The organism is Cobetia sp. PS-4MA (assembly GCF_057670765.1).
Genome location: NZ_CM173107.1, coordinates 1,669,673 through 1,727,343, shown reverse-complemented (window position 1 = coordinate 1,727,343; position 57,671 = coordinate 1,669,673). Strand labels below are relative to the sequence as shown.

At 63.1% G+C, this 57,671-nt stretch carries 48 protein-coding genes (2 of these 48 running past the window's edge); 29 read left to right on the top strand and 19 right to left on the bottom strand.

The genetic code is table 11. The features are described from left to right. The 3 genes from AC26AR_RS07400 to puuE all read left to right on the top strand — a co-directional run. Positions 1 to 1,590, top strand: the 3' portion of a protein-coding gene (locus tag AC26AR_RS07400; RefSeq protein ID WP_479398688.1) for a VRR-NUC domain-containing protein. The gene continues 249 nt to the left of window position 1, outside the view; the window shows 1,590 of its 1,839 coding nt (coding positions 250–1,839); its start codon lies beyond the left edge, outside the window; its stop codon occupies positions 1,588 to 1,590. Continuing rightward, positions 1,587 to 4,397 (top strand): ATP-dependent DNA helicase, encoded by a 2,811-nt coding sequence (locus AC26AR_RS07395; RefSeq protein WP_479398686.1) that lies wholly within the window; start codon positions 1,587 to 1,589, stop codon positions 4,395 to 4,397. The genes AC26AR_RS07400 and AC26AR_RS07395 overlap by 4 nt, the downstream gene beginning before the upstream one ends. Positions 4,398 to 4,517: 120 nt before the next feature. Beyond that, a complete protein-coding gene (puuE, locus tag AC26AR_RS07390; RefSeq protein ID WP_218015177.1) occupies positions 4,518 to 5,471 on the top strand; it encodes an allantoinase PuuE in 954 nt (317 codons plus the stop codon). 113 nt (positions 5,472 to 5,584) lie between these two features. Here puuE and AC26AR_RS07385 read toward each other — a convergent pair whose 3' ends face one another. From AC26AR_RS07385 to AC26AR_RS07360, 6 genes are all read right to left on the bottom strand, one after another. After that, entirely contained in the window at positions 5,585 to 6,856 is a 1,272-nt protein-coding gene (locus tag AC26AR_RS07385; protein WP_479398684.1) for an amidase family protein, read from the bottom strand. A 64-nt stretch (positions 6,857 to 6,920) separates the two neighbouring features. Further along, positions 6,921 to 7,739, bottom strand: coding sequence for an amino acid ABC transporter ATP-binding protein (locus AC26AR_RS07380; RefSeq protein ID WP_417285910.1), 819 nt, complete (start codon positions 7,737 to 7,739; stop codon positions 6,921 to 6,923). Further along, on the bottom strand, positions 7,723 to 8,376 hold the full coding sequence (locus AC26AR_RS07375) for an amino acid ABC transporter permease (protein ID WP_479398683.1): 654 nt from the start codon (positions 8,374 to 8,376) through the stop codon (positions 7,723 to 7,725). Before AC26AR_RS07375 ends, AC26AR_RS07380 begins: the two co-directional genes overlap by 17 nt. Beyond that, on the bottom strand, positions 8,373 to 9,098 hold the full coding sequence (locus AC26AR_RS07370) for an amino acid ABC transporter permease (protein ID WP_136937857.1): 726 nt from the start codon (positions 9,096 to 9,098) through the stop codon (positions 8,373 to 8,375). The genes AC26AR_RS07375 and AC26AR_RS07370 overlap by 4 nt, the downstream gene beginning before the upstream one ends. Positions 9,099 to 9,145: 47 nt before the next feature. Further along, entirely contained in the window at positions 9,146 to 10,000 is an 855-nt protein-coding gene (locus AC26AR_RS07365; protein ID WP_417285911.1) for a transporter substrate-binding domain-containing protein, read from the bottom strand. Between the two features lie 621 nt (positions 10,001 to 10,621). Beyond that, on the bottom strand, positions 10,622 to 11,536 hold the full coding sequence (locus tag AC26AR_RS07360; protein WP_205700440.1) for a MurR/RpiR family transcriptional regulator: 915 nt from the start codon (positions 11,534 to 11,536) through the stop codon (positions 10,622 to 10,624). A 423-nt stretch (positions 11,537 to 11,959) separates the two neighbouring features. Between AC26AR_RS07360 and AC26AR_RS07355 the strand changes: the two genes are divergently transcribed. Continuing rightward, the gene (locus tag AC26AR_RS07355) at positions 11,960 to 12,316 is read left to right on the top strand and encodes a hypothetical protein (RefSeq protein WP_191236967.1); all 357 of its coding nucleotides are present in this window, start codon (positions 11,960 to 11,962) and stop codon (positions 12,314 to 12,316) included. Then, positions 12,313 to 12,888, top strand: a complete 576-nt coding sequence (locus tag AC26AR_RS07350) for a hypothetical protein (RefSeq protein WP_404625453.1) — start codon at positions 12,313 to 12,315, stop codon at positions 12,886 to 12,888. Before AC26AR_RS07355 ends, AC26AR_RS07350 begins: the two co-directional genes overlap by 4 nt. A 140-nt stretch (positions 12,889 to 13,028) precedes the next feature. On the opposite strand, the gene AC26AR_RS07345 is transcribed toward AC26AR_RS07350, so the two are convergent. Continuing rightward, a complete protein-coding gene (locus AC26AR_RS07345) occupies positions 13,029 to 13,595 on the bottom strand; it encodes a TetR family transcriptional regulator C-terminal domain-containing protein (RefSeq protein ID WP_479398680.1) in 567 nt (188 codons plus the stop codon). A 451-nt stretch (positions 13,596 to 14,046) separates the two neighbouring features. On the opposite strand from AC26AR_RS07345, the gene AC26AR_RS07340 reads away from it, so the two are divergent. The 9 genes from AC26AR_RS07340 to AC26AR_RS07300 all read left to right on the top strand — a co-directional run bounded on the left by AC26AR_RS07340 (position 14,047) and on the right by AC26AR_RS07300 (position 26,282). Then, complete coding sequence (locus AC26AR_RS07340; RefSeq protein WP_404625451.1) at positions 14,047 to 15,603, top strand: xanthine dehydrogenase small subunit; 1,557 nt, start codon at positions 14,047 to 14,049, stop codon at positions 15,601 to 15,603. After that, positions 15,581 to 17,995 (top strand): xanthine dehydrogenase molybdopterin binding subunit, encoded by a 2,415-nt coding sequence (xdhB, locus tag AC26AR_RS07335; protein WP_404625449.1) that lies wholly within the window; start codon positions 15,581 to 15,583, stop codon positions 17,993 to 17,995. Before AC26AR_RS07340 ends, xdhB begins: the two co-directional genes overlap by 23 nt. After that, entirely contained in the window at positions 17,992 to 18,999 is a 1,008-nt protein-coding gene (gene xdhC / locus AC26AR_RS07330; protein WP_479398676.1) for a xanthine dehydrogenase accessory protein XdhC, read from the top strand. The genes xdhB and xdhC overlap by 4 nt, the downstream gene beginning before the upstream one ends. Then, entirely contained in the window at positions 18,996 to 20,540 is a 1,545-nt protein-coding gene (gene guaD, locus AC26AR_RS07325; RefSeq protein WP_479398675.1) for a guanine deaminase, read from the top strand. Before xdhC ends, guaD begins: the two co-directional genes overlap by 4 nt. Before the next feature lie 186 nt (positions 20,541 to 20,726). Then, complete coding sequence (gene nfsB / locus AC26AR_RS07320) at positions 20,727 to 21,386, top strand: oxygen-insensitive NAD(P)H nitroreductase (protein WP_176503656.1); 660 nt, start codon at positions 20,727 to 20,729, stop codon at positions 21,384 to 21,386. A 173-nt stretch (positions 21,387 to 21,559) separates the two neighbouring features. After that, on the top strand, positions 21,560 to 21,868 hold the full coding sequence (locus tag AC26AR_RS07315; protein WP_084208749.1) for a putative quinol monooxygenase: 309 nt from the start codon (positions 21,560 to 21,562) through the stop codon (positions 21,866 to 21,868). Positions 21,869 to 22,142: 274 nt separating this feature from the next. Continuing rightward, positions 22,143 to 23,573, top strand: a complete 1,431-nt coding sequence (locus AC26AR_RS07310; RefSeq protein ID WP_191236961.1) for a uracil-xanthine permease family protein — start codon at positions 22,143 to 22,145, stop codon at positions 23,571 to 23,573. A 350-nt stretch (positions 23,574 to 23,923) separates the two neighbouring features. Next, the gene (gene ushA, locus AC26AR_RS07305; protein WP_488107792.1) at positions 23,924 to 25,639 is read left to right on the top strand and encodes a bifunctional UDP-sugar hydrolase/5'-nucleotidase UshA; all 1,716 of its coding nucleotides are present in this window, start codon (positions 23,924 to 23,926) and stop codon (positions 25,637 to 25,639) included. 190 nt (positions 25,640 to 25,829) lie between these two features. After that, positions 25,830 to 26,282: an Lrp/AsnC family transcriptional regulator gene (locus tag AC26AR_RS07300; RefSeq protein WP_077376692.1), complete on the top strand. Its 453-nt coding sequence runs from the start codon at positions 25,830 to 25,832 to the stop codon at positions 26,280 to 26,282. 20 nt (positions 26,283 to 26,302) lie between these two features. Here AC26AR_RS07300 and AC26AR_RS07295 read toward each other — a convergent pair whose 3' ends face one another. Next, positions 26,303 to 27,250 (bottom strand): hypothetical protein, encoded by a 948-nt coding sequence (locus AC26AR_RS07295; RefSeq protein ID WP_404625441.1) that lies wholly within the window; start codon positions 27,248 to 27,250, stop codon positions 26,303 to 26,305. 711 nt (positions 27,251 to 27,961) lie between these two features. On the opposite strand from AC26AR_RS07295, the gene AC26AR_RS07290 reads away from it, so the two are divergent. The 6 genes from AC26AR_RS07290 to AC26AR_RS07265 all read left to right on the top strand — a co-directional run bounded on the left by AC26AR_RS07290 (position 27,962) and on the right by AC26AR_RS07265 (position 35,251). Further along, entirely contained in the window at positions 27,962 to 29,053 is a 1,092-nt protein-coding gene (locus AC26AR_RS07290; protein ID WP_488107791.1) for a TRAP transporter substrate-binding protein, read from the top strand. Positions 29,054 to 29,191: 138 nt separating this feature from the next. Further along, complete coding sequence (locus tag AC26AR_RS07285; RefSeq protein ID WP_141392067.1) at positions 29,192 to 29,734, top strand: TRAP transporter small permease subunit; 543 nt, start codon at positions 29,192 to 29,194, stop codon at positions 29,732 to 29,734. After that, on the top strand, positions 29,731 to 31,059 hold the full coding sequence (locus AC26AR_RS07280; protein ID WP_479398669.1) for a TRAP transporter large permease: 1,329 nt from the start codon (positions 29,731 to 29,733) through the stop codon (positions 31,057 to 31,059). Before AC26AR_RS07285 ends, AC26AR_RS07280 begins: the two co-directional genes overlap by 4 nt. 245 nt (positions 31,060 to 31,304) lie before the next feature. Beyond that, entirely contained in the window at positions 31,305 to 32,144 is an 840-nt protein-coding gene (locus AC26AR_RS07275) for a sulfite exporter TauE/SafE family protein (RefSeq protein ID WP_404625435.1), read from the top strand. A 65-nt stretch (positions 32,145 to 32,209) separates the two neighbouring features. Then, positions 32,210 to 33,910: a gamma-glutamyltransferase family protein gene (locus AC26AR_RS07270; RefSeq protein ID WP_404625433.1), complete on the top strand. Its 1,701-nt coding sequence runs from the start codon at positions 32,210 to 32,212 to the stop codon at positions 33,908 to 33,910. Between the two features lie 282 nt (positions 33,911 to 34,192). Then, positions 34,193 to 35,251 (top strand): type II asparaginase, encoded by a 1,059-nt coding sequence (locus AC26AR_RS07265; protein ID WP_217622031.1) that lies wholly within the window; start codon positions 34,193 to 34,195, stop codon positions 35,249 to 35,251. Between the two features lie 97 nt (positions 35,252 to 35,348). Here AC26AR_RS07265 and AC26AR_RS07260 read toward each other — a convergent pair whose 3' ends face one another. Further along, a complete protein-coding gene (locus AC26AR_RS07260) occupies positions 35,349 to 36,011 on the bottom strand; it encodes an NADPH-dependent FMN reductase (protein ID WP_404625432.1) in 663 nt (220 codons plus the stop codon). Between the two features lie 674 nt (positions 36,012 to 36,685). On the opposite strand from AC26AR_RS07260, the gene AC26AR_RS07255 reads away from it, so the two are divergent. The 5 genes from AC26AR_RS07255 to AC26AR_RS07235 all read left to right on the top strand — a co-directional run bounded on the left by AC26AR_RS07255 (position 36,686) and on the right by AC26AR_RS07235 (position 39,102). Beyond that, entirely contained in the window at positions 36,686 to 37,405 is a 720-nt protein-coding gene (locus tag AC26AR_RS07255) for a hypothetical protein (protein WP_404625431.1), read from the top strand. A 197-nt stretch (positions 37,406 to 37,602) separates the two neighbouring features. Then, positions 37,603 to 38,022: a DUF2753 family protein gene (locus AC26AR_RS07250; RefSeq protein WP_488107790.1), complete on the top strand. Its 420-nt coding sequence runs from the start codon at positions 37,603 to 37,605 to the stop codon at positions 38,020 to 38,022. Between the two features lie 25 nt (positions 38,023 to 38,047). After that, positions 38,048 to 38,257, top strand: a complete 210-nt coding sequence (locus AC26AR_RS07245) for a hypothetical protein (protein WP_404625429.1) — start codon at positions 38,048 to 38,050, stop codon at positions 38,255 to 38,257. A gap of 2 nt (positions 38,258 to 38,259) precedes the next feature. Continuing rightward, positions 38,260 to 38,760, top strand: coding sequence for a superoxide dismutase, Ni (gene sodN / locus AC26AR_RS07240; protein ID WP_417285920.1), 501 nt, complete (start codon positions 38,260 to 38,262; stop codon positions 38,758 to 38,760). Positions 38,761 to 38,763: 3 nt separating this feature from the next. Then, positions 38,764 to 39,102, top strand: a complete 339-nt coding sequence (locus AC26AR_RS07235) for a S26 family signal peptidase (protein ID WP_488107789.1) — start codon at positions 38,764 to 38,766, stop codon at positions 39,100 to 39,102. Between the two features lie 57 nt (positions 39,103 to 39,159). Here AC26AR_RS07235 and AC26AR_RS07230 read toward each other — a convergent pair whose 3' ends face one another. Further along, positions 39,160 to 41,256 (bottom strand): oxidoreductase, encoded by a 2,097-nt coding sequence (locus tag AC26AR_RS07230; protein ID WP_479398660.1) that lies wholly within the window; start codon positions 41,254 to 41,256, stop codon positions 39,160 to 39,162. Between the two features lie 268 nt (positions 41,257 to 41,524). Here AC26AR_RS07230 and AC26AR_RS07225 point away from each other — a divergent pair, with 268 nt between their 5' ends. Beyond that, positions 41,525 to 42,169, top strand: a complete 645-nt coding sequence (locus tag AC26AR_RS07225) for a TetR/AcrR family transcriptional regulator (RefSeq protein ID WP_488107788.1) — start codon at positions 41,525 to 41,527, stop codon at positions 42,167 to 42,169. A gap of 166 nt (positions 42,170 to 42,335) precedes the next feature. On the opposite strand, the gene AC26AR_RS07220 is transcribed toward AC26AR_RS07225, so the two are convergent. The 3 genes from AC26AR_RS07220 to uraH all read right to left on the bottom strand — a co-directional run bounded on the left by AC26AR_RS07220 (position 42,336) and on the right by uraH (position 46,126). After that, a complete protein-coding gene (locus AC26AR_RS07220) occupies positions 42,336 to 44,417 on the bottom strand; it encodes a methyl-accepting chemotaxis protein (protein ID WP_417285922.1) in 2,082 nt (693 codons plus the stop codon). Between the two features lie 95 nt (positions 44,418 to 44,512). After that, entirely contained in the window at positions 44,513 to 45,760 is a 1,248-nt protein-coding gene (locus AC26AR_RS07215) for a urate hydroxylase PuuD (RefSeq protein ID WP_404625421.1), read from the bottom strand. A gap of 9 nt (positions 45,761 to 45,769) precedes the next feature. Beyond that, entirely contained in the window at positions 45,770 to 46,126 is a 357-nt protein-coding gene (uraH, locus tag AC26AR_RS07210) for a hydroxyisourate hydrolase (protein WP_136937878.1), read from the bottom strand. A gap of 293 nt (positions 46,127 to 46,419) precedes the next feature. On the opposite strand from uraH, the gene uraD reads away from it, so the two are divergent. Then, on the top strand, positions 46,420 to 46,953 hold the full coding sequence (gene uraD / locus AC26AR_RS07205) for a 2-oxo-4-hydroxy-4-carboxy-5-ureidoimidazoline decarboxylase (protein ID WP_404625419.1): 534 nt from the start codon (positions 46,420 to 46,422) through the stop codon (positions 46,951 to 46,953). A 34-nt stretch (positions 46,954 to 46,987) separates the two neighbouring features. Here uraD and AC26AR_RS07200 read toward each other — a convergent pair whose 3' ends face one another. Both AC26AR_RS07200 and AC26AR_RS07195 read right to left on the bottom strand, forming a co-directional pair. Next, complete coding sequence (locus AC26AR_RS07200; RefSeq protein ID WP_488107787.1) at positions 46,988 to 48,322, bottom strand: allantoate amidohydrolase; 1,335 nt, start codon at positions 48,320 to 48,322, stop codon at positions 46,988 to 46,990. Continuing rightward, positions 48,319 to 49,578, bottom strand: coding sequence for a pyridoxal-phosphate-dependent aminotransferase family protein (locus tag AC26AR_RS07195; protein ID WP_255304417.1), 1,260 nt, complete (start codon positions 49,576 to 49,578; stop codon positions 48,319 to 48,321). Before AC26AR_RS07195 ends, AC26AR_RS07200 begins: the two co-directional genes overlap by 4 nt. Before the next feature lie 508 nt (positions 49,579 to 50,086). Between AC26AR_RS07195 and AC26AR_RS07190 the strand changes: the two genes are divergently transcribed. Next, positions 50,087 to 50,911, top strand: a complete 825-nt coding sequence (locus AC26AR_RS07190) for an inositol monophosphatase family protein (RefSeq protein WP_417285924.1) — start codon at positions 50,087 to 50,089, stop codon at positions 50,909 to 50,911. An 82-nt stretch (positions 50,912 to 50,993) separates the two neighbouring features. Here AC26AR_RS07190 and AC26AR_RS07185 read toward each other — a convergent pair whose 3' ends face one another. From AC26AR_RS07185 to AC26AR_RS07175, 3 genes are all read right to left on the bottom strand, one after another. Beyond that, a complete protein-coding gene (locus AC26AR_RS07185; protein ID WP_417285925.1) occupies positions 50,994 to 51,989 on the bottom strand; it encodes a ParA family protein in 996 nt (331 codons plus the stop codon). A 76-nt stretch (positions 51,990 to 52,065) separates the two neighbouring features. Continuing rightward, positions 52,066 to 52,731 (bottom strand): 7-cyano-7-deazaguanine/7-aminomethyl-7-deazaguanine transporter, encoded by a 666-nt coding sequence (locus tag AC26AR_RS07180; RefSeq protein WP_077376751.1) that lies wholly within the window; start codon positions 52,729 to 52,731, stop codon positions 52,066 to 52,068. A 233-nt stretch (positions 52,732 to 52,964) separates the two neighbouring features. Then, positions 52,965 to 54,416 (bottom strand): alanine/glycine:cation symporter family protein, encoded by a 1,452-nt coding sequence (locus AC26AR_RS07175; protein ID WP_077376754.1) that lies wholly within the window; start codon positions 54,414 to 54,416, stop codon positions 52,965 to 52,967. A gap of 511 nt (positions 54,417 to 54,927) precedes the next feature. Between AC26AR_RS07175 and AC26AR_RS07170 the strand changes: the two genes are divergently transcribed. Then, on the top strand, positions 54,928 to 56,529 hold the full coding sequence (locus AC26AR_RS07170) for a Na+/H+ antiporter NhaC family protein (RefSeq protein WP_404625410.1): 1,602 nt from the start codon (positions 54,928 to 54,930) through the stop codon (positions 56,527 to 56,529). Between the two features lie 120 nt (positions 56,530 to 56,649). On the opposite strand, the gene AC26AR_RS07165 is transcribed toward AC26AR_RS07170, so the two are convergent. Then, positions 56,650 to 57,671, bottom strand: the 3' portion of a protein-coding gene (locus AC26AR_RS07165; RefSeq protein ID WP_417285926.1) for an AMP-binding protein. Its footprint extends 949 nt past the window's final position; only the last 1,022 of its 1,971 coding nucleotides appear in the window; its start codon lies beyond the right edge, outside the window; the stop codon is at positions 56,650 to 56,652.

Sequence of the window (57,671 nt, the reverse complement as noted above, 5' to 3'; positions counted from 1 at the left end):
CTGATCACACCGATCGCCGACAGTGCCACGCCTGATGGGCTGTGCCGCCTGAACGCTGACCTGAGCCTGGAGGAAATGCTGTCACTTGTGACACTGCCGCGCTTGAAGGACGCCTTCCCCGAGCTGCCAAGAAGCACGCCCAAACGCCGGATGCCGGATGCCCTCAGCGAGCTGCTGGTAGATACCACGCCACGGTCACTGCCCGAGTGGCTAAATGACCCCACCGCCAACACGCTGAGTGTTGGGCTTGGTGAGCTGTCGCGACGCCTGAGCCTGATGTTCTTCGGCAACCTGCGCCAGACTCTGTCGGACTTCGTGCTCAGTGAACTGGGCCTGCTGCGCTGCGAGGCGGTCGCGCTTTCCCAAGACTCGCGCGCCTTCACCCAGCGCTGGGAGGTGGATCGTTATCTGGCCCTGGAGCAGCTGCGTGAGGACTGGCAGGCGGCCAGGGAGCGTCTGAATCGTGAGACGGCGCATGCTGAACTGGAGCCGCATTGGCAGCGCATCATCTCGGCCCTGGACGAGGTGACATCGTCAGAAGCCGACGCGACAGAGGCGAATCGCGCCAATGCCTGGCTGGCACAGCGACGTGACCGGCTGCGTTTCTCGCTGGCGCGCGATGCTGAGCGTCAGGGCTGGCATCACGCAGCCGCACTGCAGTACGCCTGCCTCGAGAACTCCGCCTACGCGCCGCGTGCCATGCCGCGCCGAGTGAGAGCGCTGGAGCTTTCCGGCGATATCAGCGCAGCCCACGCACTTGCCTGCGAGCGTCTGGCGCGTGCTGACATCACGCTGGATGAGCAGCTGGCACTAGAGCGCGCCCTGCCTCGCCTGTGCCGTGGCCTTGGCTTGCCCGCGCCCAGACGCGCCAAGGCGCCGGCCACGCCACAGATCACCCTTACGGTGCCGGACCTTGCCACCTCGGCCGCCGCCGGCATCCATGGGGTCGAGCGCGCGGCCGCGCATGCACTGGCCACGCCCGAGGCACCGGTCTTCTACGTCGAGAATGGTCTGCTCCCCGCGCTCTTCACCCTGTTGTGCTGGGACGTGCTGTTCGCGCCCTTGCCGGGAGCCTTCTTCCACGCCTTTCATACCGGTCCGGCGGACCTCTACCGCCCTGACTTCGTCAACCGTCGCCAGGCCGCTTTCGAGGACTGCTTCGCGCGCCTGTCCGATGGCCGCTACCGAGAGACGATTCGTGAGCGTCATCAGCAGAAACAGGGTATTCAAGCGCCCTTCGTGCATTGGCCGCTGTTGAGCGAGGAGCTGCTGTCCCACGCACTGGACTGCATCCCCCCGGCACATCTGGAGGCCTGCTTCCGACACCTGCTGGCCAATCCCCGCGAGCATCGCGCTGGCCTGCCGGACCTGATCCAGTTCTTCCCCGAGAACATCCGCGAGCGTTACCGGATGATCGAGGTCAAGGCACCCACCGACCGCCTGCAGGACAATCAGCGCCAGTGGCTGGCCCTGTTCGCACGCCATGCGATTCCGGCGCTGGAGTGCCGGGTCGAATGGCAGACCGTAAACGCCTCTGATGCGTCCGTCGAGGACGAGGCCCCGGCACGCAAGGCACCGACTGCGCGATGATCACCGCCGACACCTCAAGCAGCGCACCCGAGCGCTATCGGATCGCGGTACGCGAGCTGTGCGCCTTCGCCGCACGCGAGGGCGATCTGGACCTGCGCTTCACGCCCTCGCCCACCGCTCAACAGGGCATTCGCGGCCATCAGCGCATCGTGCGTCGGCGTGGCAAGGACTACGAAAGCGAGATATCACTCTCCGGCTGCATCGACAATCTCGAGATTCGCGGCCGCGCCGATGGCTATGATCCCAGGCGCAACTGTCTCGAGGAGATCAAGACCCACCGTGGTGACCTGTCCCGTCAGCCCGCGAATCACCGCGCCCTGCACTGGGCCCAGGCGCGTGTCTACGGTGCCCTGATGTGCCGCAGTCGCGATCTCGAGGGCATCACGCTGGCGCTGGTGTATCTGGATATCGCCGCGGACGCACCAGCCAGCGCTGCCAAGGATGAAGCGGAATCCGGCGGTGACTCCATCGGGGCTTCACAGGATGAACAACGCCTGGAAGCCTGGTGGAGCCGCGAGGCGCTGGAAGCGGAGCTTGCACGTCTGGCCGCACGCTTCAGCGAGTTCGCCGCCCATGAACTGGCGCATCGCCACGCCCGTGACAGCGCCCTTGGCACGCTTGCCTTCCCCTGGCCTGCTTGGCGCCCCGGTCAACGCCAGCTGGCCGAGCATGCCTACAAGGCGGTGATGACCGGACGCGAGCTGCTGGCCGAGGCGCCGACCGGCATCGGCAAGACGCTGGCGACGCTGTATCCTGCGCTGCGTGCAATGCCCAGAAACGGCACGGACAGACTCTTCTACCTCACCGCCCGCACCCCGGGCCGCGCGCTGGCGCTGGACGCGCTGACCACCCTGGTGCCAGAGGTAGTCGAGCACACGGAATCACCGGACACGCCTGCCGCAGCGCTGCGCATTCTGGAGCTCGGCGCGCGCAGCAAGACCTGTGAGCACCCGACTCTCGCCTGTCATGGTGAGTCCTGCCCGCTGGCACGCGGCTTCCATGATCGCCTGCCTGCGGCACGCTCTGCCGCGCTTGCCGATTGCCAGCCACTGACGCTGGCGACGACACGCCGACACGCCCTGGCCCATGAGATCTGCCCCTACTTTCTCGCCCAGGAGCTCTCGCGCTGGGCGGATGTGATCATCGGAGATCACAACCACTACTTCGACAGTCATGCGCTGCTGTTCGCCCTGACCCAGGCCAATGACTGGCGCTCCGTGGTGCTCGTCGATGAAAGCCACAACCTCATCGAACGCGCCCGCGGCATGTACAGCACCGAACTCGACGCCCGACAGTTCCACTTCCTGCTCAAGCAATTGAGTCGCACGGGCCATCCGGCCCCGCTGCGCTCGGCCTCCCGCACGCTGGCCCGGCAGTGGCGAGCGCTGGAGCAGCTCGGGCCGGAAAACGGCAGCTTAGGGAATCCAAGCAGCGGGAACGGCAGCACCGATGACGGCAGTCAACAGGCACGTCTTGCGCTGGAGACGTTGCCCGGCGACTTTCTCAAGGCGCTGACGCAATGGACGGGCGCGATGGGTGACTGGTTGGCGGAGCCTGACAAGGCCGCAACCCCTCCTGCGGCCAGACAACAGGCAGCGCGAGCCACGGTCACACAAGCCCCCGAACAGCTGGGCCTGATCGCAAGCGATACCACCACCCTGGCCTCAAGCACCACCCCGTCAGACTCCAGTCCGACATCCACCGCGGCCAGCCGTCGCGTGGAGCCTGACGGCGAGATGATGGAGGCCTATTTCGCGGCGCTGACGCTCACGCGACTCGCGGAAGGCTTTGGCGATCACTCGCTGTTCGAGGTCGAACTCGCCGCCATGAATCCGGCGCGTCAGGCAACGCTCACCAGCGATTCAAGCTCACGCTCCGGCGCAGCATCGGATGCAGAAGCAGCAGCCCGGCCTCGCAAGCCCCGAGGGCGCAGCGTGCGCCAGATACAGCCGCGACTGCGCTGCGTCAGCCCGGCGCCGTGGCTGGCCCCCCGTCTGCGCGTCAGCCACGCCACCCTATTGTTCTCGGCCACGCTCAATCCGCCGGCCTATCATCACCGCCTGCTGGGACTGGCGGACAATGCGGTCTGGTTGAGTGTCGAGTCGCCGTTCAGGGCGACGCAGGTGCAGGTCAGTCGCCATCGGCTCTCGACCCGCCTGCGGGATCGCGAGGCCTCCTGCCGGCCCATCGCCGAGCTGATGGCACGCCAATACCAGCAGCGCCCGGGCAACTATCTGGCATTCTTCTCGAGCTTCGCCTATCTCGAGCAGGTCGCCAGCACCCTGCAACAGCTGACGCCGGAGATTCCCCAATGGCGCCAGACCCGTGCCATGACGGAAGCGGAGCGCACCACCTTCATTCAGCGCTTCACCCCCGACGGCCAGGGCATCGGTTTCGCGGTGCTGGGCGGTGCCTTCGGCGAAGGGATCGATCTCCCGGGGTCGCGTCTGATCGGGGCCTTCATCGCCACCCTGGGGCTTGCCGGCTTCAGTCCGGAGAATGAAGCGCTCAAGCAACGTCTGGCGCAGTGGCTGGAAAGCGATGCAAGGCGGCGTGTCGAACGACATTCGACAGACGGCGCCAAGGAGGAGCGTGACGATGAGGCAGGTCCGCTGCCCCCTGTCATCCAGCCCTTGAAGGCAGACGACTGCACCTATCTGTACCCAGGACTCACCAGAGTGGTGCAAGCCGCAGGCCGCGTGATTCGCAGCGAGCAGGATCAGGGCGTGATCCACCTGATCGATGACCGCTTCCTGCGCCCGGAAGTCGCACGACTGCTGCCGCGCTGGTGGACGCCGACAGACTGACGCGAGCAGGGTGACGCCAGGCGTGCCTTTGCCCCGAGATGGCACAAAGCCTGCACGTCAATGGGCAATAGAACAGTGCCTCATCCCCTTTCCGCTCCCCGGTCGCAAGGAAGCCGAACGATGCCAGACAACGACAATGCCCTGTGGGGCGACGACTATCCGCGTGATCTGATCGGTTATGGTGCCAACCCCCCCCATGCCAACTGGCCGGGGGGTGCCAGGATCGCCGTGCAGTTCGTGCTCAACTATGAGGAAGGCGGCGAGAATTGCTTGCTGCACGGTGACAGCGAGAGCGAGAAGTTTCTCTCCGAGATCATCGGTGCCGAGGCCTACCCCGCGCGGCACATGAGCATGGAGTCGATCTACGAATATGGCTCGCGCAGTGGCGTGTGGCGGATTCTTGATGAATTCAAGCGCCGGGAGTTGCCGCTGACGGTCTTCGGTGTCGGCATGGCGCTGGCGCGGCATCCGGACCTGGTCGCGCGTTTCCTGGAGGATGGTCATGAGATCGCCAGTCACGGCTGGCGCTGGATTCATTACCAGCACATGGATGAAGCCCATGAGCGCGCCCACCTGGAGCGCGCGGTGGAAAGCTATCGCGAGCTGGTCGGTCACGCACCACAGGGCTGGTACACCGGGCGCGACAGTCCCAACACCCGCCGACTGGTGGTGGAGCACGGCGGCTTCACCTACGACAGCGATTACTACGGCGATGACCTGCCGCTGTGGATGGAGGTGACCACCGCCAATGGCGAGCAGGTGCCGCATCTCGTCGTCCCCTACACCCTGGACACCAATGACATGCGCTTCGCCAGCGCCCAGGGCTTCAACAACGGTGAGGACTTCTTCCAGTACCTGCGTGACGCCTTCGACGTGCTCTACGCCGAGGGCGACACGGCACCCAAGATGCTCTCCATCGGGTTGCACTGTCGGATCGCCGGACGACCGGGACGCTTCGCGGCACTGAAACGCTTCCTCGATTACGTCCAGTCCCACGACAGGGTATGGATCACCCGTCGCATCGATATCGCCGAGCACTGGCAGCGTGAGCATCCCTATACCCCCGCCAGCTGACATCGCAAAAAGAACGCCGCAGCCCTTTCGGGATGCGGCGTTTGTGATTGAATCCAGCGAAGGTCAGCGATCGCACCTTCAAGGCTGCGCCAGTCAGTCTTCCAGCATGCTGGTCAGTTTTCCAACATGCAGGCCAATGCCAGCAGGCTCTCATCACGGCCCGGCAGGCCCAGCAATGAGACGCCCCAGGGCGGTGGTGCAGCCTCCTCCGGCAGCCGCGCTGCGTCATCGGTCAGCCACGGCAGACTCAATTGCGGTGCGCCATTCAAGCCGGCCAGTGCAGTGAGTCCCATCAGGCGATGACGATAGGCCTCCATCTCCTCGAGGCTTGCGCCCAGCAGCGGTGAGGCGCCCGGCGTGGTGGGCAGCACGAACACCGCCTCGCTGGTGGCCTCGGCATGGGCAGCCGCACTGCCATCGTCGCAGGCACTCTCGCCGCCCTCATGACTGGCTGCCAGCTGCTGGCGATACCAGCGGCGCACGGTGTCTGCCTTGGCTTCTGCTGCCTGCTCGTCGGCATCACTCAGGGTCATGCACCATTTGAGGCGCGCCGCGATATCCGGATTCAGCTGCGGCCAGCGAGAGTCGGGGCCCTGCTCCGGCGTACTCAACCATGCCTGGTGCGTACGACGAATCTCGCAGCCCTGCAGAATCCGAAAGGCCTCACTGGCCCTCGCCATGAAGGCCTGGCTCAACATTCGCCGCTCGCAGCGAAAACCGAGTGATTCAAGACGACGCGCCAGCGGCCCCAGCAGTCGCTGATAAGGCCCCGCCGCCAGCCCTTCCGGCACCAGCAGGATGAGTCTTGCCGGCAAACGAGTCGCTGTCGTTGGCGGCATCAACACCTCACTGACCTGCGTCAGCGTCGCGAGATCCCGCGTCATCCAGCCGATGGTATCGAAGCGCGGCGCCAGCGGCTTGAGGCCTGACATGTCAATGCGGCCATGGGTCGGCCGCAGCCCGTAGAGCCCACAGTAGCTGGACGGCACGCGAATGGAGCCACCGGTATCGGTTCCCAGCCCGATCTCCGCCTCACCGCGCGCCACCGCTACGGCAGAGCCTACGCTTGAGCCTCCCGGCAACCTCAGCGGCGCACGCGGGTTCTGCGGCGTGCCACAATGGGCATTGGTGCCATTGAGGCTGTAGGCCAGCTCATCGGTTGTGGTGCGCGCCCGATAATCGGCCCCCGCCTTCAGAAGCGCCAACACGCTGGGCGCCGTCTCCCGCTCGATGGGAGCGCTCGCCAGCAGGTCAGGATTGCCCTGTCCGGTGCGCTCGCCCTTGATCGCGAACAGATCCTTCACCACCAGTCGCTTACCCTCAAGAGACCCCTCTCCCTTCGGCCCGGAGAAACGCGCCGGGGCAACATAGATACGCTTGTCCATCGGGACCGACTCCTTTCGACTCATCAGGGGGTTCGCCTTCGTGGCGTGGCGCGGTGCGGTGTGATCACAGCACCGCGCCAAGGAACTGGCGCAGCTCTTCCGTGGCTGGATTGGCAAACAGCGTCGCGGGGTCGCCTGATTCATGCACACGCCCCTGGTGCATGAAGATCACGCGATCCCCCACATCGCGGGCGAAATTCATCTCATGGGTCACCAGAATCAACGTCATGCCCTCACGCTTGAGCTGCTCCAGCACCTTGAGCACATCGCCGACCAGCTCCGGGTCCAGCGCCGAGGTGATCTCGTCACACAGCAACACCTTGGGGTGCATCGCCAGGGCGCGCGCGATCGCCACCCGCTGCTGCTGGCCACCGGAGAGCTGGCTCGGCCAGGCATCGAATTTCTCCCCTAGCCCGACCTTGGCCAGCATCTCGCGGGCCTCGCGCTCCGCGACATCCCGTGCAACGCCCTTGACCAGCATCGGCGCCAGCATCACGTTCTCGCCGACGCGCTTGTGGGGGAACAGATTGAAGCTCTGGAACACCATGCCGACATCCTGCGCCAGAGCGGCGGCGTCCATCTCGCTACCGTCCAGCAGATTGCCGGCGACGTGGATGCTACCGCCGTCATGCTGTTCCAGCTGGTTGATACAGCGCAGCAAGGTGCTCTTGCCGGAGCCGCTGCGACCGATGATCGAGACCACCTCGCCCTGGCGCACTTCAAGATCGATGCCCTTGAGCACCGTCAGATCGCCGAAGGACTTGGTGAGCGCCGACAGGCTGACCAGCGGCGCCTTTGCCTTCTCGGAGACGGCAGCACTCTCGGTGACCGAGGAATCGGATGAGACGGTGTCCAGCGGGGAAACTTCAGCGAGCAGTGACATTGAGACGTGCCTCCAGGTGGCGAGCCAGCCGCGAGAGCGGATAGCACATGGCGAAATACAGCAACGCGACCAGCGCAAAGACGGTGAAGGGTTCCAGGGTGGCGTTGTTGAGCATGGTGCCGGCCTTGATCAGTTCGACGAAGCCGATCACCGAGGCAAGCGCGGTGCCCTTGATGATCTGCACCGAGAAACCGACGGTCGGTGCGATGGCCATGCGCAGCGCCTGCGGCAGGATGATGTGACGCATGGTCTTCAGATAACCGAGCCCCAGCACTCGCGCCCCTTCCCACTGCCCCTTGGGCACCGCCTCGACACAGCCACGCCAGATGTCGTGCAGGAAGGCACTGCTGAACAGCGTCAGCGCGACCGCCGCCGCCGTCCAGGCCGAGACATCCAGCCCGAAGACCGCCACGCCGAAGAAGGCCAGAAACAGCTGCATCAACAGCGGCGTGCCCTGAAACAGCTCCGTGTAGAGGCGACAGAAGAGTGCCGCCCCCGGCCAGCGGGTCAGGCGCAGAAAGGTCAGCGCCAGCCCGACCAGGCTACCGCCAATGAAGGCAATCAGAGACAGCGCCAGCGTCCAGCGCGCCGCCAGCAGCAAGTTGCGCAGGATGTCCCACAGCGTGAAGTCGATCATGAGTGGGCCTCTCTCAGCACATGGGAAGACAGACGGCGGCGCGGGGCTGGCGTCAGGTGGCGAAAGCCGAACAGACGACGCCCGATGCGGTTGAGCAAGGCGCGCATCGCGATGGCCAGCAGCAGGTACATGCCTGCCGTCACCACGTAGCTCTCGAAACTCAGGAAGGTACGTGACTGGATGAAGTTGGCCGCGAAGGTCAGGTCCGCCACGCTGATCTGGGAGACCACGGCGGAGCCCAGCATCACGATCACACACTGGCTGGTCAGCGCCGGATACATGCGTTCCAGCGCCGGCATCAGCACCACATGGCGATAGCGCTGCCAGGGCGTGAGACCCAGCGCACGCCCGGCCTCCCACTGGCCGCGACCGGTGGCATCGACACCGGCACGCAGAATCTCGCTGCTGTAGGCCGCCAGGTTGAGTGTCATCGCGATCACCGCGGCCATCTCGGCGCTGAGTGACAGCCCCAGCGCCGGCAGGCCGAAGAAGATGAAGAACAGCTGGACGATGAAGGGCGTATTGCGCAGCAGCTCCACCAGCATGCCCAGCAGCCGGCTGAAGACGCTGGTCGGCGCACGATGGCGCTGCCAGACACACATCACCGCACCGAGTATCCCCAGCGTGGTGGTCAGAATGGTCAACCAGACCGTCGTCATCAGCCCGGCCAGCAGGTCGGGCAGATACGGCAGCAGGCGCGAGAAATCCGGGAGATAGTTCATCGATCAAGCCTCACGGGAAAAGGGAGTCAGGCGTGCGACAGCTCGATTCAGGCATCCAGTGACGGCAGCGGCGCCTTGAACCAGGTCTCGGAAAGCGCGTTGAGCGTGCCGTCCTCGATCCCCTGGGCGATCAGCTCGTTCACGCGCGCCTTGAGCGCCGGCGTGTCATGCCGCATGCCCACATAGCAGGGAGAGTTCTTGAGCGGCAGTACACTGACCGGTACGCGAGAGGGATTGCGTTCGGCGATGGCGGCGGTGACCAGGTTGCCGGTGGCGATCATCTCGACCTGCCCCGACAGGAAGGCTGACAAGGTCGTGTTGTTGTCTTCGAAGCGCTTCACGGTGGTCGATTCCGGCACCACCTTGCTGAGCTCCATGTCTTCCACCGAGCCACGTGTCACGCCGATGGTCTTCTCGCTCAGCCCCTGGGCGGAGTCCACCTCTCTGCCCTTCTCACCGAACACGCCAAGGAAGAACGGTGCGTAGGCATCGGAGAAATCGATCGCCTTCTCACGCTCCGGATTCTTGCCCAGGCTCGAGATCACCAGATCGACCTTGCGGGTCTGCAGGTAAGGGATGCGATTGGCCGAAGTGACCGGCACCAGCTCCAGCTTCACGTTCATCTCATCCGCCAGATAGCGCGCCATGTCGATATCGTAGCCCCGTGGTTCAAGGTCCGGCCCGACTGAGCCGAACGGCGGGAAGTCCTGGGGCACCGCCACCTTCAGCACTCCGCTGTCGGTGATATCGCTCAGCGCATCCGCACGGGCCGTCAGGGCCGTGGCGGCCAGCGTGCCCCAGACGGCCAGCAGAATCCCCTTGCGCAACCAGTTGCCAAGACGTTGCGTGTTGCCTGTGCGTGATGCGTGCTTGAAGGCCTTGCTCTCGTGACGCTTGCTCATCGGTCGACTCCGGTGTCAGTCAATTCCGAGCGCTGAGGAGAACGACTCATCATGCGCTCGGCGCCCTGGGGCGTTTCATTGTTGTTGGTGGTTATCGCAGTGGTGTTTCGCGAGGGCTTGTCTGGCAATCCCTCTTCAACAAGCCCTGTCTGATGGGCCCTATCGGACGAGTCCTGTCCGCTGACTCCTCGTCGCATTGGCGGGCAACGTGAAACTCAAATCCTGACCAATGAAACAAGTGATTCCCTTATCCATCTTTGCAACGAGTGTGCCAACGCCACGCCAGCAGGGCCCGAACGTGCACGAAGCGCTCGTCTGACAATGGTTCAGGTGATGAAGTGCAGGCGTGAAGACAGGCCAGATGACGGGCCTCAAGAGAGCCTGGGGCGGGCTAGAGGCCGGGCTTGAACACGAGCGGGAAGGCAGTGCGAGGGAGAGAAGTTGCATTGCACGCCCTCGATGACGCTTCTTCGAACGCACAGTGTCCAGGCGTCATCGACATGAAAAGGGTCGCTGTTGGTGCAATCAGGCAGTTCATGCGCCCTGCGGGTGCGCGCAACCCGCAGGGCGTGAAGCATCGTGATGGGATGGGCGGCAGCGCAGGCAACCGCAATGACACTGCTAGCCGTCTCCCAGCTCCTCGAGTGACTCGAAGGTGTCCGTCACCCGGCGAATCTGGCTGCGACCAGCGACGAGGTCGTCATGCAGCAGGCGTGTGGCCAGCAGGTTGATCTGGCTCATGGCGGCGGCATAGCTGTCGAAAGCGCTGACACTGTCCAGCGGGCAGCGCAGCACATGCTCGATACCGGCAGGAATCTCGCTCAGGCTGTCATCGCAAACCAGCAGTACCGTGCAGGGAGCCTGGCCCAGCCACCCCAGCAGGCGTGCCAGCCCCTGCGGGCGCCGGCGCATGGCGAATATCACCACGGCGTCAGTGGCGCTCAGCCGCGCGACCTCCTCTCCGAGTGACTGGCCCGGCTGGGGCAGGACCGCCACCTGCCCTCTCAATTGCAGCAGTTGCTGGCGCAGATGCAGTGCCAGCGGATAGGCGTTGCGAAAGCCGATGATCTGCAAGCGTTCGGCATTGGCCAGGGTGCGGCCCAGCGCTTCCATGTCGAGCATGTCCAGCGCCGCCAGTGCTTGACGCAGGTTGCGACACTCCTGCTCATAGTGGCGCTGATGGTGGTCTGGCGTGGGCGTGCTCGAGACGACAGGCACGCCCGCATGACGCAGGCTGCGCGCCTGATCACGTGCCTCCCGGAAGTCCTGATAGCCGAGGCGGCGAAACAGGCGACTGACGGTGGCCTTGGAGACATGCGTCAGCCGTGAGAGCTCGGCGGCATTGTAGAGCGCCAGCTCATCCTGATGCGCGAGCAGAAAACGCGCGATACGCTGCTCGTTGGGGGTCAATCGCTCAAGGTGGTGAGTCAGGCGCTGATGCAGGCTCTGGCCTGCCAGCGACGCTGCCGCAGCGCGAGAAGGCATCTCGGAGTCAGTGGCTGAAGCACTGGAGTCATCACGCGTGGCTTGAGTCATGGCGAAGGGTCTCTCTGGTGTCATGGCACCCCGTGGGCCGCCACTCAGGGTCTGATATGGCAACGGGGGACTGGCGTCGCGCCCGGGGCTCAAGGATGCCCCAGACGTCATTGTGCCTCATCACAGTGCAAGCGTCGGGCCAGCGGCAAGGTGACAGTGCATCAATTGCCCTCTCGGGTGGCGGTTGACCCGGGAATTCGGCCCATCACATGAGCTGCAGGGCTGGCGATGACAGGCACGGCCTCAGCACGTGTTCACCAAGTGGTTGATTTGGCGTAATTCTCCCTGGAGCGGCATGCAGATCGCTAAACATGAAGTGGGCACCTGCGGGCACAGGCAATGCGCCACCCGACAGGACACCCACCGAACACCCGGATGGCAAATTTACCGATCAAGCGCTCGCGTGGCGCAAGGAGTTGTCTCATGGCCACCTCTACGATGACCACTCTGCTCGATACCTGTCGGGCCATGACTCACAAGCTTGCCGCACAGACCTTCACTCCTCTGGCAGTGGGCGCAGAGAAAGCCGCTGACACCCCCGCTTGCGCCTCTCAACTGCTGGGCGTGATGGCAATGGGCTACGAAGCTCCGCCCCTGCTGATGTCCTCGCAGGTGAGCGACACCCGTGCGGTCGGTGATATCGACGCATCACGCGTCGCCCAGCAACAGGCCGTCTTTGACCCGAACATCAACCACAAGGTGCACGCGGATTGGGAAGCCGAGCATCGCCATCAGACCCTGTTGCGTCACAGCATGGTCCGTCGGGGCATGCTGGCATGAGTGTCTATACCATCGGCATGGAATGCGGCATGCACATCCCGCTGGAAAACTGCGCAGTGAACGCCGAACCCGTGATGCGCGTGACCTTCGACATCGACGCCGGACTACATGCCGGCGAACGCCTGGCGCTCGAGCGGGGCGCCATCCAGTCACTGGCCGACAGTGACAGCGCGCTGCTGGCAAGCCTGGAAGCACAGCTGCCACGTCGCAGCCTCCTGTGGACCTCACGCGGCATCCTGGAAGTCGGCCGTGGCTGGCGCTGGCAGACCTCCCCCGCCAGCCCCAAGGCACCCTGGCTGGACGCCGTGCACCACAGCTGGCCAAGCCATGCGCCACGCTGGCTGCTCAAGGCGCCGGTGGTCATCGTGTGTGCGGATGCCCTGCCGATTGCCAACCGCACCCGACATCAACGTGATCTTGCCAGACTCTGGCTCACTGCCGATGCCGCACTGATCTATCTGGCGCAGGACGCCCGCGATGGCTGGCAGATGCATCAGCATTGTGAGCCGGAGCAACGCAACGGCGCCCACCTGACGAGCCAGGCCGCGAGTGCACTTGAGCTGGCCAGCTGAGCCTCCTGTTCCGGCTCCCCCTTCCCTCATCTCGACGACATTCCGATGACACGCACCAGCAGACACGACAACGCCCGCGCCGGGAACACCGGAGCGGGCGTTGTCGTGTCTGCCATGACCCATCTGGCCGAACCGATGGCTCAGCGCGGACAGAGACCATCACACAGCGTGCTGGCCACGAAGTCCGCCAGCTGTTCCCAGTCCTCATCCGTGCGCGGCGCACCGCCCAGCTGGTCGATCTGGGCGGCGAAGTCCGCGTAGTGCTGCGTGGTGGACCAGATCAGATAGATGACCCACATCGGCTCCGCCTCGCGCAGCTTGCCAGCTGCCATCCACGCCTTCATCACCTCGCAGCGCGCCTGGACCCACTGACGCAACTCTCCGCTGAGATAGTCACGCAGAAACGGCGCGCCGCTGATCACCTCCGCCGCGAACAGGCGCGATGCCTGTGGGGCCTGGCGTGCCAGCTTGAGCTTGACGCGCACCAGCGCCTCCAGCACCTCGCGCGGGTCATCATCGGCCGTGATGTCCTCAAGTGACGCATTCCAGCGCGTCAGCGTCTGCTCCAGCAGATGCACATAGAGCTTTTCCTTGGAACCGAAGTAATACAGCAGATTGGCCTTGGGCAACTCGGCCACGTCCGCGATCTGCTTGAGTGTGCTGCCACGATAGCCGTGACAGGCAAAGACACACTCGGCAGCTTCCATGATTCGACTTTCCGCCTGCTCACGGGGAGAGCTGGTGGGTGTCGGACTGAATTCCGCACTTCGGGAACGACGAACTTCGGCATACAGGGAAGAAGGAGAATCTGCAGGCATCAGCATCACTCATCAAATAGACGTTATCGTTCGAGCATCTTGACCACAGCACCGGAACATGACCTTCGATTTCGGCCTCACGTCACGATGCTGTGGTCAGAATGCTCACCCCGGGCAGGCGCGATACGCTCGATGCGTCGCTCTCCTGACGCGCACTTGCGCCATCCACGGAAAAATACCACACCATGGGCTGACCATTTGGTCAGATTCTTGCTAGAAATACAACATGAGCTGTTACATTGACACTCGAAGACGCCAATCGGGCCCGCGATGCCCAGATTCGGCTGTGCCATACGCCTGAAGGCACCACAATGACAAGACGACCTGACGGGATGCCTGCATGATCGACTTCACCTTGAACGGACACGCGCGTCAGCTGCCCGCGCCTGCACCGGGAACGACAACGCTTGAAGCCCTTCGCACCTCTCTGGGGCATACCGGCACCAAGGAAGGCTGCGCGTCCGGTGACTGCGGCGCCTGCACGATTGCCTTGCAGGTGCCGGGCCAGCCCATGACGACGGTCAATGCCTGCCTGATGCCCGCCCACCAGCTGCAGGATTGCGAGTTGATCACCATCGAGGGACTGGCGAACGAGACCGCCACCTCCTCGCTTTCCCCGGTGCAGCAAGCGCTGGTGACGACCCACGCCAGCCAATGTGGCTTCTGTACCCCGGGCATCGCCATGAGCCTGGCGGTGCTGCACGCCGATCATCAGCTGCGCAGCGCAGAGGGCGAGAGTATCGATGCCGCGCGGCGCGATCAGATGATCGACCATGCGCTGGGCGGCAATCTGTGCCGCTGCACAGGCTATCGACCGATACGCGAGGCTGCCCATCGCCTGCTGCAGGGAGAATTCGGGCCGGCCACCCTGCTGTCATCCGGGCAGGCAGCTTGTCAGCCCGCCACTGGCGAGACGAATTCAGCGTCCCGTCGCGAGCGAGATAGCGAACTGGAAGCCTCGGGCACCTTCCATCGTCCCACCCGTCTTGAAGATCTGCTGGCGCTGCGCGCCGCACATCCCCAGGCGCCCTTGATCGCGGGGGGCACGGATCTGATGCTCGAATACACGCAACGCCTGCGTGACTTCCCGGCACTGATCGATACCACGCGTGTCGCGGCACTTGGCACCATCGAGGAAGGGGAACACGCCGGCCAGGCAGGCTGGTGGATCGGCGCTGCGGTGACCTACCGCCAGCTGATGCCACTGCTGCGTGAACACTATCCCGAGGGCGCGGAGCTGCTCACTCGCCTGGGGAGTGAACAGATCCGCAATCGCGGCACGCTGGGCGGCAACATCGGCAACGCCTCACCCATCGGGGACATGCCGCCGCTGTTGATCGCGCTGGAGGCCTATCTCCAGCTGATGAGTGTCGATGGGGAGCGCATCCTCAAGCTTGAGGACTTCTTCCTCGACTACAAGCGCACTCAATTGATGCCGGACGAGATCATCCATTCTCTCTTCCTGCCGCGGCCGGTTCACAATCAGCGGCTGGCGGTCCACAAGCTTTCCAAACGGCGAGATGATGACATCTCCACGCTGCTGGGGGTCTTCGCCTGGCGGCGCGATGCCAGTGGCCATGCTCAGCACTGGCGAGTCGCCTTCGGCGGCATGGCCGGCATTCCGACACGTGCACCGCATCTCGAGGCACTCCTGAGCCGTGAAACGCTGGAATCGCTCACGCCCGCCCAGCTCGACACCCTCACTCGCCACAGGATCGAGCAGGCCATCCAGGCCGATTTCTCGCCTCTCTCGGACGTGCGTGGCTCCCGCGAGTATCGTCTGCTGGCCGCCAGCCATCTGGTACCCCGAGTGGCGCAGCGAATCCACAATGAACGTCACGCGACTGCCCCCCTCATGCCACTGGAGAGCCTCGATGCGTACCTTGCACAGTCTTGAGTCCGACCCCAGTGCCACTCCGGCCACGAACGCTTCGCCGTCACATCAGCATGAGAGCGCCGAGCGTCACGTCAGTGGCACGGCACGCTACGTCGACGACCTGCCACTCCCCGCAGGCACGCTGCACCTGGCCATCGGCATGAGCGAGGTCGCGCATGCCACTCTGGATTCCCTGGCTCTTGATGCGGTGCGGGCCGCCCCCGGCGTCGTCTGTGTGCTCAGCGCTTCAGACATCCCCGGCCACCGCGATGTCGGCCCGGTCTTCCCCGGCGACCCGCTGCTGGTCAGTGATCGCATCAGTCACCATGGTCAGGCGCTGTTCGTGGTTGCCGCCGAGAGCGAGCGGGCGGCGCGTCAGGCGGCGCGACTGGCCAAGGTGGCGGTGACCCCCTTGCCACTGACGCTTGATCCCTGCCAGGCCGCCAGTCGCGGTGATCTGGTGCGTCCGACCCATACCCAGGCACGTCTGGCCAACGGCCGGGCAGCGACACGCGAAAGCGTCAGCGAACGACTTGCCAGATCCGCCTGGCAATTGGACGGCGAGCTTGAGAGCGGTGGACAGGAACACTTCTATCTGGAGAGCCAGGCAGCGCTGGCCTTGCCGGGTGAAGACGACGAGATGCTGGTGCACAGCTCGTCCCAGCACCCCAGCGAAGTCCAGAAGCTGATCGCCGAGGTGCTGGGCGTGCCCTTCCATGCCATCACGGTGGAAACCCGTCGCATGGGAGGCGGCTTCGGCGGCAAGGAAACCCAGGCCGCGCCGGTGGCATGTCTGGCAGCCCTGGTGGCGCGTCGTACGGGGCGGGCCGCCAGACTGCGACTGCCCCGCAATGACGACATGCGCCTGACCGGCAAGCGCCATCCCTTCCATCACCGCTACCAGTTCGGTGTCGATGACAGCGGGCGCATCGACACCGCCATCATCGAGCTGACCGGCGACTGCGGCCACTCACCGGATCTGTCGGATGCCATCGTCGATCGCGCCATGTTCCATGCCGACAACGCCTATTACCTCGGCAATGCCCATGTGCGCGGTATCCGTGCCCGCACCAACGTGGCGTCCAACACCGCCTTCCGCGGCTTCGGTGGTCCGCAGGGCATGCTCGCCATCGAGGCGGCCATGGAGGATATCGCAAGGCGTCTGGGGCGCGACCCGCTGGAGATCCGCAAGCGCAACCTCTACTGCGAGGGCCGTGAGACCACACATTATGGCCAGCACGTCAATCAGTACCCACTGCTCACCACGCTGATCGACCAGCTCGAGGCGCAGGGCGACTACTGGGCACGACGCGCCGAGATTCGCGCCTTCAATGCCGCCAATCCGGTGGTGAAGAAGGGACTGGCGCTGACGCCGGTGAAGTTCGGCATCTCCTTCACCGCCAAGCACCTCAATCAGGCCGGCGCCCTGGTGCATGTCTATACCGATGGCAGCGTGCAGGTGAATCATGGCGGCACCGAGATGGGCCAGGGCCTGCACACCAAGATCACTCAGGTCGCGGCCCGTGAGCTGGGCCTGAGCGTGGACAGGGTGCGCATCACCGCCACGCGCACCGACAAGGTACCCAACACCTCACCGACCGCGGCAAGTTCGGGAGCGGACCTCAACGGCATGGCCACACGTGATGCCTGCCTGCGCCTCAAGGCGCGCCTGCTCGACTTCGCCGCCGAACATCTCGCCCAGCCACGCGCCAGCCTGAGCCTCGACAATGGCGAGCTGCATGGCCCGAGCGGCGTACTGATGACATGGGGGGAGCTGATCCAGGCGGCGTATCTGGAACGCATCTCGCTCTCCGAGAAGGGCTTCTATGCCACCCCGGACATCCACTACGACCGCGAAAGTGGCACCGGACACCCCTTCTACTACTACGCCTTCGGCGCGGCGCTGTGTGAAGTGGTCGTCGATACCTTGAGCGGCGAATACCGACTGGAAAGCGCCGAGATCCTGCACGACGTGGGAGATTCGCTCAATCCGGCCATCGACATCGGTCAGATAGAAGGCGGCTTCGTGCAGGGCATGGGCTGGCTGACGACGGAGGAACTCAAGTGGAACGAGGAGGGCCGCCTGCTGACCGATGGCCCGGCCACCTACAAGATACCCGCCATCAGCGACGTACCCGACGGCGCGATCACGGTACGCCTGCTAGAAGGACATCCCAACTCGGCCGCCAGCATCTATCGCTCCAAGGCAGTGGGTGAGCCCCCCTTCATGCTCGCCATCAGCGTGTGGGCGGCGCTGCGCGATGCGTTGGCCTCGTTGACCGACTACCGCCGCGCAGTGCGCCTGGATACCCCTGCCACGCCGGAGCGCGTGATGCTGGCGGCGCGTGAGCAGCGTGATTGGCAGGAGCAGCACGCCACTGCCGGCGCAGAGCCAACGCAGGTGCCGTCATGAGTGCAATCAAGAGGGCAATCAAGAGTGCCGCGACCAGCCGCTGGTATCAGGCGCTCGCCGAGGCACAGGCAGCGCTGACGGCCCATGCCCTGGCCACCGTGGTGACGGTGGCGGGCTCCGCCCCGCGAGGTGCCGGCAGCAAGATGCTGATCACCCCGGATACGCTGCACGACAGCCTCGGCGGCGGCCGGCTGGAACAGCTGGTGGTGGAGCGCGCCCGAGCGATGCTGGCGCAGGGACAATCGGGCTGTCATCTCGAGGAGATCGCGCTGGGCCAGCATGCTCAACAATGCTGTGGTGGCCACGTGCAGGTGTTGATCGAGCTGTACCCGGCGCTTGCGCCACGGCTGACCCTGTTCGGCGCCGGCCATGTCGGTCAGGCCATCGTCCACCTCCTGGCGCCGCTGGACTGGCAGATCGACTGGCGGGATTCACGCGCCGAGCAGCTCGAGTCCGCCACGATTCCTGCGGGCAGTGAGGGCAGTGAGGGCCGTGTGCAGCGCCAGACATTCAATATCCTGACGGACCTGCCGCTCTCGAAAGCGGCGCCGGCCTCCGACTCGCTGCCAGTGAGGGCGGGCAGTCATGTGCTGGTATTGACCCATGATCATGTCGAGGACCAGGCGCTGGTGGCGGCTCTTGCACCGCGTGATGACCTGGCCTCGCTGGGGCTGATCGGCTCCAGCAGCAAGTGGGCGCGCTTTCGCCAGCGCCTGCGCGGCGATCTCGACGAGCACGAGGTCGCCCGCATTCGCTGCCCGATCGGTGTGCCGGGGATTCCGGGCAAACGCCCCGAGGAGATCGCGATCGCGGTGGTGGCCGAACTGCTTCAGTTGCAGGCCAGCCGAGCCGCCCAGCAGACCGACGACGCGAACTCCCCAACCTCGTCACACCCCCCATCATTGGACGGCAATGGCCTGACGCGCAAGGGTGCCCGCCAGCTGCGCGCCCGCCTTGCCCCTGACGCGATGCACCAGACAGAACCGACACGGAAGGCCGAATGATGACTGACCAAGACACCCCGCTATCTGTGGCCTGCCACCTGGATGACCGCCGACTGACGGCGGCGCTGCGCTCGGCCGCAAAGGCGCCAGAAAGCGTCAGCCTGTTGCGTGGCGCCCTGCTGCACTTCCTGGATGAGCCTCTGGACGACCCGCAAGGAACACTTGCGTCAGGCGAGCAGGACCCCGCCATCGAGTACTACGCGGATGCCCTGCTGGTGATGCACGCCGGCCATGTGGTCGCCGTGGGGGATCACCACTCGCTTGCCCGGCATGATGCCGTGAGTGAACTGATGCGCCTGAGCCCGCCGCACAGCGTCACCGGTCTGATGATGCCAGGCTTCATCGATACCCACGTGCACTTCCCGCAGCTGGATATCATCGCAAGCTATGGTCACTGCCTGATCGACTGGCTGAATACCTACACCTTCCCCGCCGAGCAGCGCTTTGCCGACCCCGCGCACGCCGCCGAGGTCGCCGAGATCTTTCTTGATGAGCTGCTGCGTCATGGCTCCACCAGTGCCCAGGTGTTTGCCACCTTGCATGCCAGCAGTGCCGATGCCCTGTTCCGGGCCGCGCGGAGCCGCGACATGCGTGTGCATGCCGGTCGCGTGATGATGGATCGCAATGCGCCGCCGGCACTGCTCGATTCAGGCGTCATCGCGCTCAAGGACGATGAGCGGCTGATCGCGGACTGGCACGGGCGTGATCGCCTCGGCTATGTGCTGACCCCGCGCTTCGCCCCGACCTCGACGCCTGAGCAACTCAAGGCCGCCGGCCAACTGCTCAAGTGCCAGCCGGACCTGCACTTGCAGACCCATCTGGCCGAGAACCTCGATGAGGTGAAGTGGGTGGCGGAACTGTTCACCGAGGCTCGGGATTATCTGGCGGTCTATGAGGATGTCGGCCTGAGTCACGAGCGCACCACCTTCGCCCACGGCATCCACCTGGACGATGGCATGCGCCAGCGCATCGCGGATCGTGGCGCCAGCATCGCCTTCTGTCCGACCTCCAACCTGTTCCTCGGTAGCGGGCTGTTCGATCGCGCCAGCGCCCGCCATCAGGGAATCAACATCAGCATCGCCACCGATGTCGGCGGTGGCTCCAGCCTGTGTCAGCTGGAGAGCCTCAAGGCTGCCTATCAGGTCGGTCAGTTGCACGGTGCGGTCGCCCATGATGTGGCGGGGCTTGCGTCACGTGCCAACCAGCCACTGACGCCCTGGCAGGGCTTCTATCAATTGACGCTGGGCAATGCGCGCGCCATGCGGCTGGAGGACAAGGTCGGCAACCTGCGTCCGGGGATGGAGGCGGACGTGATCGTGCTCGACCCCACGGCGACTCACTTGCTGGCGCGGCGTACCCGCTGGGGACAGCCACAGCAGGTACCGCTGGGGGAGGTGCTGTTCGCCCTGATGATGCTCGGGGATGACCGCGCGATTCGCGAGGTGCATGTGGCGGGCCGCTGCCGCAAACGGCACGGCATGCTGCTGAGTGATCACACCGCTGCGAAGACACGCCCAAGGGCGGAAGCATTAATGCCCTGAGGGCATCACAGGTGTGACAACATGCTGACAAATGGTGCCAATTTATAGAATTGGTGCCATTTTTTCATCATAAAGGTGCGTGAGACATGGATTCTCAACGCTGAGTCCACTCGTTATGATGGCGCCATCTTCTCCCAACGTCCTGGGCACCCTCAGTGGTGTCGACGCATTACGAGGTCCGTCATCATGACTCCCACTGCCATCATGCAACGTCGTTATTCCACCAAGGCCTTCGATCCGGCGCGCAAGATCAGCGCCGCCGACTGGCAGGAACTGGAAAACGTGATGCGCCTGAGCGCTTCCAGCGTCAATTCCCAACCGTGGCACTTCCTGGTGCTGGAGTCTGACGATGCCAAGCAGCGCTTCGCACGTGCCGGTACGGATGACAAGTACGCCTTCAACTCGCCGAAGATCACCAATGCGTCTCACGTCGTGCTGTTCTGCACCCGCACTACCCTGGACGACGACTACCTGAACCATCTACTGGATACCGAAGCCTCTGATGGTCGCTTCAAGAAGGATGACGAGTTCAGCGCCATGATGGACGGCGCGCGTCGTCTGTTCATCGACCTGCATCGTCATGATCTCAAGGACATGCAGCACTGGATGGACAAGCAGGTTTACCTCAATTACGGCAGCCTGCTGTATGCCGCCTCCAGCCTGAACATCGATGCGGTGCCGCTGGAAGGCATCGACCCGGTGGCGCTGGACGCCGAATTCGGGCTGCGCGAGAAAGGCTTCAACGCCCTGGTCGCCGTGAGCCTTGGCTATCGCGCCGCTGACGACTTCAATGCGGAACTGCCCAAGTCCCGTCTGCCGGCAGACGAACTCTTCACTCGCCTGTAAGCGCAGGGGTCATCGAGCGGCGGGCAGCGCATTCCCCCACGGGGCTCCGTGCCTGCCGCATTGCATCCGCCCATCGGACATGACACCGTTTCTGCTCATGTCCCATCGTCCGCCGGTCACGTGGGGCATCCGCTTCACGCGTCATCATTTTCGTTCACGAAAGGATTCATGCCATGTCTCTCAAGCTTATCGCGACTCTGACCTTCCCCGCCGACCAGCAGGAAAAGGCCCGTGACATTCTCGCCGACCTGGTCGAGAAGAGTCAGTCCGACAAGGGCTGTCTGCAATATGAACTCTTCGCGGTAGACAAGCAGGTCGAGGAAGGCGAGCCGGTACCGGAAGGCGACTTCGTGGTACTGGAGGAATGGTGGGATGAAGAAGCGCTGGAAGCCCACGTGGCATCCGAGCACTTCCAGGGCTTCCTGGGAGCCTTCGCGGAAGGCGAGATCGGCCTCAAGATCCAACGTCTGCTGACAGTCTGACGCCAGTCGCTTGACCCTGCGCCCGCTTGCCCGGGCCACAGGGACATCAATTCCAGGACCCCGCCGAGTCACGCTCGGCGGGGTCCTGCGTTATCCGGCCACTCATCGAGTGCCTCGGCGACAAGACGTCGTGACAGCAAAAGACACCTGATATTGGTTCACTTCTTGCTTATAATTGCCCGCCCGCGAATCGCATGGCGTGATCACGCATCGTCATCCTCGATCATCAGCCCCATTCCTCCCGCATTTGCCGCGAGCCGACAAGGAGCGTCCCATGACCCAAGCTTCCTCCCAGCACAAGGGGATCGACGAGCCACTGCTCGGCCTCGAGAGCTGCCCCTCCGTTCCCATCTCGGCGCTCGCCGGGGCCCAGCATCTGCTGGCCAGTCTGGCGGGCATCATTGCACCGACATTGATCATCACCAGTGCGCTATCGCTCGGGGCCTACACCGCCAGTCTGCTGTCGATGGCGCTGGTGGTCTCTGGGATCGCCACCTGGATTCAATCCCAGCGCCTGGGGCCATTCGGTTCGGGGCTGTTGAGCATCCAGGGCACCAGCTTCAGCTTCGTGTCGGCCTTGATCACCGCCGGCCTGATCGCGCGCAGCCAGAATGCCAGTGACGAACAGGTGCTGGCGGTACTGTTCGGCACCTGTCTGGCCGGCAGCCTGATCGAGATGGCATTGGGCACGGTACTGCCATGGCTCAAGCGCGTCATCACACCGGTGGTGACAGGCGTGGTGGTGATGCTGATCGGGTTGAGTCTGATCGAGGTCGGCATGACGGATATCGGTGGCGGCTTCGGTGCCGCGGACTTCGGCGCCCCCGCCAATCTGGCGCTGGCCGGCTGCGTGCTGATCACGGTACTGGCCTGTCAGGTCTCGCGTCACCCGTGGCTGAGAATCGCCTCCATCTTCATCGGCATGGCCGTCGGCTGCATCATCGCGGCGCTGGGCGGCATGTACGATGCGCCACAACTGGCGGATGCCGCACTGATCGCTCTGCCGCATCCGGCGACGCTGAATACCGGCTTCGACTTCTCGCTGGCCGCCTTCCTGCCGGTGGCCTTCATCTTCATTATCACCGCCATCGAGACCGTCGGCGATCTCACCGGCAGCGCACGCGCCTCGGGGCTCGCCGTGGATGACGACACGCATCAGAAGCGTCTGCGCGGCGGCGTGCTCGGGGATGGCCTGAATTCCGCACTCGGCGCGCTGGCCGGCACCTTCCCCAACACCACCTTCAGTCAGAACACCGGCGTGATCCAGCTGACCGGTATCGCCAGCCGCCATGTGGGCCGCTACGTGGCGGGCTTCCTGCTGTTGCTGGGCCTGTCGCCCTTCATCGCCACCCTGCTCACGCAGATGCCGCGCCCGGTGCTCGGTGCCACCACCACACTGATGTTCGCGCTGATCGCCGTCTCCGGCATCCGCATCCTGATGGCGCAGCCCATCGGGCGTCGCGAGATGATGATCATCGCGCTGGCCCTGGGGCTTGGCCTGGGCGTCGGCATGGTACCGGATGTGCTGAACGCGATTCCGGGGGCCTTCGCCGATGCCTTGCGCTCGCCGATCACCATGGGCGGCCTGACTGCCATCCTCGCCGAGTTGCTGCTGCCGAAGATGGAAGATGCCGAGGTGTTCAATCCCAGAGCGAGTGAGCGTGAGTCCACCGACAGCATCAGCGCAGATCAGGAACACGCCTGAGCCGCAGGCGCCGCAATGAGACATGAAAAAACCGGCGCATCATTGGCCGGTTTTTTCATGTCGGTCGCCTCTTGAGGCCAGTCGCGCTTCTTAAGCTCAGGTGCACTTCTTCACGCCATTCGCTGACGCACGCAGAGACGTACAGCTCGCACTTCCTGAGCAGGTCATCCAATCTCCACAATGGCAAGACAGACTCGTACAGCGGTGTGCCTTGCCATCGGTTACCCTTCACCCACTACACATAAGCGCTTTCTCATCAACAGTCATGCAATCGGCACCCTGACAATCAGCACTTTGAGGCTGGAAGGCGCTATAGCGCATCGGAGCCAGACACAAGGAACGTATCGCTCATGCTGAACACTCGACTCACCTCATCACACGCGCCGGGCTTGCGCGCATCCACCCGCTCGCGCCTGGCGCTGAAGACCCTGCTGGGGGCTGCATTGCTGAGCACGCTCAGCGCCTGCGCCAGCCATCAGGACCATGAATGGCAGGCAGACACGTCCTATCACCTGACGGTGCTGCACACCAATGATCATCACGGTCGCTTCTGGCGCAGCAGCGATGGCGAATACGGCATGTCGGCACGCAAGACGCTGGTCGACCGTATCCGCGCCGAAGTGGAATCCGAGGGTGGCAGCGTGCTGCTGCTGTCCGGCGGAGACATCAATACCGGCGTGCCGGAGTCCGATCTGCAGCAGGCCGAACCCGACTTCAAGGGCATGAACCGCATCGGCTATGACGCCATGGCGGTGGGCAATCATGAATTCGACAACCCGCTGGACGTGCTGCTCAAGCAGCGCGACTGGGCCGATTTCCCGATGCTGGCCGCCAACATCTACGACAAGGCCACCGGCGAGCGTCTGTTCGCGCCCTACAGGATCTTCGATGAAGACGGCGTCCATATCGCGGTGATCGGCCTGACCACCGAAGACACCGTGCGCATCGGCAACCCGGAATACTTCAGCAATCTCGAGTTTCGCGATCCCAAGGAAGAGGCACGCAAGGTCATCGAGCAACTGAACGAGCATGAGCAGCCGGACCTGATCTTCGCCGTCACCCACATGGGGCATTATCAGAATGCCGAGCATGGCATCAACGCGCCGGGCGACGTCGCGCTTGCGCGCTACCTGCCCACCGGTGCGCTGGACATGATCGTCGGAGGGCACTCCCAGGAGCCGGTGTGCATGGAGGGCGTCAACCGGATGGCGGACTTTGCGCCCGGCGATGATTGCCAGCCGGACCGCCAGAACGGCACCTACATCGTGCAGGCACACGAGTGGGGCAAATACGTGGGGCGTGCCGATTACGAGTTCCGCAATGGCGAACTGACCATGCTCAACTATCAGCTGATCCCGGTGAACCTCAAGAAGAGCGTCGAAGTGAACGGCGAGCGTCACAAGGTGCTGGTCAAGGAGGAAATCGCCGAGGACAGCGAGCTGCTCGAGTTCCTGCGCCCCTATCAGGAGAAGGGCCAGGCGCAGCTCAATGTCACCGTCGCGCAGAGCAACGGCAAGCTGGAGGGGGATCGCGACGTGGTGCGCTTTGCCCAGACCAATCTGGGCCGCCTGATCGCCACCGCCGCCATGCAGGCCGGCAAGGCAGACTTCGGCGTGATGAACTCAGGTGGCGTGCGCGCCTCCCTGCCCCAGGGCGAGATCACCTACAAGGATGTGCTGACTGTACTGCCCTTCGGCAACACCGTGGGGGTCGTCAGCATGTCGGGCAGCGAGGTGCTCGACTACCTCAATGCCGTGGCGACCCAGCCGGTGGACTCCGGCGCCTATGCCCAGTTTGCCGGTATCAGCATGCAGGTCGACCGGGCCGAGGGCAGCGTCTCTGACGTGATGATCCAGGGCCAGCCCCTGGACAGAAGCGCGCAATATCGCTTTACCGTCCCGAGCTTCAATGCCACCGGCGGGGATGGCTATCCGAAGGTCACTGACCTGCCGGGCTACCTGGATACCGGCTTCGTCGATGCCGATGTGCTCAAGGCCTACCTTGCCGAGCAGAGCCCGATCGATGTCTCGGCGTACGCCCCGAAGGGCGAGATCGTCTATCAGTGACGCTCAACGCGTTCGCGACGCGATGTGATCGAATGAGATAGACCACTACGGGACGCCAAGGCGTCCCGTAGTCGTTTCCAGAGCCGGGATATCCTCACCAGAGGCTGACGTCGGACTATACAAGTGCGGATCGCACAGGTTTGATAAGCCATGCGCACCACCACCACAAAGACCGTCGAGACCCTGGCCCATGAACCTCAACCGCACCGACAGCGAACTGCTCAACCTGCTGATCAAGGACGGCCGCATGTCCTATGCCGACATCGCCCGCAAGCTGGGCATCTCGCGTGCTCACGCCCGCTCACGCGTCCAGGCATTGGTCGAGAGTGGCGTGATCGAGCAGTTCACCGCCGTCATCAACCCGGACAAGCTCGGCAAGGGCATCTCCACCTTCGTGGACCTGACCGTCGCGCCCAGCGCCATCGAGCGCATCGCCGAGGAGCTTTCCGCCTGTGTCGAGGTGGTCAGCCTCTACATCATGAGCGACCTGAAAAGCCTGCACATCCACACCCTCACCGACAGCTACGAAGCCTTCGACAGCTTCGTGCGCGAACATATCTTCAATCGTGACGAGATACTCTCCGTCGACTGCAAGTCGCTGATGACACGCGTGAAGCACCGTCGTGGTGGCGCACGGCTATAAGCACGCGCCGGGGTCGCGAATCAGTGCATGCGACCCAACCCACGCAGCAAGCGCATGGTGACCCACAGAAAGCCCAGCGGGAACAGCACCGTCTGGGTGATGAACAGCATGGTGAGGTCGATCACCTTGTCGGTCATGGCATCAAAGCCCTCGGTGACACTGGTGATCGGCCCGCCGACCCAGCCTTCCATGCTGCCCTTGAACTGCTGCCACCAGCTGCGTTCCTCGTGCTCGCCTCCCACCTGCTTGTCCGCCACTTCCGCCAGCTGCTGCTGCGTCACGCTCAGCTGCGCCATCTGCGCATCTCGGCTGTCATCGAGAAAGGCCTGACCTGCCGCACCACTGGCCAGCGCGACACTGAGCACGGCAAAGCGCAGCGCGATGCCCCATAGCGCCAGGCGCACGAGTGCCTGCTGCCACCAGGGAGAGACGCGCCCGGCTTCGCTGTCTGCCCGCCTGCCCTCGGCCAGCAGGCCGAACACCGCCAGCAGACAGGCCACGGTGGTCATGCTCTTGATGATCACGGAACCGGAGATGCCCAGCAGCAATTTCTGCAGCGCCAATGAGCCGGTCGCCGCGAACATCACCCACGAGAAGCGCTCGATCATGTCATTGGCGGGGTCCAGCGCCTCCCCGGGCGAGACCTGAAATACCTGCAGGTCGATGGTCGAGGATTGAAGCACCGAGATGGTCGCGTTCAGGCCCTTGGCGATGGCGAAGGCGCTGAAGGCCTGCCCCAGGGTGGCATCGATGACATCGCGTGCCCACTGCTGGGGCAACTCCCACCAGGCAAGCACTGCCATTACCAGCAGGATGGCGATCAGGAAGGCCCGGGGTATTCGCGCGTCAGTGGGTGCGCCGGGGGCGGCAGGCAGGCGCACGCCAGCATGTTTCGCGAAAGGCGTGGAGGAGACGGCAGACGTGGCCGGCGTGGGAGAAGCGGAATCGTCAGAATCATGAGGTGACATGCAAGGCTCCAACAGGGCAAAGCCGCATGATGCCACCGGGTTTGCTGACTGTCGTCATCGCCCGGCAATCACCGGCCCCGTTCATGTCTCTGTCGGCTCTCTCCGCCCAGCTCTCTCTTCTCCCTGCCCCCCGTCCCTATCAGCCCACGCACCGCTCAGCCCTCTCGTGCCAAGCCCTTTCCTGACAGCCTCGCTCAGAGGTAATGCACCGCGATGACTCAAGCGCACCGTAATGCGGCAAGCATGACAATTGGTCATCACCACCCCACATTCGCGAGCCAGATGTCACCTTCCGTAATGCTATCAATGAACAAATGCCGCGATTGGCGTCATCTTCTGACATTTGTCAGGCACTGAACTCCGCACATCAGCGGCTCCACGGTCTCACATGTGCAACTCCGGAGACGCATGCGCGCATTCTCAACGGAAAACAGCGCCTTCTGCCTGTACATATTTCATTGAAATAATTGGAAAAATTTCTCAGACGGCGAAATGGCACACAGCTTGCAGAGTCATCCTCGTAGCGCGATGACAAATGACAGCCTCAAAACTGACAAATGAAAGACATCGCTACTCAAGAGCATGCAGAAACACCGACACAACAAGATCGCTGACCTCGATGTCAGCACGCCGTACAGGCTCCCCTTGCCGCATCCGCACATCCACCGCCGCAGGGGCACTACTGGTCATCCGTCCGCAGGAGAACCTCCCATGACATTCGATCGTCGCAAGTTCCTGGGTGCCGCTCTGGCAACCTCAACCGCTGGACTCGTGATGGGTGCGCCCGCCATCGTGCGCGCGGAATCCAGCAAGACCTATCAATGGAAGATGACCAATGCCTACGGCCCGGGATCGCCCTTCTATGTCGAGGGCCCCGGTAGCCCGACCGACTTCTGCCGCAAGGTGGAAGCCATGTCGGGCCGGCGCATGAAGATCCAGCACTTTGCGGCCGGTGAGCTGATTCCGGCACTGGAAGGCTTCAATGCCGTCGCCAGTGGCGTGGTGGAGATGAACGCCGGCAATGCCTATTTCTGGGCCGGCAAGATTCCCGCTGCCCAGTACTTCACTACCGTCCCCTTCGGCATGAATACCCAGGGCATGAATGCCTGGCTGTATCACGGTGGCGGCCTGGAGCTATGGCATGAGCTGTACGCCCCCAAGGGACTGATCGCCTTCCCGATGGGCAATACCGGCGTGCAGATGACCGGCTGGTTCCGCAAGCCGATCAACACGGTGGAGGACTTGAAAGGCCTGAAGATGCGTATCCCGGGGCTTGCCGGCAAGGTCTATGCCGAGCTGGGCGTCGCCGTGCGCCTGTTGCCGGGCGGCGAAATATTCCCGGCGCTGGAGCGCGGTGTCATCGATGCCGCCGAATTCGTCGGCCCCTATCAGGACCGCCGTCTGGGGCTTCAGAAGGCTGCCAAGTACTACTACACCACCGGCTGGCACGAGCCGACCAACGTGACCGAGCTGATGATCAACAAGGCCGCCTGGGAGAGTCTGCCGGAAGACCTGCAGGCCATCGTCAAGGCCGCCGCTCAGGCGTGCAATGTCGAGAGCCAGGCCTGGTGTGAGTCGGTGAACGCCGAAGCGCTCAATGATCTGGTGGAAAACGAGGGCGTCACCGCTCAGCCGTTGCCCGATTCCGTGGTGGCGCGCCTGAAGGAAGTCACCGAGAAGACGCTGATCGACATGGCGGCCGCCGATCCGGACACCGCACGTGTGCACGAGTCGTTCATGGCCTTCCGCGATCAACACAAGGAATGGGCCGCCGTCAGCGAGAAGACCTTCCTGGCACTCTGACGGCTGACATCGAACCTCCCCCGTCGCGGTACCTGCGGCTCACGTCCCCAGTGCCTGAACGGATCACCGCTGGTGTCATCCCTGCTCCCCCTGTCTACGCCACGGCCTGTCCCGTCGTGGCGTTCGTGAGGTCATGTCATGCTGCATGTCATCCACTGTCTCGAGGGCATCATCGAGCGGCTGGGCATCATTGCCCGTTACTCGCTGTTGGCACTCGTGGTGCTGGTCGCCAGTAACGTGCTGTTGCGTTACTTCTTCAGCATCAGTCCCGTTCCACTCCAGGAATTCGAGTGGCACCTGATTTCCCCCATCGCGCTGCTGGGCATTTCCTATGCCCTCAAGCATCGCGCCGACGTTCGCGTCGATGTCTTCTATGATCGATTTTCCCCCAAGGGGCGTGCGCTGGTGGATCTGCTCGGCGCACTGATGACCATCGCCATCGGCACGGCCATTGCCTGGCTCGGCCTGAGCTATACCGAGCAGTCGTATCAACTGATGGAAGGCTCACCCGACCCCGGCGGCCTGCCCTATCGCTACCTGCTCAAGGCCTTCATCCCCATCGGTTTCGCCGCGCTTGCCCTGCAGGGCATGGCGGATTGCCTGCGCGCCTTGCTGACATTGACGAACCGCATGCCCGACGCCTCTTCCACCACGTCATCCAACACCAAGGTGCCTTCATGAGTCCGAATGAGTGGATTGCCCTCAGCATGATCGGCGGCTTCCTGATCCTGATGCTGATCGGGATTCCGGTCGCGATCTCATTGGCGGTGGCCGGTTTCGTGGCGGGTCTGGCAGGCTTCGGCCCGCTGCTGTTCAGCCTGATGCCGGCACGTCTCTATGGTGTGGTCACCAATTACACGTTGCTGGCGATACCGCTGTTCGTGTTCATGGGGGTCATGCTCGAGAAATCGCGGGTCGCCGAGGACATGCTCGAGACCATCGGTCGCGCCATGGGTGGCGTGAACGGCGGCATGGGCATCGCGATCATTCTGGTCGGCGTGCTGATGGGCGCCTCCACCGGGATCGTCGGTGCGACTGTGGTCACCGTCGGCATGCTGACATTGCCGACCCTGCTGCGCCGCGGCTATCACCCGGGCGTGGCCTCGGCCACCATCTGCGCCTCAGGCACCCTGGGGCAGATCATTCCGCCGAGCCTCGTGTTGATCCTGCTGTCGGAGATTCTCGGCGAATCCGTCGGTACCCTGTTCGCCGCCGCCTTCGTGCCGGGCCTGGCGATTGCGGTCATCTACATCGTCTACCTGCTGGTGCTGGGCTGGTGGAAGCCGGAACTCGTCCCGGCCATTCCGGAAGAGGAGCGCGCCGCCGCTGGCGGCATGAAGGAATTGCTGAGGGATCTGGCGCGCAGCGTGATTCCGCCGCTGATGCTGGTCTTCGCGGTACTGGGCTCGATTCTGGGTGGCGTGGCCGCCCCCACCGAGGCGGCCTCGATGGGCGCACTGGGCAGTCTCGTGATCGCGCTGCTGGCGCGGCGCCTCGACTTCCCGATGCTCAAGGCTTGCCTGCACTCGACCCTGACCATCACCGCCATGGTCTATTTCATCCTGTTGTGCGCGCAGCCATTCTCGCTGGCCTTCCGCGGCCTGGGCGGCGAGAACATGGTGCACGACCTATTCAATCTGCTGCCGGGGGGAGAACTGGGCGCTCTCATCTTCCTGATGGTGATACTGTTCGTGCTCGGCTTTTTCCTGGAGTGGATCGAGATCAGCTATATCGCACTGCCGATGTTCCTGCCGGTCTTCATCGGCTATGGCACCGACATGGTATGGCTGGGCGTACTGGTGGCGATGAATCTGCAGATGTCATTCCTGACGCCTCCCTTCGGCTGGGCATTGTTCTTCCTCAAGGGGGTCGCGCCACCGGAAGTCACGACACGCCACCTGTATCTCGGCGTACTCCCCTTCGTGGGACTGCAGGCCATGGCCATCGTGCTGCTGTTCTGCTTCCCGGGTCTTGCCACCTGGCTGCCGGACGCCATCGGTTGGTAACCCGGTCACGATGGCCAGCCTGACAGGCGACTTGACGCCACCAACGGGGCCTGGCCATCACAAGGGCATTGAAAAGATAATTCAGCAACGCGTAATGTCTTGGCTCGCCAACCCGCTCGCACCCCCTCGGAGACAGCGCGAGAGAAAGCGCTCCAGGGAGATGCCTCGACTGCCGATGTCGTCTGTCGGCAACTTTCACCAGCAATGAATGACCCCGCACCATACGGGTACTACAAGGAAACACCATGGAACTGTTCTCAGCCTATCCACTGCACTGGATTCTCGGTCTGATCGCCGCACTTATTGTCACCGGCATGATTGCAGGCGTGATGGCCGGCTTGCTGGGGGTCGGCGGCGGTATCGTCATCGTGCCCGTGCTCTTTCACCTCTTCAGCCTGCTGGGTGTCGATGAGGCGGTCCGCATGCACCAGGCGGTCGGCACCTCGCTTGCGACCATCATTCCCACCTCGATCATGTCGGCCAGGGCCCACTACGCCAAGGGCAATCTTGACCCGGCGATACTCAAGCGTCTGCTGCCGGGCGTGATCATCGGCGTCATCATCGGCGGCCTGCTGTCCAACCTGTTCAGCGGCGCGGTCCTGATGGGGCTGTTCGCCACCGTCGCCTTCCTCGTGGCGCTTAACATGTTCCGTCGTCAGTCCACCGTGCTGGGCACTGGCCTGCCGGGCCCGCTGGGCAGTGGTGCGCTGGGTACCTTCATCGGTGGCGTCTCGACCCTGATGGGCATCGGCGGCGGCACCCTGAGCGTGCCGACCCTCAGCACCCTGGGCACTCCGATGCACCTGGCCGTGGGCACGGGCGCAGCGCTCGGGCTGGTGATCAGCCTGCCGGGCACCGCCAGCTTCCTGCTCAATGGCATCGGGGAGCCGAACCTGCTGCCGGGCTCCATCGGCTACGTCAATCTGCTCGGTTTCGCCGCCATCGTGCCGGCGACCATGCTGTGTGCGCCGATCGGTGCCAAGCTGGCCCATGCGATGGATGCCGCCAAGCTCAAGAAGGTCTTCGCCATCTTCCTGATGTTCACGGCACTGCGCATGTTCTACGACCTGTTCTCCGGCAGCTGATCTCCGCCCTCAGCGCACTGACAACGGCGCAATAACAACAACGACATTCACAGGAGCAAAACGCCATGATGCATACCCGACGAGGATTCGGTGGAGCCTGCGCTGCCCCCCATCATCTGGCAGCAGAGGCCGGCCGTGACATCCTGCGTGACGGCGGCAATGCCATCGAGGCGATGGTCGCGATGGCCGCGACCATCGCCGTGGTCTATCCGCACATGAATGGTATCGGCGGTGATGGCTTCTGGCTGATCAAGCGACCCGGTCTCGCCCCCATCGCAATCGATGCCTGTGGGCCGGCCGCGGCGCTGGCCAGCCGAGAGTTCTACGCCGCGCAAGGCTACGGTGTGACCGATGACGAGACAGGCGCTCCCCTGGTGAATGGCGACAGCATCCCCACCCGTGGGCCGCTGTCCGCCTTGACGGTGGCCGGGACCATCGGCGGCTGGCAGGAGGCACTGGCCTTCTCGGCAGACACCTCCGACGCCGAGCGCGCGCCATTGCCCCTCGCGACGCTGTTGCGACAGGCCATCCGGCATGCCAATGACGGGGTCGCGGTCAGCGCCAGCCAGCAAGCCTTGAGCGAGAAGCACCTGGCCGTGCTGTCACGGCAACCCGGGTTTGCGCAGCGCTATCTGGGTCAGAGCGAGTCAGGGGAGCCGATGGCGCTCGAGGAAGGCGCCCGCCTGCGTCAGCCGGCGCTTGCCATGACCCTCGCCCGCCTGGCGGATGCCGGGCTGGACGATTTCTACCGAGGCGAGCTGGCGGCGCACATGGCGCAGGAACTGCAGTCCACCGGCAGTCCGCTGCGCCTGGAGGACCTCAACGGCTATCACGCCCAACGCGTCACCCCGCTCAAGGTGCGTCTGCGCGACAGTGAGGTATACAACCTGCCCGCCCCGACCCAGGGTCTGGCGACATTGATGATTCTCGGGCTCTACGATGAATTGAGCGCCAGGCACGGCATCAGCGAAGCGGAGGGCAATACACCGCGTCACCTGCATGCGCTGATCGAGGCCACCAAGCGTGCCTTCCTGGTGCGCGACAGCCTGATCACCTCACCGGACTGCCTCGAGGGCGGGCTGGAAAGCGGCATCACGACGCAACAGGCACATCTTTCGCAGGATGCCTTGACTCAGCAGGCGGCAATGATCGACATGCAGGCCGCCCTGGAATGGCCCTACGAGCCCGCCGAGGGCGACACCATCTGGATGGGCGCCACGGACAGCGAGGGCACTACCGTCAGCTTCATCCAGAGCGTCTACTGGGAGTTCGGCAGTGGCATGGTACTGCCGAGCAGTGGCGTGATGTGGCAGAACCGCGGACTGGCGTTCGATCTGGCGCCCGACAGACTGCGCAGCCTGGCGCCGGGCCGCAAGCCCTTCCATACCCTCAATCCCTCACTCGCCTGCTTCGATGATGGCCGTGTGATGGCCTTCGGCACCATGGGCGGTGAAGGCCAGCCGCAGACTCAGGCCGCTGTCTTCACTCGCATCGCCCGTCACGGCATGTCATTGCAGGCCGCGATCAGTGCTCCACGCTGGCTGCTGGGTCGCACCTGGGGCGATGTCAGCACCAGCCTCAAGCTCGAATCGCGCCTTGAGGGTGACATGGCGGAGGCACTCAGGGAGCTGGGGCATGAAGTAGAGGTGCTGGAAGACGCCTACAGCGATACGCTGGGTCACGCCGGTGCGGTGATGCGTCACCCGGATGGACAGGTCGAGGCCGCACATGACCCACGCAGCGATGGTGGCGCGGCGCTGACCTGATGAAATCCGGCCAGCTCAGCGTCACAAGCTGGCCGAGATATTGCTGCTCAGATTGATGCTGGCAATAGTATGGTTCAACCCCCTCCCTCCCCCCAGTCAGACCGGGGGGCAGGGATGAGACCTCGTCATGACATGAAACTTTCCTTATTCATGATTGAGGAAACCATGAGGCAAACCGCCTGCCTCTGCACAGACGCATCGGATGTTCATTGGACAGCACGGTATCGACAGGCCATTGGCATCGATAACTCCGACAACAACGACAAAGAGCGACTCACCACAATGACTACAGCTTCCTTCATGACTCCTCGCCGCCTTGTAGCTGCCATCTCGATCGCCGCCTGTTCTCTGGCCTATGGCATTCAGGCCAATGCGGCGGATCACCCGGGCGTCAAGATCTACGCGACCGGCGGCACGATAGCGGGCAGCTCAGCCTCCTCCACGGACACCACCAACTACAAATCCGGCAGCATCGGCGTACAGGCACTGCTGGATGCCGTACCGGAACTGGCAGACGTGGCAGAGGTGACGGGCGAGCAGATCGCCAATACCGGCAGCAGCAACATCGATCAGGAAATCCTGCTCAAGCTGTCGAAATCGATCAATGAGACGCTGGCCACCGATGCCACACATGGCGTGGTGATCACGCATGGTACCGATACGCTGGAGGAGACCGGCTTCTTCCTGGATCTCACGGTCGAAAGCGACAAACCGGTGGTGATGGTGGGTGCCATGCGTCCGGCGACCGCCATCAGTGCCGATGGTCCCTTCAATCTGCTGGAGGCGGTCACGCTGGCCGCCGATGAAGGCGCGGAGGGTCGTGGGGCGATGATCGTGCTCAACGACCGCATCGGTTCGGCGTATTACACCACCAAGACCAATGCCATCATGATGGACACCTTCAAGGCGACCGAGCAGGGCTATCTGGGTGCCTTCATCAGCGGCAAGCCGCACTTCTACTACACACCGGCGACCCCGACCGACAAGCCACACTTTGACGTGACGTCCCTCGATGGCCTGCCAAAGGTCGATATCATCTACGCCCATCAGGACATGGACCCGGCGCTGTTCACCGCTGCACTCGACAATGGCGCCAAGGGTATCGTGATAGCCGGCAGCGGCAATGGCTCCATTCCGGACACTCTGAAGCCATTGGTGAAGCAGGCGATGGAAGATGGTCTGCCAGTCGTTCGCAGCACGCGTACCGGCAACGGCATCGTGACGGCCAAGGAAGAAGGTATCGGCAGCGGTGCACTCAACCCTCAGAAAGCGCGCATTCTGCTCTCGCTGGCGCTGACCGAAACCGATGACATGAACACCTTGCGCGCCTACTTCGAGTAAGCCATCCGCCAGATGGCATGACGCGGCGTGAGAGTGACCCGCAAAGCAACAAAGGACTGCCACGGCAGTCCCTTGTTGCTTTTCCACACTCAGTGATTCATTCAGGCGCGTTGCGCTGCGAGGGGCTGCGCGTGAACGCGCCGGGGCGTTTTTCACCCTCTTCACTCTCGTGATAGCGCTTGGCCGCATTCGCCCACCAGGCAAGTTGTTCGAAGGCCCGCTCGAGATAGCCGCTCCATTTCTGGGCATCTTGAGTCTCGGTGTAGCTGCCGTCCTCATCGAGCACGTCCTGGGCCCGGGGCACGTGGATCATCGCCGAGACCGGCAGACAGCCCAGCTCCGAGAGGAAGGTGCGCATGTTAACCGCCGCCCGCACGCCACCCCACTGTCCTGCGGAATAGGTCGCGATCACCGAGGGCTTGTAGGAGTAGAGCGAGCTGCCGAAGTGATTCAGGAGATTCGCCAGTGCCGGACTCATGGAATGGTTGTACTCGGGGCTGACCACCACATAGCCATCCGCCGACTCTATTTCCTGGGCGAGTGTCAGCAAATCCTGCGGGGCATTGCGTTGTGCATAGGAAAACAGCGGCTTGAAGGGGTCCGAGAGGTCGTAATTCAGGGGGTCGATCAACACCGCTTCATGACCACTTTCCTCAAGCTTGGCCATGCAACATCTGGCGACCCGCTCTCCCAGACGTGCGGGGGATGGGGGTGAACTTGTCCGTACCGACCCCAGAAAGACCAGAATCTTGAGCGCCATTGTCAACTCCTTCAAGTGTGTCATGTAAGGTGATTCTGGCAGCGCATCACCCCTGAATCACGCATTCCCACCATGCTCCATTGCCATCTCGGCCGATTGGCAGATTGACCGCAACCCCCTTCGTGGCATCTCGTGATCGGAAGCGACACATCAGACTCGATGTCTTCGCTATTTTCGCCCGTCACCCAGGGCTAACCTCGCGAAGGTGAGATCGCTTTCGACGAATTCCTCGACAGGAAACGATACGCCACATCACCGTTTCCTCAGCACATCTCCGCCAGCAATGAGCCTTGGGTAGCGTTATGGCATATTCGAGGTTGCGTCATTTCCTTGCTGACGATGGACGACGATCCCCCGCCACTGGCAAGGCGGAAAGATGGCTCACGATGGATGACCGCGTCTGCCGAACCACCCAGAATCATGCCATCAACCCAATTTTCGCGACATTTTTGCCAATGATATCGCCAAATAACCGACCATGCCCTCTTCGCGCTTCAGTCCTCGCGTGATCCCGCAGGGCGGAGTCTCGCGCAGACCGACATCCGGATTCCCCCATCATGAACCTGTCATGGCGACGCAACAAACATGCACCAAAACTAATAAAGTGCTAGCTTTACCATCCCGCAAGCATGAGATATCTCATCCACCTCAGGAAACGAGGAGTCAGCAAGGGAATGAAAGACAGTCACGACGTCGCCGTCATCACGCAGTTCACCTCTTCTTTCACGCATCAGACCCATCGAGAGACGGTGTCATTCTTCGGTCGTCGCCATCCACTTTTCCAGCAGGTCCTCAAGCTGCGTGACCAACACCATGGTGTCGCCAAGGCATATCTCAAGAAGCACACGGACCACGATGACGTGATCGACAGCAACAGTCAGCATATCTGCCTGATGGACACACAGCACGATACCTTGCTGGGCAGCATTCGCATCACACCTGGCGGTCTCGAGTCGCGCACCCTCTTTGACGAGAGTGATGTCGTTTCCATCCCAGAAGGTGCCATCTATGAATTCAGCCGTCTGGTGATGGCCCCGGAGGCCAAACGTTTCGCCCATGGCAATCTGTTGATGGCAGCAGCGGCACGCCATGTGAAATCCAGAAATGGTGATGGGATTCTGGGGTTGTGCAACCGCGCCAACATGAAGATCTTCAAGCGCTTCGGTCTGTTGCCGCTTCACGATGCCACGCTAAGGACTGACAAGCATCTGGGAGAGCTCTACATGGTCTACGCCAGCATGGAGACCATCATGCACACGGCCAGACAGCGCTATGCCTCAGCCCCGACAGCGTCGCTGACACCTGAATGTCCGACACCCTCTGCCTCACCCGGGTCTGATGGCGGCAGCAACCGTCTTCCCCAATCGTCCCCGGCGACTGCCAGTCGTCAATGAGCCGTCCCATTCAAGCTCGGTGCTTCGCTGACATCACCTGCCTGGCCCTGCCAGCCTGAGACGTATCACAGGACGTCCCTGACGGATTCTCCCTGAGCCCTTGCAGCAGTCGAGGCATTGCACCATTATTGAATGATAATTATTATCATAATCATTAAGATTGGCATGCTGACGACACCCGGACACAGGAGGGCCTCATGGACCAATGGAAGCGTGAAACCCGCTCAGGCAATGCGTTGTTCGAACAGGGCGACTACGTCATGGCAGAGCAGCACTATCTCAGTGCCTGCCACCTGGCAGACATCTTTCTGATGCCCGGTGCAGACCCGGAAGGCGGGGTCACGGCGCTGGTGGTGAGCTATCAGAATCTGGTGGAGCTCTATCGCGCCCAAGGGCAGCACCCGCAGGCGATGAGCGCCCTGCAGGCTGCCCATGCCCGCCTCTCCCATGCGCTTTCCGCCCCGGGCCTGTGCCATGCCCACCAGCAAGCCTTGCTGCGCGGCAGTGGCCAGGAGCGAATGGACATCATGAATACCGTGCAATGGCTGGGCGTCTCTCGTCAGCGGACTTATCGGCCAACCCCCGCGCGTCATGCGGCGACGCGGGTCCATCACTGATCCTCACCCCCACAGGAGATATGGCATGAAGAACCCCCTCATCGCGAGTGGACTGCTGCTGTTGACCGCCGCCAATACGGCACTGGCCCACCCGGGACATGACCACAGTGACTGGAGCAGCCCCCTCGTTCACACCCTGTTCTATGGCGCCATCGCAGCCGTCATCGGAACCGCGTTCTTTGTCATTCGTCAGTCGCGTCACAAACGTCAGACCACTCAGCAAAAGGAGGATTGAACATGCTTCATGCCCTGCTCCGCACCGTTGACCGACTGGTCTCACTCCCTGCGGCCTCCGCGCACTGTGATATCCCCTGCAAGATCTATGACCCGTCCGCTGCGCAGATCGCCGCACTCAGCGTGATCCGCTTCATGGACCTCATCAATGAGCTGGACCAGGAGGACAGCCTGACGCTGGCAGACCAGGCCTTGCTCGCCCGTCTGGTGGAGCAGAAGGAAAGCCACGCCGAGAAAGCCAAGCATGAGATCCGCATCATCTGGGGCGACTACCTCAAGCAGCCGCAGCGTGACGCCTATCCGGACATCGATGCACTGGTCCACAGCATCATGCTGGCCGGCTCTGCCTGCAAACAGGGCATCGAGCGCGACAAGGGCGAGAAACTGCTGACCCTCATCAATGAATTCGCCGCGGCGTTCTGGGATACCAAGGGACTCACCACCTTTACCGCCACCTGCCCGTATCCGCCGTCTGAAAGCGTCGTGTATCCGAAGCTGGACTGATCAATGCCCCAAGACACGACACATGAAGCGCGAAAGCGTGAACGGATGCCCATCGGGCTCTATCGCGTCAATGGACTCAGCATGTCTCCCGGCCTTGCGCCGGAAGATTATGTCGTCACGCTGAAACGCTGGAAATCGCGCTATCGCGTCGGGGATATCGTGGTGGCACGGCACCCCCACTTCGGCCGCATCATCAAGCGTATCCGCGCGATACAACCAGACGGCATGCTATGGCTGGAAGGTACCCATCCGGACAGTACCTCGACTGAAAAGATGGGCTTGCTGTCTTGTCGGCGAGTCAAAGGGCGAGTGATCCACACCTTCTCTCAAGACAATACGTGAGCCTTTCTTTGTCACTTGCCATGGCTCCCCTGTGATATCCAACCTCTCTGCTCACCCTCACACCACCTTCATCAGCCTCAGCGCGTCATAGATTGCCGCATGGGTATTGCGGGTCGCGACGGCATCGCCGATGCGGTAGAGCTGGAACTTGCCGTCTGCTGAGCGCTCGGTGTGCTCAGGACTTGGGCCGTCTGCAGGCTGGGCGAGTCCTTCGATCAAGGCGTCATAGTCCACTGCCCCGCCATTGCGCGAGTAAGGTTTGAGTTCGAAGTAGAGATCTTCCATCGGGCGGGCGCCGTAGTTGACGACTACCTGATCGACGATTCGCTGATCCGCGTAGGCACCGGTGCCCTTGCCCTGTGCTACGGCGTCATCCAGATAATCACTGCCGATCTGGGCGATCAACTGGCCCTCCTCACCGCGCGCGACACCGCCGAGGCGATAGGTCGGCGTGAAGGTGACGGCGAGACGTTGCAGGCTGCGCATGTAAGGCACCAGGTTCATGGCCATGATTTCCGGCGCGAAGGTGCGATCTGGCGTCATCATCTCGAGCCTGGCTCCGGTGTTGGCGATCATCTCGGCGGCCTGGAGTGCAGCGTGGTCCCCCGCGTCATCGAACAGCAGCACGTTGCGGCCAGGCGTGACATGGCCGGAGAGGATGTCCCAGCTGGAGACGACCAGCTCACTGCCGGCCTGCGGCATGTCTTCCTCGGGGTAGCCGCCCGTGGCGACGATGACCACATCCGGCTGCTCCGCCAGCACGTCATCGGCCTCGGCGAAGACGTTGTAGCGAATCTCGACGGCCAGCGCCTCGCAGCGACTGATGCGCCAATCGATGATACCGATCATCTCGCGACGCCGCTCGCTCTGCGCGGTCAGGCGAATCTGGCCACCGGGTTGATCCGCCGCTTCCAGCACCACCACCTGATGGCCGCGCTCACCGGCGACACGTGCGGCCTCAAGCCCTGCCGGTCCCGCCCCGATGATGACCACCTTCCTGGCGACCTCGGCCGGTGCGATGTCATGCGGCTGCTCCAGCTCACGCCCGGTGGCGGCGTTGTGGATGCAGTAGGCGGAGCCACCCTGATAGATGCGATCGAGACAATAGTTGGCCCCGACACAGGGGCGAATATCCTCTTCCTTGCCGGCCAACAGCTTGCGCACGATATGCGGGTCCGCCATGTGGGCACGCGTCATGCCGACCATGTCGACCTTGCCGGTGGCGATGGCATGGCGCGCGGTGGCGATGTCCTGAATCTTGGCACCATGGAAGGTCGGGAAATCCATCGCCTCACGAATCTGTCCGGCAAAGTCGAGATGCGGCGCACTGGCCATGCCCTGAATCGGGATGACATCAGTGAGGCCTGCATCAGTATCGATATGGCCGCGTACCACATTGAGAAAATCGACCTGTCCGCTATCGCGCAGCAGACGCGAGACCGCAAGGCCATCACTGGCATCCAGGCCGCCACTCAGGCATTCATCCCCGGTGTAGCGCACCCCGACAATGAACTCGTTGCCCACCCGGGCACGAATCGCGCTCAACACTTCCATGGTGAAGCGCAGTCGATTCTCGAGACTGCCGCCGTAGGGCCCCTCCAGGGTGTTGGTCAGTGGTGACCAGAACTGATCCATCAGATGCCCGTAGGCCTGCAGCTCGATACCATCAAGACCCGCCGCTTTCATGCGTTCTGCGGCGTCCGCATAGTCCTGGATCAGGCGCGTGATGTCCCAGTCCTCGACCCGCTTGGGAAAGGCGCGATGAGCCGCCTCGCGACGATGCGACGCCGACACGGCAGGTAGCCAGTCGGCCTTGTCCCAGCGCGTTCGACGCCCCAGGTGGGTGAGCTGGATCATCACTGCGGTACCGTGCTCATGGCAGGCATCGGTCAGCTCGCTCAGCCAGGGCACCACCTCATCACGCCAGGCGAGAATATTGTTGAACACCGGCGGGCTATCCCGGGCAACGGAGGCGGAGCCTGCTGTCATGGTCAAGGCGATACCAGCGCGCGCACGCTCCTCGTGATAGGCGCGATAACGTGCCTTGGGCATGCCATCTTCGGGATAGGCGGGCTCGTGGGAGGTCATCATCAAGCGATTCTTGAGAGTGAGGTGCTTGAGCGTGAACGGTGTGAGCAGCGGATCCTGAGCCATGCGGCCTCCTGAACGTCAGGTCATGAGACATCACAAACAGAGATGCCTTTATCGTGTACACATGTGTACATGAACTGACTATAGCCCTAGAATCCAGATCGTGCGTCGCTGGAAATGGCATTCTTGTTCCGCTGGCGCAGACTGAATCCTCACTGTCGCAAACAGCATGCTCGAGCCACGCCACTCACCCCCGTACGGGTGTCACGCTTGGATCTTCGAGCCCCCGACGACAGCATCCCCCGCCTGTCAGCCCCTTCAGGAGCCCACCATGTCAGAGACCACCGCCACACGACCCGAGAGTGCGAGCGCCAGAACGGAAGGACGTGGCAAGGCCGAGGATTGGCTGGAGGCCGCCTATCAGCAGCTGTTGCTCGGTGGCGTGGACTCGGTACGCGTTCTGACGCTGGCCAAGACATTGGGGCTGTCTCGCACCAGTTTCTATTGGAGCTTCAAGGACCGCGATGCCCTGCTCGCCGCCTTGCTCGCCCGTTGGGATGCCCACAATACCGCCAGGCTGTTCGGGCGCTGCGAGCAATACGCCGCCACGGTGGTGGAGGCCATGCTCAATGTCTTCGACTGCTGGCTGGATGAGTCGCTGTTCGACTCTCGCTTCGAGCTGGCGATCCGCAACTGGGGCTTGCAGAACGAGGACGTTGCCGCCGTCGTCGACCAGGCGGATCAGACACGCATTCAGGCACTGACCGCGATGCTGATGCGTCATGGCCAGCCTGAATCCCAGGCCGATGTCCGAGCACGCACCATCTACCTGACCCAGATCGGCTACCTCTCGATGCGCACCCGGGAAAGCGTCGCGGAGCGCATCGGGCGCGTCGCTGACTATGTGGAAATCTTCGTGGGTGAACCCTGCCAGCCACATGAACTGGCGCGCTTCGCGGCGCGTCATCCAGGCTGAAGGCGTGTCCACCGCGCGCTTGATACGCAGCAGGCCCCCATCGACACATCGTCGATGGGGGCCTGCTAAACGTGCCATGGCGTCGCGGATTGTCCCTCTCGCCCGAGGTGCGCCTATCCGGCTCTCGAGTCAGTCCTCGAGTCAGGCGATGATGCCCAAGTCCGGTTCAGAAGGCCTCCCATTCCTCTTCCTCACGCAATCGCGAATCACGCGGCGACTGCGTTGCCCGATGAAACGCCGCACTCTCCTGTCGGGGAGAAGCGTTTGCATCAGACATGTGCGGGTTCGCCCCATCATGCCCGCCAGCCACCTTGAAGCCTGACATCAACGACTCTAGCGACTGTGCCTGGGCACTCATGCTGCGCGCCGCGCCACTGACCTGATTGACCAAGGTGGTGTTCTGCTGGGTCATCGCATCCAGCTCGCTGACCGCCGTATTCACCTGACCGACCCCGGCACTCTGTTCACGGGCACCGGCGCTGATCTCGGCGATCATGTCGTTGACACGCTCGACGCTCGACAGAATCTCGGCCATCGCATGACTGGCGTCCTTCACCTGGGCCACACCCTGCTGCGTGTGGGAGATGGACTCATCGATCAGGCCGCGAATCTCACGAGAGGCATCGCTGGAGCGTGTCGCCAGCGTTCGCACTTCCTGGGCCACCACCGCGAAGCCACGCCCATGCTCGCCGGCCCGCGCAGCCTCCACCGACGCATTGAGCGCCAGGATATTGGTCTGAAAGGCGATGCCGTCGATCAGGCTGATGATCTCGTTGATGCGTTCGGCAGAGCGATTGATGTCTTCCATGCTCGCCTGCGCCTTGTTCATGTCCTCGTTGCCACGGCGTGCCTGTTCCGAGGTCGAGTTGACCAGCTGGCTGGCCTGCTGAGCGGAATCGGCGCTGTGCTGCACGGTCGTGGTGATCTCCTCCATCGAGGCGGAGGTTTCCTGCAGGCTCGACGCCGACTGCTCGGTGCGGGCCGACAGCTCCTCGTTGCCCTGGGCGATCTCCCCGGCGGCCTGATTGACGGCAACGGTGGTCGTCCGGACCTGACCGACCACGCGGCTCAGGTCCTCACCGATGCTGTTCATGGCGTCCGTCAGCTTGCCAATCTCGTCTTGACGCTGGCTCGTGATGCGCTGGGAAAGATCCCCACGCGCCAGTGCCTGAGCCAGTTTGACCAGGGCATCGAGCGGGCGACTGATCAAGCGACGCTCAAGGAAATAGAGTATTGCGGCCACCGAGAGCGCCAGCAGCAACGCTAGGCCGAAGACCTGATTGCGAAGACGGGTGATGCCAGCGGTCACCTCGTTCTCGTCGATGGTGGTGGCCACGACCCAGTTCCATGCCGGGTAGTGCTGGAAGCGAGTGATGCGTGAGCTGTCCTCGCCTGCCAGGCGATATTCAAACTGGCCACTATCGGCGGCAAACAGCGGCGCCATGGCCGACCGACCCGCCTCATCCTTGAAGTCCGTCAATGAACGGCCCTGCCACGGCCCCTCGGTCAATACCTGCCCACGTTGCTCAGCCGCCGTGCTGGCCACCAGACTGAAATCCTTGTCATGCAACTGGATGCTGGTGATGGTGGCGTAGAGCTCATCGATCTGCGCTCCGATATCCACTCCGATGAAGGAGGCTCCGATGACGTTGTCATTGAAGTCGGTGATCGGGCGATAGCGCGTCATGTAGTGATGGCCGGCGAGATAGAGCATGCCGGTATAGGGCTGGCCGGCATTCAGTGCTTCCTTGACCCCACCACTCAGCGTCAGCCCGAGCAGGCTCGAGCCATCCTCGGTCTTGAGCGTGGTGGCGATGCGCACGAAATCATCACCATCGCGCACGAAGAAACTGACCGGGGCTCCGGTGCGCTTGGCAAAATTGGCCAGATAGCCGGATTGATCATTGAGCATGAAACCGGCATTGAGCAGCGCCGGTGCATCTCGCTGACCGATCGGCAGGCGGCGTGTCTCTGTCCGCGTGAAATTGTCCGGGATGGTGGCCAGGAAGGCATTGAGCATGCGCGTCACGCTGGCCTGCATGGTGGTATCGAACAGTTCGATGGTATTGGTGATCTGTTGCTGCTGCTGGGCAAGGGCACGTTCCGTGCCCTCTTCCACCTGATGCTTGCTGGCGGTGGAGAACACCAGTCCCAGCACGATGAAGGCCACCATCATCAATCCCAGCACCAGCAAGGCCAACTTGCTGCCGACGCTGGCGCGGGCCAGTCGCCTTTTTGTTGTCATCATTGCGCGCGTTTCCGATCCGTGAGTGGAGTATCACGACTATCGGCCGAACGCCCCACAACTGTAGCGATGACATGCATGACTGACCCGGCACTCTCTCAGCGTGTCGCCTGCCACCAGTCGTCCAGCATCTGACGCTCGGCATCGGTCATCTGGGTCATGTTGGCCAGCGGCATGCTCTTGTCGACCACCGTGCGCTGATGGATGCGCAGTGCCTGACGCTGGATGTCCTCCCAGCCATTGAAGGCGACCCCTGCCGCCGGCGCGGTAAGCCCGATCAACGTCGGCGAATCACTGTGACAGCCGGCACAGCGTTGCTCGACGATATGTCGGACCTTCTCGCGCAGAGCCTCATTCTCTCCCATCACCGCATTGTCAGCGGTGTTGCTGGCCGCCACGGACGGTGAAGACGCGGCGCTTGCGGCCGTTGCCGGAGCGGGCTGAGCGCGTGGTGCACACAGCACGATCACGCCGATCAGCGCCGCTACGGCTCCCACCGGCACCCAACGTCGCTTGACACCCTTGTGGTGATCCACCGTGGCGATGCGAATCAGCCCCCCTGTCACCAGCAGCAGCAGGATGACGCCGAGACGATAGTCATTGGCGTACAGCAGCGGGTAATGGTTGCTGATCATCATCAGGACCGCCGGCAGCGTGATGAAGGTGTTGTGCACCGAGCGCTGCTTGGCGCGCTGACCGTGGATCGGGTCCGGGGTCTCGCCACGCTGCGCGGCGGCAAGCAGCGCCTTCTGACCCGGGATGATCACGTTGAAGACATTGCCCGCCATGATGCTGCCCATCAGCGCGCCCATCAGCAGGAAGGCAGCACGCCCGGAGAACAGCTCCGTCGCGAACCAGGCCGCCAGCGTCAACCAGACACCGACCGCGACGAACAGCGCCGCAGCGCTGCGCTTGAGGGGGCTGCGACACAGCGCCTCGTAGCCCAGCCAGCCTGCGAGGAGCAGTCCCAGTGCGCTACCGACGGCCATGCTGCCGCTCATCTCGAACACGCGCGGATCAATCAGATAGGCCTGCGGCTGCAGCAGGTAGATCAGCGTGAACAACCCCATCCCGGACAGCCAGGTGACGTAGGCCTCCCACTTGAACCAGTGGATCTCGCTGGGCAGCGTCTCACTGACGCCGTCATGGCGAAACAGATGGTAGAGGCCACCGCCGTGCACTGCCCAGAGCTCGCCCCCCGGACGACCATCGAGGGCATGACGGGCAGGCTGGCGGCGATTGTCGAGCCAGATGAAGAAGAACGAGGCGCCAATCCAGGCGATACCCGCCATGACATGCAGCCAACGTGTCAGCAGCATTGCCCAATCGAGGAGATATGCGCTCATGCCGGCTCCTTAGCTGCCGCGGTAGACGCTGTAGGCCCACGGAGTGACCAGCAGCGGAATGTGATAGTGGCCGCTGGCCTCCAGCGTGAACTCGACCGGCACCCGCCCGAGCATGCCCTTGCCCACCGGACGCCCGGCAAAGTAGTCCCCTATCTGGAACGTCAGGCGGTAGACGCCGGAGTGATCGTCGTCACTCGATGGCGCGTTCTCCAGCAATGGCGCCTCGACACGGCCATCCTGATTGGTGATGCTTCGGGCAACCTGCTGGAAGTTGCCCTGCGCATCCTGGCGCTCCAGGAGAATGGTGACGCCACTGGCGGCGATGCCTTCAGCCTGGTTGAGCACATGCGTGGTAAGTCTGGGCATGGTCATTTCCTTGTGATGGATAGCGTGTGACATTGACGCGTTGTCCGTGATGCAGCCGCTGATCCGATCAATGATGCATGGCGCTCGGCATGTCACGGCTCAGGGCTTTGGTGGCATTGCACCGCAGGAGTGCACTCGCCTAATCTGACCTGACGGTCAAGGTGCAGGGGACACGTCTCCCCGGCAGACGCACTGCCTCGAGGGCGAGTCCCGGCTTGTCTGGCGGCGGCATGTGCCTTGCAAGCAATGGATTCTTCACGTCTTTTTCTCTTTTCTTCTCTGGAGCAAGGCACATGCCAATCGAAACCCCGATGGAATATCTGGCAATGCTGGACACCCTCAACGCCCTGCCACCAGAAGCACTTGCTCGTCGTTTGAGCGGCCTCTATGAGCACTCCGACTGGGTAGTGGAACGCGCCGCTGCAGAGCGCCCCTTTGCCAGTACCGAAGCCCTGCTGAGCGCCTGTGCCGAGGCGGTACGCCGAGCAAGCGAGACCGAGCGCCGCCAGTTGATCGACGCCCACCCGGAATTGGCGGCCGGCAAGCTCGAGAGTCTCACGCCCGCCTCTCAAGGCGAACAGCGTGGCGCGGGGCTGGACCAGCTCGATAACGCCACCCGCGAACGCTTCCTCAAGGCCAACGCCGACCATCAGGCCCGTCACGGAATCCCCTTCATCATTTGCGTGAAGGGCCATAGCGCCTCAAGCATCCTAGCCGAACTGGAACGACGCCTGCCGCAATCCACCGAGACGGAATTTCAGGAAGCCCTGAATCAGATCGATGCCATTGCCGCAGTGCGACTGCCGGGCCTGCTGGACGCGAGCTAGGCAGCCGCCCATGCCATCTTCTGGCCGCCGATGATCAACACGAATATCTGGCGGCCACTGCCTCGATGCTGGCAATCAAGGCCGCCAGTGCTCTGGCGACATCCGCCTCCGTCACCGCCTCCGCAGGGTGGTGACTGATGCCCCGCTCACAGCGCAGGAACAGCATGCCCACCGGGCACAGGTGACTCACCGCCATGGCGTCATGGCCGGCACCGCTAGGCAGCCGGAAAGGCGCCTGTCCGGTGGCGGCGATACCGATATCCACTGCCTGCATCAACCCTTCATCACAGGCGACGGCATTCGCGGCATGGGTCTGCTCGCAACGGAAGGTGACGCCGCGACGCTCGGCGATCTGGTGGGCCTGATGCAGCAGTTCCTCCAGCGCCCGGTCACGTTGTGCATCGTCCAGGGCACGGATATCCAGACTCAACGCCGCGGCGCCGGGAATGACATTCACCGCACCGGGACGCAACTCGCAACACCCCACGGTGGCCACCAGTGAGTGATCCGGCATGTCAGCGCGCTTGCCTGTCTGGACCTCACGCGCCAGGGTCTCGACGGCCAGTGTCCACTCTGCCGCGGCACACAGCGCATCCTGACGCAGTGCCATCGGTGTGGTGCCGGCATGGCCGGCCTGACCGGCGAAGTTGACGGCAAAGCGACGCGCGCCAGCGATACCCGTCACGGTGCCCAGTGCCAGATTCTCGGCTTCCAGCACCGGCCCCTGCTCGATATGCACTTCCAGATAGCCCAGCGGCGGAGTCGCTTGCAGGCTGGCACTGGCCGCCGATTGACCCGAGAGCCCGAAGGCGGTCAGCGCCTCCCCCAGGCTGATACCCTCCTCATCTTCCAGAAGCTCCCATCCCGGTTGCCAGCTGCCCGCGATGGCATGGCTGCCGAGCAGGGTCGCGCCGAAGCGCGTGCCTTCCTCATCGCCAAAGCCGACCACCTCGAGCGCAAACGGCAAGCCGGCACCCTCCTGTTCAGCACGCTGCTGGAAGTGGGTCAGCGCCGCGACGCCCAGAAGCACGCCCAGAATTCCGTCATAACGACCGGCGTCCGGTACGCTGTCCAGATGGGAGCCGATCACCAGCCGCGGCACCTCGCTCTCGCTGGAGAGCGTTTTCGAGCACCATCGCCCCCACTGATTGCCCGCCCCGTCCTGCCAGCTGTGAAGTCCTGCCGCCTTGAGCCAGGCCTCCGTGGTGGCATTGGCCGCCGCATGCTCAGGCGTCAGATAACGGCGATCGATCCCGCTGTCACTGCGTGAAATCGCCGCCAGGGCATCGCAGGCTGCCAGCACGTCCGCCGCCGTTTCCAGCGGGGCGATGCCCGCTGTCGTGCGCGCTCGGGACACATCAATGGTCATGGCCGCTCTCCCGCCGGCTGGTCCTGATGCTCTTGATAAAAGTCCAGCGCCGCGCCGACACCACCGCCGGCGACACACTGGACGCCACCGCGTCGCAGAGTCTGCTCCAGCGCCGCCAGCGTGGTGAGTACCGTGTCGCGACGCGCGTTGTAGCCCATCACGCCGAGGCGCCAGACCTTGCCGTGCAGCGGCCCGAAGCTGGTGCCTATCTCGATGCCGAAATCCTCCAGCATGCTGCGACGCAACCCCTCGCCATCCAGGCCATCCGGAATCCTCACCGCGCTGACGTTGTTCATGCGATGTGCCTGGTCACCGAACAGCGCAAGCCCCAGCCCCTTGAGTCCCTCGACCATCGCCTGACCGTGCAACGCATGTCGCGCGATGGCGTTGTCCATGCCCTCGTTGACCAGCAGTCGCGCACACTCGCGCGCGCCATACAGCATGCTGGTGGCCTCCGTGTGGTGATTGAGGCGCAGCTCTCCCCAGTAATCGAGCACCATGGAAAGATCGAAATAGTTGGAGCGAATACGCGCGCCCGGCTCCGCCAGTCGATCGCCCCCACTGCTGATCCCGGCCTCGACGTGCCGACGTGCATGCACCACCTCCACCGCACGCGGCGACAGCGTCAGCGGCGAACTGCCAGACGGACCGGCGAGACATTTCTGCAGGCCAGCGGTGACGGCGTCCAGCCCCCACTCGTCCGTCTTGAGCGGATTGCCCGCCAGCGAGGCCGTGGCATCGCTGTAGAAGAGCACGCCTTCACGGCGACAGATGGCACCGATCTCCTCGAGCGGTTGGCACATGGTGGTCGAGGTATCGCCCTGTACCAGCGCGAGAAGCGTTGGCTGCACCTCGCGAATGGCGGCTTCGATCTGCTCGGGACGAAAGACCTCGCCCCACTCACATTCCAGCGTGTGCACCTGGGCACCGCAGCGCTCGGCAATCTCGCGCAGCAGATGACCGAAACGGCCGAAGATCGGCACCAGTACACGCTCCCCCGGCTGGATCAACGAGACCAGCACCGCCTCGATCCCGGCCCGTGATGTGCCATCGATCAACAGGGTCGCCGCGTTCCGGGTCTCGAAGACGCCGCGATAGAGCTGCATCGTCTCGTTCATGTAATGCGTCATCGCGGGGTCGTACTGGCCGATCAATGGCGCTGACAGCGCACGCAACACACGTGGGTCCGCGTTGATCGGGCCCGGGCCCATCAGGAGGCGCTGCGGGGGATGAATCTGGTCAGGGATCGGTGTCACGTTCGCTCCTTGTGCTTCAGGGCATTGAATGCGGGAAGGTTCGGCGGCTTGCCGAACGCCATGACCAGACTACTGCAACAAGTGCGCCAGAAATCAAAAAATGAAACGGATGTTGAATCCTCAGATCCCACCGGCCTGTCCTGACGAAGCCCCGGTCAGACACGTCATGCCGGCCAGGGGACAGGCTCTCCGCTACTGGCCGGGGCTGGCCGGGTCTTCGTCAGGGCCCCAAGCGGGATGCTTCAGGAAGCGTGACGAGTAAACGCCCCCTCAAGATAACGGGATAATCGCTGAAGCGGTCCTCGCCACCTCCCGCTGGCAGTGCACGCCTTGCAGGGAAAGCACCATGAAGGGGCATGCAACGCCTGAATCGGATGCCTGAGCACACCCTTCGTGTGCCCGTTCCCTCCCTCAAGGCTGAACTCACCACATGAGTCTGTTATACAGGAGGTCACCGGAGGGATGAGCGTCAACTCATCTGACCTGATCATCGCTGCTGGAGAGCCACATGACGCTGGAACAACGCCTGGAACGTGCAACCCAATTGGCCAGAGACGCGGGAGAACGCATGGTGCAAGCGCGCGAGGAGCAAGGGTTCGCGCACCACTACAAGAAAGGCGATGAGCTGGTCACGGACATCGATGTGGCGATCGACACCTTCCTTGCCGAGGCGCTCGAGACCGAATTCCCTGAAGATGCACGCCTGACCGAGGAGCTATCGCCCGAGCGCGACGTCATCGGCACCAAGGGAGGCCTGTGGGTGATCGACCCCATCGACGGCACCGTCAACTTTGCTCACGGGCTGCGCCATGTGGCCGTCTCCATCGCCTGGTGCGAGCGTGGCAAGATCCAGATGGGGGTGGTTCACGCGCCCTTCCTCGGCGAGACCTTCACCGCCATTCGCGGCAAGGGAGCCTGGATGAATGGCGAGAGCATCACGGTCAGCGAGACCGAAGACATGAGCCGCGCACTGGTCGCGACCGGCTTTCCCTATAACCGGGACAGCCGTCCTCCCCTGCTCAAACGTCTCTCCGCCATGTTGCTGGTGTGTCAGGATGTCCGACGCAACGGCAGTGCCGCGCTGGATCTTTGCGATGTCGCCTGCGGCCGCCTGGATGCCTACTATGAGAGCGTCTCTCCCTGGGACTTTGCGGCGGGCCTGCTGATTGCCCGCGAAGCCGGCGCACGTACCGGTCACCTCTATCGTTGCCCGGACGGCATCCCCGAGGAGCTGTATGGCGAGAATATCGTGGTAGCCTCACCGGCCCTGCATGCACCGCTCAAGCGCCTGCTGGAAGATGCCGATGCCAGTTCCGGCCTGCCCGGGCTTTGAGTCACCCTCCCCCACAATGCAAGAAGCCCCGCCAGTGCGGGGCTTCTTGCATTGTGGGCATCCCTCAGTGAGATGCTGGGCATCAATCGCCGAGGTTGCCGCCCTTCTTGCTGCGCCTGGCTCCCGCCTTCCCGGAGGACTTGCCGGAAGACTTGTCAGAGGGCTTGCCAGACGATTTCGCGGTGGACGACTTGGCTGCCCTGGCCTTGGAGCCGATGCTGACATCCGGCTTGTCTGAGGGCTGAGCGGACTGATTGGCAATGGACGTACCATCGGCCGTGCTCGTCTCAGGCATACTCGCGTCTGCGTCTGCCTTCCCCTCACCAGCTGCCGGCTCCTTGAGCAGCCCGAGGCGCTGGCCGACTTCCTTCCACAACTCTCGGTAGCTTGCCGCCGGAGCACTGTTGCGCGAGAAGACCGGCACCGGCTTGCGCTCGATTCCCATGCGCTCGACGATGCTGGAGTAAGGAATATGCCCACTGAGCTGCAGCGGATGGTCCTGCTTGAGGGATTCCATCACATCCTTGTGCAAGGTCTTGCGACGATCGACCAGCGTGAAGAATGGCCAGACAGGCACATCGAGATCGATCTCGGCCAGATAGGCATTGAGCTGCTCCAGCGTGCGCAGTGACAACACCGTCGGAATCATCGGGACCAGCAGCGTATCAGCGGCCGCGAAGACCTGCTCGGAGAGAGTCGAGATACTCGGGGGGCAATCCAGGATGACGAGGTCGTAATCGTCACGCACCGGCTTCAATACCTTGCGCAGGCGAGAGCGCTTCTCTTCCTCGAGAATGTGATCGAGGTTGCGATAGGAGAACTCGGCCGGCAGGACATCCAGATTGCGATAGTCGGTCGCCCGAATCACGCGTGACAGGTCCTGCTTGCCGCTGATCAGCTTCTCGACGCCGCCCTTGAGCTTGGGCTTGGTCCGCACATAGAAAGTCGCGGCGGCTTGAGGGTCCAGATCCCACAACAGCACTCTGAGACCACTGTTGGCAGCGACATACGCGAGGTTGATGGCAGAAGCCGTCTTGCCGACACCGCCCTTGATGCTGTACACCGCCGCGATTTTCATTGCAGATCAACTCCCTGTTTTCCTCAAGGCTACCACATCGTGGCGGCAATTCGAGTACAGGGAGATGTCGGACTGATCAGGCGCCTTCACGCCCGGCGATGAAGCCTCTCGCCAGCAGTTGACGCGTCAACCAGCCAAGCAACAGACCGTACATCGGGAGGAAGAGCAGCAGCGAAATGATCAACTTGATGGCGTAGTCCACCCAGGCGATCTCGACCCAATGTGCCGCCATGAAGACGTCCGGGCCATTGCGAAATGCCACCGAAAAGAAGGCGAAGGTATCGGCGAGATTGCCGAAGAGCGTCGATGCCATGGGCGCGACCCACCAGTGAGCATTGCGACGCAGACGATCAAAGACCTGAATATCCAACAGCTGGCCGATCACATAGGCGATGAAGCTCGCCAGCGCAATGCGTGCCACGACCAGATTGAACTCGCCCAACGCCTCGATCCCGGCAAGGCTGCCGCCATGGAAGATCACCGAGATCATGTAGCTGACCAGCAATGCCGGCAGCATGACCAGCGCGATGATGCGGCGAGCATGTACCTTGCCGAACAGCCGGACGGTCAGGTCAGTGGCCAGGAAGATGAACGGGAAGCTAAAGGCACCCCAGGTGGTATGAAAGCCGAACAATGTCATCGGCAACTGCACCAGGTAGTTGCTGGCCGTGATGATCAGGATATGAAACAGGGACAGTGCGACGAGCGCACGACGCGATTGACTCGCGGTAAGGAGGAGCATCTGAGGTCCTTTTTGGTTCCAGGCCAACAGCAGGGGTGAGGGAACCCTGACAGACGGCATAACAGCTGACAATTGACGGTATCTCGCGCGATATCTCGCCGTCGAGAACCAGAATGGCCGCGCATCGTATCACGATGCGCGGCCATTGGCATGTCAACTCGCGGAGATTCTGACCGAGTGGTCAGGGAGAGGTGGACGCCTCATTCCGCACCGCGGGCTTTCATGGGTGACGCTCATTTCTTCCAGATGGCGGGGTCGACCTTGCCCTTGAGCTCCGGGAACTTCTCGGGGTCGAAGGTCGGCTCCTGACCGGCCTTGTGCTGACGGTCGTAGTCCTTGAAGATCCGGAAGGCCAGCGGCGACAGCAGCAGGATGGCGATCAGGTTGATCAGCGCCATCGCCCCCATCGACAGGTCAGCGAAGTTCCAGATGTTCTTGAGACTGGCGACTGCGCCCAGCATCACCATGCCCAGCACCGCAAAGCGATAGATCATGATGACCGGCTTGGCGTTCTTCTTGCCCGAGATGTACTCGATGTTGGACTCGCCATAGGAGTAGTTCGCCACCAGCGAGGTGAAGGCGAACAGCAGAATCGCGATCGCCACGAAGCCCCCCCCCCAGCTGCCGACCTGCGAGGTCAACGCCGCCTGGGTGATCTGGATACCATCATTGCCGCCATCGTTGCCCAGCGTGCCGCTCATGATGATGATGGCAGCGGTTGCGGTGCAGATGACCAGAGTATCGATGAAGACGCCCAGCATCTGGACGAAGCCCTGGGAAGCCGGGTGCCGGGTGGTCGCCATCGCCGCGGCATTCGGCGCAGAGCCCATACCGGCTTCGTTGGAGAACAGGCCGCGCTTGATGCCGTTCATCATCGCCTGCGCGATGGTGTAGCCCAGCGCACCACCTGCTGCCTGCTCAAGACCGAAGGCGCTGCGGAAGATGGTGCCCAGTGCCGCCGGAAGCTCGGTGATGTTGATCGCCACGACGAAGATGGCCAGCAGCAGATAGAGCAGCGCCATGATCGGCACGATCAGCTCGGCGGTCCGCGTGATGCGCTTCATGCCACCGAAGATGATCGGCACCATCACCACGACCAGAATCACGCCCATGATCCACGGCGGCACGCTGAAGGCCTGCTCCATGGCCAGTGCGATGGAGTTGGACTGCACGGAGTTGAAGGCCAGACCGAAGGCGATGATCAGACACACGGAGAACAGGATCGCCATCCAGCGCTGTCCCAGGCCCTTCTCGATGTAGTAGGCCGGGCCACCACGGAAGGTATTGTCATCGTGTGACACCTTGTAGGCCTGGGCCAGGGTGGACTCGATGAAACTGGTGGACATGCCCACCAGTGCCGTCATCCACATCCAGAAGATGGCACCCGGGCCACCCAGGGAAATCGCCACGGCGACACCGGCCAGGTTACCGGTACCGACACGTGCCGCCAGGGAGGTGGCCAGCGCCTGGAAGGAGGAGATCCCGCCTTCGCTACCCTGACGTGAGGTGGCCAGCAGTTTCCACATGTGGCCGAAGTAGCGGAACTGGATGCCCTTGGTCATGACCGTGAAGAAAAGACCCGCTCCGATGAGCAGGTAGATCAATACGCTGCCCCACAGCAGGCCATTGCCTGCATCGATCAACGCCAGAATCGGCGCTGGAATGATGGACGTTGTTTCCGACATGTCGGTCTCGCTTTGGCGGGTTTTTGATCTTGTCGACGCTGCCAGGCGGCGTGAAAAGCCATGGCCTCCCTGCCGCTGGCAGCGAGCAACCACTACGAAAGGGTTGCTCGACATGCTTTGGTGAGCGCCATTCTTCATATCCGACACGGATTAGCAAGAAGAGCATACTGAACATTGGCGTTTCACAGCGGGATTCTAGTGGGGAACCGGCGAAATGTCGGTCTTTTTCACTGCATCCTAGACTTTAGATGCACAAGGCAATGTTTCGCTGTCTGATCCTCTCGGGCATAATGCGCCCCCTTCCCACCTGCAGGCATCGGTCAGCCTGATCCTGCAGGACGTGTTCGGCGCATCAGCGACGCCCTCCCCCAGTTGCGACACCACGACTGCGGCCGGTCGGATGCGCCACATCAGGACGGTGCTCTTCCCTGACGCCCACGCACCCTAACAGCCATTACGGCACCCGGCAGCGCGCATTGTCCCGGCGCCTGCCTTTGAAAACAGGTGATACATGGAACTGACCAGCTACGCGGCGTCCCCGCTTTCGCTGCTCGCCCCGATCATAGCCATCGGTCTCGCAATACTGACACGTCGCGTCATGCTCTCCCTTGGGCTGGGTATTGTCTCTGGCGCTCTGCTGCTGAATGATTTCTCACCGCTCACCACGCTGGATTATCTATGGCGCCAGCTGGTCGCGGTCTTCGTCGAGCTGCCGGACAGCGGTCAACTGGCCGATGTCACGCTCAACAGCTGGAATGTCTATATCCTGCTGTTTCTGCTCGCTCTCGGGGCGATGGTCGGTGTCATCACTCTGGCCGGCGGCACGCGCGCCTTCGGCAACTGGGCGCGTGAACGGGTCACTACCCGTCGCGGCTCGCAGCTGATGACCGTCCTGCTGGGAGTCTTCATCTTCATCGATGACTACTTCAACAGCCTGGCGGTCGGCAACATCTGCCGCCCCCTGACGGATCGCCAGGGCCTGTCGCGGGCTCGTCTGGCCTATCTGATCGACTCCACCGCCGCACCGGTATGCGTGCTGACCCCCATCTCCAGCTGGGGTGCCTACATCATCAGTTTGATCGCCGGAATCCTGGCCACGCACCACATCACCGATGTCAGCCCCTTCGGTGCCTTCCTGGAGCTTTCCGCGCTCAACTATTACGCGATTGCGGCGCTGGTGCTGGTGATCGCCTCGGCCTGGTTCGACATCAACTTCGGTGCCATGCGCCGGCATGCCATCGCCGCGCGTGATGGCGAGCTATTTGACGCCAGCCGTGGCAATCCTCCCGGCAACCCCCATGTCAAAGAGTCGGAATGTGGCCGCCCCGTGGATCTGCTGATTCCGATCATCGTGCTGGTGATCGCCACCTTCTTCATGATCGTGCAGACCGGCGCCAGTGCGCTTGCCGCCAAGGGTGAGGCATTCGGCCTGGTGCGTGCCTTCGAACTGACCGATGTCGCAGGATCGCTGATCATCGGCGGTGCCATCGGCCTGCTCGCCGCCGTGATGATGCTGCTGCGTCACCGCATGGGCACTGGCCGCAGCATCGGTGCCATCGTCCAGGGCGCGCGCTCGATGCTGCCGGCCGTCTATATCCTGGTGTTCGCCTGGATGCTGACCGGCATCATCGGCTCACTCGGCACGGGCGAATACCTGGCGACGCTGGTGGATGGCGTGGTCTCCCCCACCTGGCTTCCGATGTTGCTGTTCGTGCTGTCCGGCCTGATGGCCTTCGCCACCGGCACCAGCTGGGGCACCTTTGGCATCATGCTGCCGATCGCCGGAGACATGGCGGCAGCCACCGAGATCGCGATGATGCTGCCGATGATGGGTGCCGTACTGGCGGGCTCGGTCTTCGGTGACCACTGCTCACCGATTTCCGACACCACCATCCTGTCCTCGACGGGCGCGAGCTGCCATCACATCGATCACGTCATGACCCAGTTGCCCTACGCGCTGCTGGGCGCCTGCATCTCGTTGCTGGCGTACCTGGTGATGGGCCTGACCGACAGCACGCTGTTCGGCTGGCTGAGTCTGGCAGGGCTGCTGGTCGTCAGCATCGCCTGGCTTGCCCGTCGGGAACGCGCCAACCCCGTGGTCGCACGCACCTGATGGACTGATCGCTCCACGCAAGAACACAAGGCCCCCGCCATGATTCATGACGGGGGCCTTGTGTTTGCGGCAGGCGCGATCTGCGCCCAAGCGTTCACTCACCGGCAATGCTCACGTCACTCAAGCACTGCGCGCCTGCCCGGCCAGACCGACGCCTGCCTCGCTCAATGCCTCACGCACATCCTCCAGACTCGCCGGGTCATCGATGGTCGAGGGAATCTGGTACTGCTCTCCCGCGGCGATCTGACGGATCATCTTGCGCAGAATCTTGCCGGAGCGTGTCTTGGGCAGCCGCTCGACGATCAGTACGTCCTTGGGCGAGGCGATCGCCCCTATCTCATCGCGCACACGCTGCGCCAGCGCCTGACGAAGAGCAGATTCGTCACCGCGCCAGGCATCCTTGATGATCACCAGTCCCAGCGGCATCTCGCCCTTGAGCGAATCCTCGATGCCGATCACCGCACATTCCGCCACTGCCTCGTGTGAGCCGAGGACCTGTTCCATTTCCCCGGTGGACAGGCGATGCCCTGCCACATTGATGACATCATCGATGCGCCCCATCACGAAGAGGTAGCCGTCCTCGTCAAGATAGCCGCCGTCTCCCGTCAGATAGTAGCCGGGGTACGCCGCCAGGTAGGCGGCGTGGAAACGCGCGGGATTGTGATAGAGCCCCGTGAGACACCCGGGCGGCAGCGGCTGCTGAATGACCACGTTGCCCTGCACTCCGGGTTCGACCTCATCCCCCAGACCATCGAGCACCTGCACATTGAAACCGGGCAACGGCCAGGTCGCACTGCCCGCGCGTGCCTCGACCGGCGCTCGGGGACCACTCGCCTGCCGAGTGATCATGTCGAGACCGAGCAGATTTCCCGCGACCGGCCAGCCGGTTTCCGTCTGCCACCAGTGATCCACGATCGGCACTGGCAGCAGGTCATTCAACCAATGATAGGTGGGAGGATCGAGTCGCTCCCCCGCCAGGAACAGGCTGCGCAGACTGGACAGGTCACGCCAGGCCATCAGGCTGGCGTCGGGGTCTTCCTTCTTGATGGCTCTGAAGGCGGTCGGTGCCGTGAAGAAGCAGTTGATCCGATACTCCTCGATCAAGCGCCAGAAGGCCCCGGCATCCGGCGTCCTGACCGGCT

Excerpts from the sequence above, each read along its gene's own strand:
- AC26AR_RS07285 (WP_141392067.1), top strand. The coding sequence starts at position 29,192 with ATGCTGCATGTCATCCACTGTCTCGAGGGCATCATCGAGCGGCTGGGC.
- ushA (WP_488107792.1), top strand. The coding sequence starts at position 23,924 with ATGCTGAACACTCGACTCACCTCATCACACGCGCCGGGCTTGCGCGCA.
- AC26AR_RS07315 (WP_084208749.1), top strand. The coding sequence starts at position 21,560 with ATGTCTCTCAAGCTTATCGCGACTCTGACCTTCCCCGCCGACCAGCAG.
- AC26AR_RS07260 (WP_404625432.1), bottom strand. The coding sequence starts at position 36,011 with ATGGCGCTCAAGATTCTGGTCTTTCTGGGGTCGGTACGGACAAGTTCA.
- uraD (WP_404625419.1), top strand. The coding sequence starts at position 46,420 with ATGCCAATCGAAACCCCGATGGAATATCTGGCAATGCTGGACACCCTC.
- AC26AR_RS07300 (WP_077376692.1), top strand. The coding sequence starts at position 25,830 with ATGAACCTCAACCGCACCGACAGCGAACTGCTCAACCTGCTGATCAAG.
- AC26AR_RS07230 (WP_479398660.1), bottom strand. The coding sequence starts at position 41,256 with ATGGCTCAGGATCCGCTGCTCACACCGTTCACGCTCAAGCACCTCACT.
- AC26AR_RS07270 (WP_404625433.1), top strand. The coding sequence starts at position 32,210 with ATGATGCATACCCGACGAGGATTCGGTGGAGCCTGCGCTGCCCCCCAT.
- AC26AR_RS07265 (WP_217622031.1), top strand. The coding sequence starts at position 34,193 with ATGACTACAGCTTCCTTCATGACTCCTCGCCGCCTTGTAGCTGCCATC.
- xdhC (WP_479398676.1), top strand. The coding sequence starts at position 17,992 with ATGAGTGCAATCAAGAGGGCAATCAAGAGTGCCGCGACCAGCCGCTGG.
- puuE (WP_218015177.1), top strand. The coding sequence starts at position 4,518 with ATGCCAGACAACGACAATGCCCTGTGGGGCGACGACTATCCGCGTGAT.
- AC26AR_RS07225 (WP_488107788.1), top strand. The coding sequence starts at position 41,525 with ATGTCAGAGACCACCGCCACACGACCCGAGAGTGCGAGCGCCAGAACG.
- sodN (WP_417285920.1), top strand. The coding sequence starts at position 38,260 with ATGCTTCATGCCCTGCTCCGCACCGTTGACCGACTGGTCTCACTCCCT.
- AC26AR_RS07220 (WP_417285922.1), bottom strand. The coding sequence starts at position 44,417 with ATGATGACAACAAAAAGGCGACTGGCCCGCGCCAGCGTCGGCAGCAAG.
- AC26AR_RS07310 (WP_191236961.1), top strand. The coding sequence starts at position 22,143 with ATGACCCAAGCTTCCTCCCAGCACAAGGGGATCGACGAGCCACTGCTC.
- AC26AR_RS07215 (WP_404625421.1), bottom strand. The coding sequence starts at position 45,760 with ATGAGCGCATATCTCCTCGATTGGGCAATGCTGCTGACACGTTGGCTG.
- AC26AR_RS07175 (WP_077376754.1), bottom strand. The coding sequence starts at position 54,416 with ATGTCGGAAACAACGTCCATCATTCCAGCGCCGATTCTGGCGTTGATC.
- AC26AR_RS07235 (WP_488107789.1), top strand. The coding sequence starts at position 38,764 with ATGCCCCAAGACACGACACATGAAGCGCGAAAGCGTGAACGGATGCCC.
- AC26AR_RS07295 (WP_404625441.1), bottom strand. The coding sequence starts at position 27,250 with ATGTCACCTCATGATTCTGACGATTCCGCTTCTCCCACGCCGGCCACG.
- AC26AR_RS07395 (WP_479398686.1), top strand. The coding sequence starts at position 1,587 with ATGATCACCGCCGACACCTCAAGCAGCGCACCCGAGCGCTATCGGATC.
- AC26AR_RS07375 (WP_479398683.1), bottom strand. The coding sequence starts at position 8,376 with ATGATCGACTTCACGCTGTGGGACATCCTGCGCAACTTGCTGCTGGCG.
- AC26AR_RS07245 (WP_404625429.1), top strand. The coding sequence starts at position 38,048 with ATGAAGAACCCCCTCATCGCGAGTGGACTGCTGCTGTTGACCGCCGCC.
- xdhB (WP_404625449.1), top strand. The coding sequence starts at position 15,581 with ATGCGTACCTTGCACAGTCTTGAGTCCGACCCCAGTGCCACTCCGGCC.
- AC26AR_RS07180 (WP_077376751.1), bottom strand. The coding sequence starts at position 52,731 with ATGCTCCTCCTTACCGCGAGTCAATCGCGTCGTGCGCTCGTCGCACTG.
- nfsB (WP_176503656.1), top strand. The coding sequence starts at position 20,727 with ATGACTCCCACTGCCATCATGCAACGTCGTTATTCCACCAAGGCCTTC.
- AC26AR_RS07255 (WP_404625431.1), top strand. The coding sequence starts at position 36,686 with ATGAAAGACAGTCACGACGTCGCCGTCATCACGCAGTTCACCTCTTCT.
- AC26AR_RS07360 (WP_205700440.1), bottom strand. The coding sequence starts at position 11,536 with ATGACTCAAGCCACGCGTGATGACTCCAGTGCTTCAGCCACTGACTCC.
- AC26AR_RS07350 (WP_404625453.1), top strand. The coding sequence starts at position 12,313 with ATGAGTGTCTATACCATCGGCATGGAATGCGGCATGCACATCCCGCTG.
- AC26AR_RS07370 (WP_136937857.1), bottom strand. The coding sequence starts at position 9,098 with ATGAACTATCTCCCGGATTTCTCGCGCCTGCTGCCGTATCTGCCCGAC.
- AC26AR_RS07340 (WP_404625451.1), top strand. The coding sequence starts at position 14,047 with ATGATCGACTTCACCTTGAACGGACACGCGCGTCAGCTGCCCGCGCCT.
- AC26AR_RS07365 (WP_417285911.1), bottom strand. The coding sequence starts at position 10,000 with ATGAGCAAGCGTCACGAGAGCAAGGCCTTCAAGCACGCATCACGCACA.
- AC26AR_RS07170 (WP_404625410.1), top strand. The coding sequence starts at position 54,928 with ATGGAACTGACCAGCTACGCGGCGTCCCCGCTTTCGCTGCTCGCCCCG.
- AC26AR_RS07355 (WP_191236967.1), top strand. The coding sequence starts at position 11,960 with ATGGCCACCTCTACGATGACCACTCTGCTCGATACCTGTCGGGCCATG.
- AC26AR_RS07280 (WP_479398669.1), top strand. The coding sequence starts at position 29,731 with ATGAGTCCGAATGAGTGGATTGCCCTCAGCATGATCGGCGGCTTCCTG.
- uraH (WP_136937878.1), bottom strand. The coding sequence starts at position 46,126 with ATGCCCAGACTTACCACGCATGTGCTCAACCAGGCTGAAGGCATCGCC.
- AC26AR_RS07200 (WP_488107787.1), bottom strand. The coding sequence starts at position 48,322 with ATGACCATTGATGTGTCCCGAGCGCGCACGACAGCGGGCATCGCCCCG.
- guaD (WP_479398675.1), top strand. The coding sequence starts at position 18,996 with ATGATGACTGACCAAGACACCCCGCTATCTGTGGCCTGCCACCTGGAT.
- AC26AR_RS07380 (WP_417285910.1), bottom strand. The coding sequence starts at position 7,739 with ATGTCACTGCTCGCTGAAGTTTCCCCGCTGGACACCGTCTCATCCGAT.
- AC26AR_RS07275 (WP_404625435.1), top strand. The coding sequence starts at position 31,305 with ATGGAACTGTTCTCAGCCTATCCACTGCACTGGATTCTCGGTCTGATC.
- AC26AR_RS07385 (WP_479398684.1), bottom strand. The coding sequence starts at position 6,856 with ATGGACAAGCGTATCTATGTTGCCCCGGCGCGTTTCTCCGGGCCGAAG.
- AC26AR_RS07345 (WP_479398680.1), bottom strand. The coding sequence starts at position 13,595 with ATGGAAGCTGCCGAGTGTGTCTTTGCCTGTCACGGCTATCGTGGCAGC.
- AC26AR_RS07185 (WP_417285925.1), bottom strand. The coding sequence starts at position 51,989 with ATGAAAATCGCGGCGGTGTACAGCATCAAGGGCGGTGTCGGCAAGACG.
- AC26AR_RS07250 (WP_488107790.1), top strand. The coding sequence starts at position 37,603 with ATGGACCAATGGAAGCGTGAAACCCGCTCAGGCAATGCGTTGTTCGAA.
- AC26AR_RS07290 (WP_488107791.1), top strand. The coding sequence starts at position 27,962 with ATGACATTCGATCGTCGCAAGTTCCTGGGTGCCGCTCTGGCAACCTCA.
- AC26AR_RS07190 (WP_417285924.1), top strand. The coding sequence starts at position 50,087 with ATGACGCTGGAACAACGCCTGGAACGTGCAACCCAATTGGCCAGAGAC.